This window comes from Achromobacter sp. ES-001 (assembly GCF_019448355.1).
Classification (GTDB): Bacteria; Pseudomonadota; Gammaproteobacteria; order Burkholderiales; family Burkholderiaceae_B; genus Achromobacter; species Achromobacter spanius_B.
Window position 1 is genome coordinate 2,968,785 of the sequence record NZ_CP079940.1, and the last position, 57,671, is coordinate 3,026,455.

Genomic DNA, 57,671 nt, shown 5'->3' on the forward strand with positions numbered 1-57,671 from the left:
CTGGCCGAGATCTACGCGCGCAACACGGCATTCCTGCGGGCGGCATTCCGCGAGGTGCTGAAAGAAGGGGCGAAAGAGCACGCAAAGGAAGGCGCAAAGGAAGGCGCCAACGAGGGCGCGAAGGAAGGCAACGGCAGCGCGCCCGAGCGTGCGCGGGCCTACTACCCGGCGATCCGTATCGTGGTGGAAACCTACGACCCCATCGACACTCGCTTGTCGTACGGCCACGTGGCCGAACCCGGCATCTACCAAACCACCATTACCCAGCCCGAACTGTTTCGCGACTACCTGATCGAGCAGGTCGGCCAGCTGCTGCAAAACCATCGCGTCGCGGTCGAAGTCGGCGAGTCCGATTCGCCCATCCCGCTGCATTTCGCCTTCCCGGAAGGCGCGTATGTCGAGGGCGAGCACCTTGAAGCCTTAAAGCGCCCGCTACGCGACCTGTTCGATGTGCCCGACCTGGCCGTTACCGACGACGCCATCGTCAACGGTTCCTGGCGCGGCAAGGACGGCGAGCCCAAGCCGCTTGCTCCGTTCACCGCCCAGCGCGTTGACTACTCTTTGCACCGTTTGCAGCACTACACGTCAACCGCGCCGGCGCATTTTCAGAACTTTGTGCTGTTCACCAATTACCAGTTCTACGTCGACGAATTCTGCGCGCGCGCCCGTGCGCTGATGGCCAGCGGCAACGAGGACTACGAGATGCTGGTAGAGCCCGGCAACCGTATTACCCGGCGCGGCGAAAACGGCCCGGGCGACGAAGGCCAGGGCGTGCGCCTGCCGCAAATGCCCGCCTATCACCTGGTGCGCGGCGACCATTCCGGCATCACGCTGGTCAATATCGGCGTGGGCCCGTCCAACGCCAAGACCATCACCGACCACATTGCCGTGCTGCGTCCGCACGCCTGGCTGATGCTGGGCCATTGCGCCGGCTTGCGGGATTCCCAGCGTTTGGGCGACTACGTGCTGGCGCACGGCTATGTCCGCGAAGACCATGTGCTGGATGCCGATCTGCCCACCTGGGTGCCAGTGCCCGCGCTGGCCGAAGTGCAGGTGGCGCTGGAACAGGCGGTGCAGGAAGTGGCGGGGCTGTCGGGCTGGGACTTGAAGCGCATCATGCGCACGGGCACCGTGGCCACCATCGACAATCGCAACTGGGAACTGCGCGACCACGTTGAACTGGTGGAACGTTTTGCGCAGTCGCGGGCGATTGCGCTGGACATGGAATCGGCCACCATTGCCGCCAACGGTTTCCGCTTCCGGGTGCCGTATGGCACGTTACTGTGCGTGTCAGACAAGCCCCTGCATGGCGAACTGAAACTGCCCGGAATGGCCAGCGTGTTCTATCGCCGGCAGGTCAACCAGCATCTTGAAATTGGCATCCGCGCCCTGGAGCGCCTGCGGGACATGCCGCCGGAACGCCTGCATTCCCGCAAGCTGCGCACCTTCATGGAAACGGCCTTCCAGTAGTCGCGATCCGTCCCCAAACGGCCGCCATTTTTCGAGGCGAGCCCGTTTGCGCTATTCTCGCGCGTTGCTCGGTAATCCCAGGCTTTCGCGAGATGTCCGCGCGGACGCCTTCAAGACGTGAAGGAATGCATTTTGGCTCCATCGGAACACGATGATCGCCGCTCTGGCGGCACGCGCGCGGCGAAGGCGAATCCGCCTTCGGAACTGCGGCGCACCTTGTCCGCGCGCCATCTGACAATGATTGCTGTGGGCGGGTCCATCGGCACCGGCCTGTTCGTGGCGTCCGGCGCCACCATTGCGCGCGCCGGCCCCGGCGGTGCGCTGCTGGGCTATGTGCTGATCGGCGTCATGGTCTATTTTCTGATGACCAGCCTGGGCGAACTGGCCGCCGCCATGCCCGTGTCGGGCTCGTTCTCCACCTATGGCGCGCGCTACGTCGAAGACGGTTTCGGCTTCGCGCTGGGCTGGAACTATTGGTACAACTGGGCAGTGACGGTGGCCGTGGACCTGGTGGCGGCGCAGTTGGTCATGGCCTACTGGTTTCCCGACGTGCCCGGCTTCTACTGGAGCGCCTTGTTTTTGGCCATCACCTTCGGCCTGAACGCGATGTCGGCGCGCGGTTTCGGCGAAGCGGAATTCTGGTTCGCGCTGATCAAGGTCGTGGCGGTGCTGGGTTTTGTCGCGATGGGCGTGATGATGCTGCTGGGCATCATCCGTGGCGGCGAAACGGGAGGGCTGGCGAATTGGACGGTGGGCGACGCGCCCTTCGCGGGCGGCTTTGCCGCACTGATCGGCGTGGCGATGGTGGTGGGGTTTTCGTTCCAGGGCACCGAATTGATCGGCATTGCCGCGGGCGAATCCAAGGACCCCGCGCGCAACCTGCCGCGCGCCGTGCGCCAGGTTTTCTGGCGCATCCTGCTGTTCTACGTCATGGCCATCCTGGTGATCGGCCTGCTGATCCCGTACACCGACCCGCACCTGCTGCGTAACGATGTCGAAGACATCAGCGTCAGTCCGTTCGCGCTGATCTTCGAACGCGCCGGCTTGCTGGGCGCGGCCTCCGTCATGAACGCCGTGGTGCTCACTTCGGTGCTGTCCGCGGGCAATTCGGGCATGTACGCCGCTACGCGCATGCTGTACAGCTTGGCCCGCGAAGGCAAGGCACCGCGCATTTTCGGTCGCATTTCGCGCAACGGCGTCCCGCTGTGGGCGCTGCTGGCGACCACCGTCGTGGCCGCCTTGTGCTTCTTCACGTTTATCTTCAGCCCGAACGCGGTCTACATCTGGCTGCTGAACACCTCGGGCATGACGGGTTTCATCGCCTGGCTGGGCATCGCCATCAGCCATTACCGATTCCGGCGCGGCTACGTCAAACAGGGTCACAGCCTGGCTGACCTGCCGTACGTGTCGCCATTCTTTCCCTTCGGTCCGATTTTTGCCTTTGTACTGTGCCTGATCATCACGCTGGGCCAGAACTACCAGGCGTTCCTGCAGGACCGTATTGACTGGGGCGGCGTGGTGGCCACGTATATCGGCATCCCGCTGTTCTTGTTGATCTGGCTGGGGTATCGCGTCACGCGCGGCTCGCGTTTCATCAGCTACCGCGACATGCGTTTCCCGGATGCGCGGGCGCGCAGCGAATATCTGGATTCCGCCTTGCGAGGTGAACCGGCGGCAGGCGAGGCGCGTTAGTCGCTCCTTGCCCCAGGACAATCGCCCTTAGATGATGTTCTTTTCAAGCAGGGGGCGGTTGTCCAGAACGCGCTGGAACGACAAGGCAGACAAGTCCAGGCTGCGGTAGGCGCCGTACCGTAGCAGCTCTGCGATGCCTCGTCCGGTAGCGGGCGCTTGCTGAAGCCCATGGCCGGAAAAGCCGTTGGCGAAATACAGGTTGGGGCAATCGGGATGGGCGCCGATGATGGCGTTGTGGTCGAACACGTTCATTTCGTAATAACCGGCCCAGGCGCTGCGCACGCGCACGGCCTCGAACGCGGGCACCCGGGCCGCAAGCGCCGGCCAGACGTGGTTGTCGAACGCATCGAGCTGGGCGTCAAGCGGCAAGTCGTCGGCGTCGTCCGCCGCGTCAGGCGAATAACCGCACAGAAATTTGTCGCCGTCCGGACGAAACCAGATGCCCGACGGGTCGATCAGCAAGGGGCAGTTCGGCAGCGCCTGCGGGCAGCTGAAGCTGAACACGGTACGCCGGCGGGCGCGCACGGGCAACGCTATGCCAGCCCATTGGGCCACGCGTGCCGCCCACGGGCCTGCCGCGTTGACGGCCACATCGCAGGGCAGCGCGGCGCCGTCGCTTGTCCAAACCCCGTTCACCCGTGCGCCGTCGCGCAGCAAGCCCACCGCTTGCGCGCGCCGGTACGTTGCGCCTTGCGCGATCGCCTTCTTGCGTAGCGCCTGCATCAACCCGTAGCCATCGAACCAGCCTTCGCCGGACAAGCCCAGCGCGCCCAGCGCCAAGTCGGCAGTATTGAGCCACGGGAATCGCGCTTGCAATTGAACCGGCTCGAGCAAGGCGACGTCGACGCCTTGCGAGCGCTGCGTGTCGTAGTTGCTACGCAGCGTGGCGCAGCCGGCGGCGCTGGCCAGGTACAGATAGCCGGGCTCGGTCAAGCCGATATCGGGCGCCGGATCGTCCACATACAAGGTAGCAGCCAGGTCGCGCAGGAACGCAATGCCCATTTGCGACATGCCGATATTGACGGGCGTCGAGAACTGCTGACGAATGGAACTGGCCGATAGCGCGGACGAAGCCTGGGCGTACGTCGGGTCACGTTCCAGCACCGTGACGTCAAAAGCGTCCGGAGTTTGGCTTAGAAAGTAGGCGATAGAGCTGCCAACGGCACCTCCGCCAATGATGACGACGCGTTGCAAGGCTTGTAGTCCCGTTTTGTATCCAGGGCCAGTTCGGCTTAGCGGCAGCTTGACGGCTTCTGTGCAGCGGCGCAAGCCCCTGCGCGTGTGGCGCCAAACCTGCCCACCGGTGGGAGCGGCGCTTACGGCGCCACGCGGCACTGCTCCAGCATCCAGGCGCCAAATTCGCGCACCAGCGGCGATTCGGCCTGGGTATGGGGATAGACGAAGTAGTAGGCGTCGGCGCTGCTGAGCGCTTGGGGAAACAGCTGGATGAGTTCGCCGGTGTCCAGTTCGCGTTCCACCAGAAAGCGCGGCAACAAGGCCGCGCCCAGGCTGGAGGCGGCCGCTTTCGCCAGCATGGAGGCCTGCTCGAACTGAGGGCCCTGCATGGCGCGCGCCGCGCTGGCGCCGTGTTGATCAAACCACGAGGCCCATTGTGCGGGGCGGGACGTCTGGTGCAGCAGCACGACGTTGGACAGGTCCGCGATGTGCCGGATACCGTGCAAGCGTTGATAGCGCGGGCTGCTGACGGCGATGACCTCTTCGTGCATCAGGTACTCGCACACGGCGCCGGCCCAGTAAGGCGCGCCGAAATGGATGGCCGCGTCAAACGGCTCTTGCGAGAACTCAAAGGGCAGGGTGCGCGACGTGAAGTTGATGGTGACTTCGGGCTTGCGGGCCATGAAATCCCCCAGGCGCGGAATCAGCCAGCGGGTGCCCAGCGTGGGCAGCACCGCCAGATTGAGCTGGTCGCGGCGCGTGCAGGCCATGGTGCGGCGGGTGGCTTCTGACAGCTGGTGCAACAGGATGCGCACCTCGGACGCGTAGGCGCGGCCGGCATCGCTTAAGACCACGCGCTGGCGCACGCGGTGGAACATCGTCACGCCCAGCTGGGTTTCAAGCTGGTGGATCTGGCGCGATACGGCGCTTTGGGTCAGGTGAAGTTCGTCCGCCGCGCGCGACACGCTGTTGCGCCGGGCGACTGCTTCGAAGGCCAGCAGGTTGGCGACGGGCGGCAGAAAGGTCTTGCGGAACATGGGGCTTCCTAATGGATACAGCCTTGGAATACAGCCTTGACGTAAACCCCCCATGACAACACGCCCTTGCGGCCGACCCTATAGGAAAAGTCTGGAATGCAAAGAGGCCGCTTGCGCGGCCCCCCGGATCGCATCAAACCGCCATGGCTTATTCGATGTTCTGCGCCTGTTCGCGCATCTGTTCGATCAGCAGTTTCAGGTCCATGGCGGCGCGGGTGACCTCCATGCTGCCTGCCTTGGAACCCAGCGTATTGGCTTCGCGGTTCATTTCCTGGAACAGAAAATCCAGGCGCTTGCCCGCGCTGCCGGCGTTTTTCTTACCCGATGCGGACTTGCCGCCGCCGTCGGTCAGCAGGTGACGCAATTCTTCCAGGTGCGAACGCAGCCGCGACAGTTCTTCCGCAACGTCGATACGCAAGGCAAACAGGTTGGCTTCTTGCGACAGGCGTTCGGACAGCTCTGTGCCCGAGATGTGCGTGAAGCCGCCAGGGAAGGCCGATTCCACGCTTTCGCGAAGCTTGGCGGCCAGCTTGTCGCGGTGGTCCGACAGCAGTTGCGGCAGATGCGACTGCACGATGTCGACCACGCGGGCGACGCCGTCTGCGCATTCGCGCATCATGCCCGCCAGGCGTTCGCCTTCGCGCGCGCGGCCCTCCTGCAATTGGGTCAGCGCTTGCTGCGCCGCTTGCAGGCAGGCCGCGCCCCACACCTGCGGGTCCAGCGCGTCGTTGCCGCGCTGGCCGGGCCAGTTGAACAATTCCACCAGCCGGGGGGGCGCGATGTCGGGAACAATGCGGCGGGCGGCCTGCAACTGCTCGGCCAGGCTTTCCAGCCACGTGGGGTCCAGCTTGGACAGGTCGGTGCTGGCGTTGCGCGTGAATGACACCCGGATCTCGACCTTGCCGCGCGCCAGGTTGGCGGTCAGCAGTTCGCGCAGCGGCGTTTCAACGTGCCGCAACTCGTCGGGCAAGCGGAAATACAAATCAAGGAAGCGGCTGTTGACGCTGCGCAGTTCAATGGCAAGCGTGCCTTGTTCTAGGTCTGCTCGGGCGTTGCCGAATGCGGTCATGCTGCGAATCATGGTCGTGTCCTGGTAAAGCTTGGGTAAGAGCCGGTTGCGCCGGGGCCCGCAGCGCCCCGGTAAAGGGGGGCGGGTCTGTGTTTTCAACCGGATATATCGCGGCAGGATACTCCAAGCGGGAATTTCCTGCGGCGCCTGCCCGTACAATGCCGCGAACCAATATCTAGACTGGAGTTTGCCTGTGACCACTACGCCCACCATCGCCCGTCCGTCCGGCCGCGCTGTAGACGAACTGCGGCCGTTCAGCCTGGAACGCGGCTTTACGCGCTATGCCGAAGGCTCGGTGCTGGTCAAGGCCGGCGACACCCACGTGCTGTGTACCGCCAGCGTGCTGGAAAAAGTACCGCCGTTCCTGAAGGGCAAGGGCGAAGGCTGGGTCACGGCGGAATACGGCATGCTGCCGCGCGCCACCCATACGCGTGGCGACCGCGAGGCGGCCCGTGGCAAGCAAAGTGGCCGCACACAGGAAATCCAGCGCCTGATCGGCCGCAGCCTGCGCGCCGTCTTCGACATGCGCGCACTGGGCGAACGCACGCTGCATTTGGACTGCGACGTGTTGCAAGCCGACGGCGGCACGCGCTGCGCCAGCATTACCGGCGCGTGGGTGGCGGCGGCCGATGCCGTCGCCTTGCTGATGAAGCGCGGCGACCTGGCCGTCAACCCGATCCGCGATGCGGTTGCCGCCGTGTCGGTGGGCTTGGTGCAAGGGCGTTCAGTACTGGACCTGGACTACCAGGAAGATTCCGCTTGCGATGCCGACGTCAACGTCATCATGACGGGCAGCGGGGCCTTTGTTGAAGTGCAGGGCACCGGCGAAGGCGCCACGTTCACCCGCGCGGAATTGGACACCATGCTGGTGCTGGCCGAAAACGGCATCGCGAGCCTGGTCCGCGCCCAGCGCGCGGCGTTGGTGTAAGCAGCAGTCGTAAAAAGGGATCCGGGCAACGTCTGCGCGGATCCCATAAGCAGGCGGGCATACCGGTACCGGTTCCCGCCCGTCTCAGCCGGGCAGCAACGCGCCAAGCTTGTCAATTTTCTCCAGGCCCCAGATCGACGCGATCAACGTGCGCAGTTCCGCTTCCGTTGCGGCGTCGGCGTAGCGGCCCAGGCTTAGCGTCTTGTCCTCGATTTCCGCGCGGCTCAAGGTATTGCCCGGGTCGCCCTTCGGCTCGTCAACGCGGCCTTGCAGCGTGCGGCCATCTTGCGTGGTGACGGTGACCTTGCCGATCCAGCGTTGCGGATAAGCGTTGTCCACTTCCTCGTCCAGCACCATCTCGACCTTGCCCCGGAATGCCGCCACGGCCGGGTCGTCCAGGCCGGCATCAAATTCAGCCAGCCCGGCGCGCCCCTGGCGAGCGATGAGGCCCAGCACCGTTCCCATCGAAAACTTGGACTGATGCACCGTCTGCGGGTTGACGACGGGCCCCAGCACGTCGATGGCGCCTTGATGCACGTGCGCCACCACGCGCGCCACGTCGGATTCTGCCAGCTTGTGTTCGCGCAGCACCTGTTGCAGCGCATCCGCTGCCGGATGCGTATGACGGCACGACGCATGGAACTTGAATGAGGTTTCGGCCAGCGCCCAGCGTTCGCCCAGGCGGTCGCACAGCTTGGACGGGTCCGCATCGGACGACATGCCCGCCGCCATCCCCTGCGGACCTTCCAGGATGTGGCGCGCGCCCGTGAAGCCCTCGCGCGCCAGATAGGCGGCGGTGATGCCGTCCGCCGCCGCCTTGGCGGTGTGCAGTTGCTTGGAGTCGGCGGCATCGCGCAAAAATTCCCACAGCCCGGCGGCCTGCGTGCCCGCCGAACCCAACGCATGCAGCATCTGTTCAGGCGTCAACTTCAGCAAGCGGCCGGTAGTGACGGCGGCGGCCAGGGTGCCGGCCGTGCCCGTCGTGTGGAAGATCTTGTAGTGCGAACGGCCTAAAAATTCCCCCACGCGAATGCCGACTTCGTAGCCGGCCACGGCGGCCACCAGCACGTCGCGCCCCGAACTACCCAGGGCCTGGGCCACGGCCAACGCCGGCGGAAACACCACGGCGGCAGGGTGGAACACCGAGCCATTGTGCACGTCGTCCTGCTCCACCACGTGGGCCGCGGCCGCGTTCACCATGGCGGCGAACAAGGGCGTGGTGCGGCGCCGCGTGATCAGCACTTCGCTGGGGCCGTCGGTCGGGCCCATGGTGGCGGCGTAGCGGTCGATGGCTTGCACCGCGCGCGCGGAGGCGCCGGCAAGTATCGACGCCAGGCAATCCAGCAGCAGGTCTTCGGCGCGGCGCAATACGGGCGCGGGGATGTCTTCGTAGCGCAGGTTGGCTGCAAAGGCGGCAAGCTCGGCGCTAAGGTGGGGCGTGTCGTTGGCGGCGGTCATGGTCCGGGGCAGTTGGTGGTGGCGTCGGGTCAGAACGAGCGGGGCAGACCCAGGATGTGTTCGGCGACGTAGGACAGGATCAGGTTCGTCGAAATGGGCGCCACCTGATACAGCCGCGTCTCGCGGAATTTGCGTTCCACGTCGTACTCGGTGGCAAAGCCGAAACCGCCGTGAAATTGCAAGCAGGCGTTGGCTGCTTCCCACGACGCGTCGGCGGCCAGCAGCTTGGCCATGTTGGCCTGCGCGCCGCAAGGCTGGTGCGCGTCGAACAGGCGGCAGGCTTCATAGCGCATCAGGCTGGCGGCTTCGACGTTGATGTGGGCGCGCGCGATGGGAAACTGCACGCCCTGGTTCTGCCCGATGGGGCGGCCGAACACCATGCGTTCCTTGGCGTAGGCGGTGACCTTGTCCACGAACCAATAGCCGTCGCCGATGCACTCGGCGGCGATCAGCGTGCGTTCGGCGTTCAGGCCGTCCAGGATGTACTTGAAGCCTTTGCCTTCTTCGCCGATCAGGTTTTCGACGGGAATTTCCAGGTTGTCGAAGAACAGTTCATTGGTCTCGTGATTGACCATGTTCGGAATCGGCCGGATCGTCATGCCGTGCTTGACGGCATGATGCAGGTCCACCAGAAAGATCGACATGCCTTCGGACTTTCGGGTCACCTGGTCCAGCGGCGTGGTGCGCGCCAGCAGGATCATCAGGTCGGAATGCTGCACGCGCGAGATCCAGACTTTCTGGCCGTTGATGACGTAGCGGTCGCCACGGCGCACGGCGGTGGTCTTGATCTTGGTGGTGTCGGTGCCGGTGGTGGGTTCGGTAACGCCCATCGATTGCAGGCGCAGCTCGCCGGCTGCGATGCGCGGCAGGTATTCGCGCTTTTGCGCTTCGGACCCGTGGCGCAGCAAGGTGCCCATGTTGTACATCTGGCCGTGGCAGGCGCCGGAGTTGCCGCCGCTGCGGTTGATTTCTTCCATGATGACCGACGCTTCGGTCAGCCCCAGGCCCGAACCGCCGTATTCCTGCGGGATCAGCGCGGCCAGCCAGCCGGCCTCGGTCAGTGCGCGGACAAAGTCTTCGGGGTAGCCGCGTTCTTCATCGATCTTGCGGAAATACTCTGACGGGAATTGCGCGCAAAGGTCGCGCACGGCTTCGCGGATGTCCTGATAGTCGTGTGAGGCGTGGGGCATAGGGCTGCTGTGATAGGCAAAGGGATGGTTCGGTTCAGCATCGAATGTGCCGCATGGGCGCGGTGCTGCCAATTCACAATTGCTTAATACGGGGTTCCTGTTCGCAAAAGCGCATTCATGACGGGCGTGCGTTCGCCCATCGGGCGGCGGCGCCGGCAGTTGTGTCAAGAAATTGCCAAACTGCGTGTCCATAATCCGAGGCACTGCGCCCCAGGGCGCCTGGTTATAGATGGATGGATATGCGTAAAAATCTCAGGGTCACCACGGCGGTATCGGCCATTCTGGCGTTATTCGTGCTGCTGTTTGCCATAGCGGCCGGCGCCGGCATCGCCGTCCTGCGCGAGAACCGGGCGGATATCGAAGCCTTGGGCCGGGGCAGCGTGGAACGCGCCAGCGACCTGGCCGAACTGACCAGCCGGCTGTTCCAGGCACGCGCGGCGTTGACCGACGCCAAGACCAGCATGGAAGGCGGGCTTGAAGACGCGCGCAACGCATCGCTGGCGCAGGCGGACGCGCTGCTCAAAGAGGCCGGCGCCAGCCTGGCGCGCCTGCGCGCCAACCCGGACACCAGCGCGGCAGGCGGGGCGCTGTTCGACCAGATGCTGGCCGCCCACGCCGCGTTCGCCGACCAGACCCTGGCGCCCATGCTCAGCGCCATCCAGGGCTGGAACGGGATCGAGGTCAACCGGTTGGTGGACAAGGTGTTGCCCGCCAGCGGCGCGGCCTATGTGAAGCAGGCCGACGGATACCAGCGCTATGCGCGCGAGCAGGGCCAGGCCGCCGTGGCCGATGCCAGCCGCACGCTGGAGCGGGTAAGCGCGGTGGCCGCCGCCGTATTGGCCGTGGTGTTGCTGCTGGCCGTGCTGATCCGCTTGGCGTTTCGGCGCGGCATCCTGCGCCCGCTGAACGAAGCCGGCGCGCATTTTGACCGCATCGCCGACGGCGACCTGACGGGCGCCATTGCCATGCGCGGCGACAACGAGATCGGCGTGCTGTATTCGGCGATGCGCCGCATGCAAACGGGGCTGTCGGCGGCGGTGGCCTCCGTGCGCCGGGGTGTCGAAGAGATCCATACCGGCTCGGGCGAGATCGCGGCGGGTGGGGCCGATATGTCGGACCGCACCGCGCGCCAGGCCGGCTCGTTGCAAGAGGCCGCCGCCAATATGACGCAGTTGGCGCACACCGTGCAGGTCACGGCAGGCAACGCCGACCTGGCCAGCCGGCAAGCGCAAAGCGCCACGCAGCTGGCCAAGCAGGGCGGCCGCGCGGTGGATGAAGTGGTGCAAAGCATGCAAGGCATTGCGGACAGCGCGCGCCGCATCGGCGAAATCGTGGGCGTGGTCGACAGCATTGCCTTTCAGACCAATATCCTGGCGTTGAACGCGGCGGTCGAGGCGGCACGCGCGGGCGAGCAGGGCAAAGGGTTCGCGGTCGTCGCGGGCGAAGTGCGGTCACTGGCGCAACGCAGCGCGCAGGCCGCCAAGGAAATCAAGGGCTTGATCGACGACTCGGCCCTGCGTGTCCAGGCCGGCGTGCGCCAGGTGAATCTGGCGGGCGACACCATGCGCGACATGGTGGTGTCGGTGGATCGCGTGACCCAGATCGTCGCCGAGATTTCCAGCGCGACGGCCGAGCAGGCCGCCGGGATCGCCTCGGTGAACGACGCGGTGGCGGACATTGAGCGGTCCACGCAAGAAAACGCCGCCATGGTCGAGCAAACGGCGGCTGCGGCAGCCGCCTTGGAAAGCCAGGCGCAAGGGCTGCGCCGCGCGGTGGCCGTGTTCCAGATCGAACAGGCGGTGCGCAATGCCACCGCCGTCGAGGCGTCCGTGGGCGAATTAATCGGACAGCTGGGACAGGATGCCGCCGCTGTAGCGCTCGATCACCAGCGACAGGTTCCCATGCTTGACCTTGTGCTTGACGTGCGCGGCAGCCGACGCGATGTCTTCCGGGCGGATGCGCTCGCATAGCGACGGCGTAACGGTCAACGCGCCCACGCCCAAGGTCACGAACGGGAAGAAGCGCGGCACGCCGTAGCGGTCTTCGGCCTCGATGCCGCCGTTATGGCGGCCTTGGTCGTCGTACAGCGCCGTGGCCTGTTCGTTGAATTCGGCGATGATGCGCTGGACGCGTTCAGCCCAATCGGCGCTGCGAAACAGCACCACGAAATCGTCGCCGCCCACGTGTCCGACAAAGTCTCGCAGCGGGTCGCAATGCTGCTTGATGACTTCGGCGGTCAGCATGATCATGTCGTCGCCGCGCCAGTAGCCGTAGACGTCGTTGAACGGCTTGAAGTTATTCAGGTCGCCATAGCAGACGGTGAAGTCGGCGGCGTCTTCCAGCAACGTGGCGATGTGGCGGCTGATGGGGATGTTGCCCGGCAGCGAGGTCAGCGGGTTTGCGTAGCGCGCAGCCTCGATTCGCATTTCGGTCACCGAACGCACCAGGGTCTCGCCGGTAGCCAGACCGTCGTAGCGGCCGTCGCGCGTAATGATCAGGCCGTCCATCAGGTAGCGCTGGTCTTCCGAGATCAACACATGGCTGAGCTGGTCGATGGACACGTTCAGGTCCACCAGTACCGGTTCGGCATTCATGAAGGTGGAGCAACGGTCGCGGCCGAACAGTTCGCGCGTGTAGCGCTGCGCATAATGTTCGGAAAAATCGCGGCGGTTGATGATGCCGACGGGGCGGTTTTCGGCGTCCACCACCGCCACGGCGTGCATGGTCTTGTGTTCGATGAACAGCCGGTGCACGTCATCGTTCGTGTGCTTGTCCAGCAGCGCGGCCGGCGCTTCCACGCGCAGGCTGGCCGCGGTGCCGCCCGCCGCGCGCTGCGACAGGGGCGCCGAGCTGCGCGCGCGCAACGAGTCGCGCAGCGGCGGCGTCAGTTCGGTCAGCAACGTTTCTTCCGGGCGGCCCAGGAACCAGCCCTGCGCATAGCGGATATCCAGCTCGCGCACCATGGCCAGGTCCTCGGCGGTTTCGATGCCCTCGGCGACGATCGCGGTGCCCAGGTGCTGCGCCACTTTCAGAATGGCGCGCACCATGCTTTGCTTGCGGTCGTCATGGCCGATGCCGTCAAAGAAGTAGCGGTCGATCTTGACCAGGTCCGGCTGCATTTCCGACCACAGCTGCAAATTGGAATTGCCCACGCCGTAGTCGTCCAGCGCGATGCGCATGCCGTGTTCGCGCAGGCAGGCAAACGCGCTGCCCAGTTCGCTCATGTGGTCTGACAGCGGGTCCTGTTCCGTGAGTTCGACGATGATGCTGGAGGCGGGCAGGGCGCAATCTTTCAGCAGCCGCTCCGGCATGTCGGCGCCCCACAGCGTCCAGAAGTGAATCAGCGCCGACCCCGACAGGTTCAGGAACAGCTTGCCGGGGGCGTCCTGAAAACCCTGGGCGCCCGCCCGAAAACTGGCCAGTTCCAGTTGCGGGTGCAGTCCGCGTCGGCGGGCTTCGGCAAACAAGGCATCGGGAAAGTGCAGGGCGGTGTCGGCAGGGCCGCGGATCAGGCTTTCATGCCCATAGATGCGGCTGTGGGACAGATCCACCACTGGTTGATAGCGTGGCCGCAGCAGGCGGTCACGCAAGATGCCGGCCAGGCCGACGGGTGCGGGCGCATCGCCCGGCATGGAGTGGGGCGTGCGGGCCGTGGCCTGCCGTGGCATAGCTTGTAGGGAAGTCATCGCCGGGGGCGTCAGATACGTTCAGTGACAAGATTCGTCATGTTGACAACAAAATATGTCTGCGTTGTTGCCGCTACCGGCGACGCGCCATATTCAGCCGCTGTTACATAGCTGTCAACCGAGATTTCCCCTTGCTTTGCTTGCCGATGCGGCGCCGTGGCGACAGCCGCCGCGTACCCTTTGCGCCCTATACAATTTGCGCTATGACTTCCCCCAAGATTCCCGAATCCCTGCGTCGTATCGTGCTGGCGTCCAACAACCCCGGCAAGCTGCGCGAATTTTCCGCCTTGTTTGCGCCGCTCGGCATCGAACTGGTGCCCCAAGGCGACCTGGGCGTGCCCGAAGCCGAAGAGCCCCACGTCACCTTTGTTGAAAACGCCTTGGCCAAAGCGCGGCACGCCAGCCGCCTGACCGGGCTGCCGGCGTTGGCCGACGACTCCGGCCTGTGCGTCGCCGCGCTGGATGCCGCGCCCGGCGTGTATTCGGCCCGCTACGCCAAGATGCATGGGGGCGAAAAATCAGACCAAGCGAACAATGCCCTGCTGGTACAGAACTTGGCCGGGGTTACCGACCGCCGCGCCTGGTATGTGGCCGTGCTGGCTTTGGTGCGTTCGGAAAACGACCCGTGCCCGATCATCGGAGAAGGGTTGTGGCATGGCGAAATCATCGACGTGCCGGAAGGGGTGAATGGCTTTGGCTACGACCCGCACTTCTATCTGCCCGATATGGCACTGACCGCGGCGTCGCTGGACCCCGAGGAAAAGAACCGCGTCAGCCACCGCGCCCGCGCGCTGCGCGAATTGTTGAGCAAGCTTAGCCACGCCTAGGCGCTTAAGCGAAACCGCATGTCCATCACTATTCCCATCCGCAACGACATGGGCGCGTCGCCGTCGCGCGTCCGTGTCCCCGCAGGCGCCACGCTGACCAGCCTGCCCCCGCTTTCCCTCTATGTGCACGTGCCCTGGTGCGTGCGCAAATGCCCGTATTGCGACTTCAATTCCCACGCCGCGCCCGGCGAAATCCCGGAACGCGCCTATCTGGACGCTCTGCGCAGCGACCTTGAACAGGCGTTGCCGTCCATCTGGGGCCGGCAGGTCGTGTCCGTTTTCATCGGAGGCGGCACGCCCAGCCTGCTGTCGTCGGCGGGATTGGACGAACTGCTGGCGATGTTGCGCGCCTGTCTGAACCTGTGGCCCGACGCCGAAATCACCATGGAAGCCAACCCCGGCACGGCCGAAGCCAGCCGGTTTCGCGACTATGCCGCCAGCGGCGTCACCCGTTTCTCGTTGGGCATCCAGAGCTTTGACGACGCGCAGCTAAAGAAGCTGGGCCGCATCCACGACGCCGCGCAGGCTCGGGCGGCGATCGACATGGCCCAGCGCGCGGTCTCGCGCGTGAACCTGGACATGATGTTTGCCTTGCCGGGCCAGACGCTGGACGCCTGTGTGGCAGACCTGCGCCATGCCATTTCCTTTGGCACGGAACATTTGTCGCTGTACCACCTGACGATGGAGCCGAACACCGTCTTCGCAAAATTTCCGCCCGCTGAATTGCCCGACGACGACACCAGCGCCGCCATGCAAGACGCCGTTGAAGCCGAATTGGCGGCGGCGGGGTTGGCGCGGTACGAAGTGTCGGCCTACGCACGGCCGGGCGCGCGGTGCCGCCACAACATGAACTACTGGGAATTTGGCGACTACCTGGGCATCGGCCCTGGCGCGCACGGCAAGCTGTCATTTCATGACCGTATCGTGCGCGAGGCGCGGTTGCGCAACCCAGATTCCTGGATGCAGGCGGCCATGGCGCGCGACGGCAGCCATCTGGCCGAGAGCCGCCAGGTCGGGCCGGACGAGCTGCCCTTTGAGTTCCTGCTTAATGCACTGCGCCTGAAAGAGGGCGTGCCCACCACAACGTTCAACGAACGCACCGGTTTGTCGCTTGCCGCCATCGCGCACCAATTGGAGGCAGCCTCGAAACGGGGCTTGCTGGACGCGGACCCGACGCGTTTGAAGGCTACGCCCTTGGGGTGGCGCTTCTTGAACGACCTGCAGGAAATGTTCCTGTAGTTGCTTTTGCACCAAAACGGGGCAATCATGCCCCACTCTTTGCACCATACCGGTGCTACATTTTTCCGTGACCGTGCAGCCTTCCCCTGGGAATCCCTGGGGTAAAACCTGGCACGCTTATTGCTTCCCTCTTTATGCCAGTCGAGCGGCAAAGCCCTCGACCCTTTTATCTAATGGAGATGACATGGCAAGCCCGAAAGACGTCCTGAAACAGATCGCCGATAACGAAGTCAAATTCGTGGATTTCCGCTTTACCGATACGGTTGGCCGTGAGCACCACGTGTCCGTGCCCACCAGCCAGATCGATGAAGACAAGCTGGAAAGCGGCCAGGCTTTCGACGGTTCGTCGATTCCGGGTTGGAAGGGTATCGAAGCTTCCGACATGCTGCTCATCCCCGATTGCGCCACCGGCAACCTGGACCCGTTCCGCGAAGAGCCGACCCTGATCCTGTCGTGCGACGTCGTCGAGCCGTCGGACCTGAAGGGCTATGACCGCGACCCGCGTTCGCTGGCCAAGCGCGCCGAAGCCTACCTGAAGTCCTCCGGCCTGGGCGACACCGCCTACTTTGGTCCGGAACCCGAATTCTTCGTGTTCGACGGCGTAACGTGGAACACCGACATGTCGGGCACGTTCGTCAAGATCAAGTCCGAAGAAGCCTCGTGGTCGACCGGCCTGGAATTCGAGGGCGGCAACACCGGCCATCGTCCCGCCGTCAAGGGTGGCTACTTCCCCGTTCCCCCGGTTGATTCGTTCCAGGACATGCGTTCGGAAATGTGCCTGCTGATGGAACAAATGGGCGTGCCGGTTGAAGTGCACCACCATGAAGTGGCCGGCGCCGGCCAGCTGGAAATCGGCACCAAGTTCAGCACGCTGGTTCAGCGCGCCGACTGGACCCAGATCGTCAAGTACGTGGTGCACAACGTTGCCCACGCTTACGGCAAGACCGCCACGTTCATGCCCAAGCCCATCGTTGGCGACAACGGTTCCGGCATGCACGTGCACCAATCCATCTGGAAGGATGGCCAGAACCTGTTCGCGGGCAATGGCTACGCCGGCCTGTCGGAATTCGCCCTGTACTACATCGGCGGCATCATCAAGCACGCCCGCGCCCTGAACGCCATCACCAACCCGGGCACGAACTCGTACAAGCGTCTGGTTCCGCACTATGAAGCCCCGGTCAAGCTGGCTTACTCGGCCCGCAACCGCTCGGCTTCGATCCGCATTCCGTACGTCGGCAACCCGAAGGGCCGCCGCGTCGAAGCGCGTTTCCCGGACCCCCTGGCCAACCCGTACCTGGCGTTCTCGGCGCTGATGATGGCCGGCCTGGACGGCGTGCAGAACAAGATCCACCCGGGCGATCCGGCCGACAAGAACCTGTACGACCTGCCGCCGGAAGAAGACGCAAAGATCCCGACCGTGTGCTCCTCGCTGGAACAAGCGCTGGAAGCCCTGGACGCCGATCGCGAATTCCTGACCCGCGGTGGCGTGTTCAGCAACGACATGCTCAACGCCTACATCGACCTGAAGATGGGCGATGTGAACCGTCTGCGCATGACCACGCACCCGGTCGAATTCGACATGTACTACAGCCTCTGATCGTTTAGAGGCTGTGGCGGGGGGGAGCGCGATGATGGCGGCAGAAACCAGGGCCCACACATCGCGCACCACCAGGTCGCGGCTCGACGGTTTGTCCGCCAGGCGTTACGCCTGGCGGGCAGGGCGCCGGGTTCCGGCGCCGCCGTCGCGGGCGCGTTCCGCTTTTCCCCTGTCATTCGGGTACGTTGAAAAATGAATGTAGAAGCTCTCGATCTGCTTGCCACGTCCGTTTTCCTGGTCAACGAGCGCGGTCACATTGAGTATGCCAACGCCGCCGCCGAAGATCTGTTCGGCCGCTCGCGCAAGCAACTCTGCGGGCACTCCGCCGCCACGCTGTTCGACACCCCAGAAAACATCCAGTCCTCCATCGACCGCGCCGCTGCCGGCAGGTACGCCGACGTCAGGCAATTGGCCTCGTTGCGCCGCGCCGCCGAATCTGTCGAAGTCGCCGTCACCACGGTGGGGCTGACCGGTCAACGCTGGCCGGTATTGATCGAGACGCGCGAGATAGAACAGCGCGTGCTGGCTGACCGCAACCATCGCCTGGTTGACGAGATCGAAGCGCATCGTGAACTGCTGCGCAACCTGGCGCATGAAGTGAAGAACCCCTTGGGCGGTTTGCGCGGCGCCGCGCAATTGCTCGAAGCCGAGCTGCCCAGTGCAGCGTTGGCCGAATACACCCAAGTCATTATTTCCGAAGCCGATCGCTTGCAGGCGCTGGTGGACCGCTTGAGCGGCCCGCAACGTGTGCCGCTGAACGCGCGGCCGGTGAACATCCACGAGATCTGCGAGCGCGTCTGCGCCCTGATCCAGGCTGAATTCCGCAACGACGTGACGATCCTGCGTGACTACGACGCGTCGGTGCCTGATTTGAAGGGCGATGCGGCCCGCTTGATGCAGGCGGTGCTGAACGTGGCCCGCAATGCCGCACAAGAGTTGGTCGCGCGCCCGCAGGGGCCGCAGACGGAGCCCGGCGTGGTAACGCTGCGCACCCGCGTGGCCCGCCAGGTCATGCTGGCCCATCGGCAACACCGGCTGGCGCTGGTGCTGTCCATTATCGATAACGGTCCCGGCGTGCCGGACCACATCCGCGACCGCATTTTCCACCCGCTGGTCACGGCCAGGGCCGGCGGTACCGGGCTGGGCTTGAGCCTTGCCCAGGACTTCGTGCAACAGCACGGCGGCATCATCGAATTTGAATCCCGACCCGGGCGTACCGAGTTTCGCCTGGTCCTACCGATGGAGCCCGCACACTGATGAAACCCGTATGGATCGTCGACGACGACCAGGCCATCCGCTGGGTCCTCGAAAAGGCCCTGGCCCGCGCTGGTGTCCCCACCCGTAGTTTTTCCCAATCGGCTGATGTGCTGGAAGCGCTGTCGCGCGAAACGCCCGTCGCCTTGGTCTCCGATATCCGCATGCCAGGCGGCAACGGCCTGGAGCTGTTGCGCCAACTGAAGGAACGCCACCCCGGCCTGCCGGTCATTGTGATGACCGCGTTTGCCGATCTGGACAGTACCGTGTCCGCCTTCCAGGGCGGCGCGTTCGACTACCTGGCCAAGCCGTTCGACGTGAACGAGGCGGTGGCGCTGATTCAACGCGCCATGCAGGAATCCGCGCAGCCCGAAACGCCCGAAGGGCAGGGCGAGTCCGCGCAGAACAACGAACGCTGGATGATGACGCAGTCGTCATCGACGGCGATGCAGGAAGTGTTCCGCGCCATTGGCCGGCTGGCCCAGTCCAAGGTCACGGTGTTGATCACCGGCGAATCGGGCACGGGCAAGGAACTGGTGGCCCGTGCGCTGCATGGCCACGGCGTGCGTGCCAGCGGCCCCTTCGTGGCGCTGAACGCGGCGGCCATTCCGCGAGATCTGCTGGAAGCCGAACTGTTCGGCCACGAGCGCGGCGCCTTTACCGGCGCCAACAACCTGCGTCGTGGCCGCTTCGAAGAAGCGCATGGCGGCACGCTGTTCCTGGATGAAATCGGCGATATGCCGATCGAATTGCAGACGCGATTGCTGCGTGTGCTGGCCGAAGGCAGCTTCTATCGCGTCGGCGGCGCGCAGCCGGTGCGCGTGGACGTGCGCATCGTGGCAGCGACCCACCAGCCGCTGGAGCAACGGGTTGAGCAGGGCTTGTTCCGCGAAGACTTATTCCACCGTCTGAACGTGATCCGCCTGCGTCTGCCGCCTTTGCGGGAGCGGGTCGAAGACATCCCTGCGCTGGCACAACATTTCCTGACTGCCAGCGCCCGTACGCTGGGCGTGCCGGTCAAGCGCTTGACCCCGGACGCCTTGGCCGTGCTGACCAAGTTCGACTTTCCCGGCAACGTGCGCCAGCTGGAAAACTTTTGCCATTGGCTGACGGTGATGGCGCCCGGGCAGACGGTGGATCGGCAAGATCTTCCGCCGGAAATCCGCGCACTGGAACATCAGCAGCAACAGCCCGCGATGGCGCCGCTGCGTCCGGCCGCGCCCATCTCGGGTATCGGTACCGTGGTGCAGGCCGGGCAGGGGCAGGGCGTGGACGACGGCGCGCCGCGCAACTGGCAGGACTCCTTGCTGCGCGATGCCCAGTATCGTTTGGAGCGCGGCGAGCCGGCGGTCATGGCAACGCTGACCCGCCAGTTTGAAAAAATCCTGCTGCAAAGCGCGCTGGACGCCAGCCGTGGCCGCCGCGTGGAAGCGGCGTCGCGCCTGGGAATTGGCCGTAACACCATCACGCGCAAACTGCGCGAACTGGGTATTGAGGACGAGTGATGTGACGGGGCATGATGTGGCGCGGACGCGAGCCCATCAACCCCGTCACCCCTCATCCCTTCACCGCTTCACCCGCTACCCCAGCCCCAGCAGGCTTTCGCACAATCGCGGCGACTTCAGCTTCTGCAACCACCACTTCAGCGCTTCACCCGGCGCTTCCGCGCGCCAGGCGTAGGCCACGTGCTCGGTCAGCGACATCCCCTCATCGGTTTCGCACACCACCAGCAAGCCTTGCGACAAGTACGGCGCCGCCATCGTCATCGGCAAGTAGCCGCAACCCAGCCCGCGCACCTGCGCGTCGATCTTGGCTTGCATCGACGGCATCACCAGCGTGGCTTGGTCGGCCAGAATGCCGCGCGATTGCGGCGGCAGGTTGCGTGACGTATCCGCGACCACCACGGCACAGTATTGCGTGATGTCGCCCCGGCTTAGGGGCTGCGGCAACGACGCCAAGGGGTGATGCGCGGCCACGCAGAACGCAAACTGCGTCGTGCCGATGGCTTGCGACCGATACGGCCCTGTGGGCTCGGCATTGGCGCCGGCGCCTATCACCAGGTCGGCGCGGCCCGACGTCAAGGCGTCCCAGTTTCCACTTAGCACTTCGCTGGAAAAACGCAGCGTCGTCGCGCTTTCCAGCGTCTGGAATTCCTCGATCAGGTCATACAACGGCCGCCAGGGCAGTACGGCGCTGACCGCAATCCGCAATTCCACTTCCCAGCCCGTGGCGATGCGTTTGACGCGGCACGCCAGGTCGTCCAGCGACTGCAACACGTGCCGGCCATCTTTCAGCAGCGTTTCGCCGGCCGGCGTCAGCAGCGCGCGGTGGCCCGAGCGGTCGAACAACAGCACATCCAGCCCGTCTTCCAGCTTGCGGATGGAATAAGTAACGGCCGAGGGCACTTTGCCCAACTCGCGCGCCGCCTTGGCAAAGCTGCCATGACGGGCAATGGCGTCCACCAGGATGAGCAATTCGGGGGTAATGGGCTGCATGAGGGGCATCGCCAGGGGCGTTCAAAAAAGTTGAATGATCTCGTCAAAATATAGCGCCAAACGGCGGTTCCAGCGCGCGCAGAATATCACTCATGCCAGGGATGCAGCACACAGGCAACACCAAGAAGCCAGGCCCGCACCCCTACAACCATTCATATTATTGAAACAGGAGTCCACAATGCTTACGATTCGCCGCGCTAACGAACGGGGTCATGCCAACCACGGATGGCTGGATTCTTTTCATACCTTTTCCTTCGCCAACTACTACGATCCCGCTCACATGGGCTTTGGCTCGCTGCGCGTGATCAACGATGACCGCATCGCCGCCGCTCGCGGTTTTGGCACCCACGGTCATCGCGACATGGAAATCATTACCTATGTGCTGGATGGCGCCATCGCCCACAAGGACAGCATGGGCAGCGGCTCGACCATCAAGCCGGGCAATGTGCAGCGCATGAGCGCCGGGCGTGGCGTGATGCACTCCGAGTTCAACCCGCTGTCGGATGCCGAAACGCACATGCTGCAGATCTGGATCGAGCCCAACGTCACCGGCATTGCCCCGGAATACGAAGAGCGCGACTTCAGCGATGCGCAAAAGCGTGGCCGCCTGCAAGCCCTGGTGTCGCCGGATGGTGATGACGGGTCGATGAAGATTCATCAAGACGCGCGCCTTTACGGCGGTCTGTTTGATGGCGACGAATCGGCCACGCTGACGTTGGCGGCCGGCCGGCGCGCCTGGGTGCACGTGGCGCGTGGCAGCGTGACGGTCAACGGCGTTGAGCTGTCCGGCGGCGACGCCGTGGCGATCACGGACGAAACCCGTGTCGAGCTGTCCGGCGGCAAGAACGCCGAAGTGCTGGTGTTTGACCTGGCGTAAGCCTTGAGCGCCGGGCGGAAATGGATTCCGCCCGGCGATTTGTTTTGACGAGGCCGCTGGGCCTTAACATGGCCCTTGGCCTATTCATGCGGAGTACTGCACCATGTCCACCTTGTCTGAAGCCGGCGAAAGCCAGATCGAAACCGTCGTTGTGCCGCGCACCACCGACCTGGGCGGTTTCTCCGTCCGCCGCGCCATCCCGTCGGCGCAGCGTCGCACGGTTGGTCCGTTTGTTTTTCTGGACCACATGGGTCCCGCCGATTTCGACGTGGGGTCTGGCATTGATGTGCGGCCGCATCCGCATATTGGCCTGTCTACCGTCACCTATCTGTACGAGGGCTCGATGGTGCACCGCGACGGCGCGGGCAATACCAAAACCATTCTTCCGGGCGAAGTGAACTGGATGACGGCGGGGCGCGGCATCGTGCACTCCGAGCGTTCGTCGCCCGAAGCGCGCCTGGCGCCGCAACGCCTCTGTGGCCTGCAAATCTGGGTTGGCCTGCCCACCAAGTACGAAGAGACGGACCCCGGCTTCACGCACTACGGCCTGGATGCCCAGCCGGTGATCGAAGGCGAGGGCGTGCGTGCGCAAGTGGTGGCGGGCTCGCTGTTTGGCAAGACGTCGTCGGTCAAGACCCTGTCGCCGCTGTTCTATGGCGACCTGCAGTTGCAGGCGGGCGCCACGACGGTGCTGCCGGCGGAATACGAAGAGCGTGCGGCGTATCTGGCGCAAGGCACGGTCGAAGTGGACGGGCAGGTGTTCGAAAGCGGGCGCCTGGTGGTCTTTGCGCCCGGCCGGCCGGTTCAGATCCGCGCCATCACGGCAGCCCGCTTCGCCGTCATTGGCGGCGAGCCGCTGGATGGTCCGCGCTATGTCTGGTGGAACTTCGTGTCCAGCAGCAAGGACCGGATCGAGCAAGCCAAGCAGGATTGGCAACGCACCCGTTTCGACCAGGTCGTGCCTGGCGACGAGACGGAATTCATCCCGCTGCCCGAACCGCGCGCGTGACCGCGTAGTCGTCGCGGAAAGTCATCGCGAATAGACGTCGCGAATAGACGTCGCAAATAGTCTCGACGCCCCTGCCGCGCAAGCCCTGCGCGGCAGTATGATGCGCCTCCAATCTTTGACAACAACAGGATGGAGACACATGCATCGCTATACGTTCAATCTGGTGCGCGGCGTGGCCGCGCTGGCGCTGGTGCACGGCGCATCCGTGGCGGTGGCCGCGGGCTACCCGGCCAAGCCCATCACCTTCATCGTGCCGTACACGGCCGGCGGCACTACCGATTTGGTGGCGCGCACGGCGGGCCAGAAGGTGGCCGAAAAACTGGGGCAACCCGTCATTGTTGAAAACCGCCCCGGCGCGGGCGGCAATATCGGCATGGACGCGGTGGCCAAGGCCGCGCCGGACGGCTACACGATCGGATTCGGCGCCATTTCGACCAACGCGTTGAACCCCTTCGTCTATCCGAAGATGCCGTTCGATCCCACCAAGGACTTCACGGGCGTCAGCATGTTGGGCGCGTCGTCCGTGGTGCTGGAAACGGGCCCGGCCTTGAAGGTCGACAGCGTGAAGGATCTGGTCGCCTACGCCAAGCAGCATCCGGGCACGTCGTTCGGCACGCCGGGCACGGGCACGTCCATGCATCTGGCCGGCGTGATGTTCGACCAGCTGACTGGCGCGGGCATGCAGCACATTCCGTACAAGGGCAGCGCGCAGGCGCTGAACGATTTGCTGGGCGGGCACTTGCCTGTGATGTTCGACAACCTGCCGGCGTCCCTGCCGCACATCAAGTCCGGCAAGGTGCACCCGCTGGCAGTCACGGGCAGCAAGCGCGCGCCCGCGTTGCCGGACGTGCCGACGCTGGCCGAACTGGGATACTCGGGTGCGGTGGTCGACCCCTGGTTTGCGGTGTACGGCCCGGCGAACATGTCGCCCGAAGCCACGCGCGCCTTAAGCGAAGCTTTCCAGTGGGCGTTGGCGTTGCCCGAAGTCAAGGACAAGCTCGAGCAAGCTGGCTTCATGCCCTATGGCTCGACGCCGGAAGAAGTGCAACGCCTGACCGCCAGCCAGTACGAGTCGTTCAAGGCGCTGTCGCAAAAGGTGAAGCTGTCGGCGGACTAAGCGCCGACGCGTGTCGCCACGACTGCCGCGCCGAATGCGGGATGGAAATGCAGAATGGAAATCAGCGCCCGCGGGCGAAAGCCTGCTCGCGCTGTTCTTCCAACGCTTCGCGGCGGATGAAGTCGCGCACGAAGTCGTTGCTGGGCTGATGGTGCAGGTTGTATGGGGTGTCCCATTGCGCGATGCTGCCCTGCGTCATGACGCCGATGCGGTCGGCAATAGCGAAGGCTTCGGCCTGGTTATGCGTGACAAGGATGGCCGTGTGGCCGGTCGTTTTCAGGATGTCACGCACTTCAAACGCCAGGCGTTCGCGCGTGTCCACATCCAGGTTTGAAAACGGTTCATCCAGCAACAACAGGTCGGGCGAGGGCGCCAGCGCGCGCGCCAGCGCTACCCGCTGCTGCTGCCCGCCCGAGATTTCGTGCGGATAGCTGGCGGCGGCGTGGGCCAGGCCCACCAGTTCCAGCATTTCTTCGACGCGCCGCGCACGCTCGGCACGCGGCAGCTTGCGCAGGCCAAAAGCCACATTCAGCGCCACCGTCAGATGCGGAAACAGAGCGTAATCCTGGAACATCATGCCCACGCGTCGGTGTTCGGGCGCGACCTGTTCTGTGGCCGACGAAATGACGGTGCCGTCCAGCAGGATGCGGCCCGCGCGTACCGGCTCGAAGCCGGCGATGGCACGCAGCACGGTCGTCTTGCCGCAGCCCGATTCACCCAGCAGGCAGCCGATATGCCCGACAGGCAGGCCCAGCGACAGGTCTTGCACCACGGGCTTCAGGCCCTTGGGCGTGTCGTAGGCCAGGGAAAGATGTTCGATTTCTAGCAGATCGGGCACGATGATCAATGTCCCATTTTCAGATTGGTGCGCGCCAGCAGGATGACGGGCAAAAGGCCGGCCAGCACGATTGCCAGCGCCGCGACGGCGCCTTCCTCGTACGTGCCGCGCGCGGCTTCGGCGTAGAGCCAGGTGGCCAGCGTGTCGAAATTCATGGGGCGCAGCAGCAGGGTGGCGGGCAGTTCTTTCATGGCGTCCACGAACACCAGCAGCGCGCTGGCCGCCAGGGCGGGGCGCAGCAGGGGCAAGTGCACGCGGCGCAGCGTGCCGCCGGATGTCTCGCCCAACAGGCGCGACGCCTGTTCCAGCGAAGGCGGAATGCGGGCGAGTCCGGCTTCCAGCGCGCCGGTCGAAATGGCCAGGAAGCGGATCACATATGCGCACACCAGAGCGGCCATGGAACCCATCAGGAACAGGCCCGTTCCGCCAAAGACCTTGGCCACCGCCGTGTCGATCCAAACGAACGGCGTCAGCAGGCCAATGGCCAGCACGGTGCCCGGCACGGCGTAGCCCAGGCTGGCAATGCGCGCGCAGGCGCGGCCGGGGTTGAAGCCGGCGCTTTCGCGCAGGGTGCGCCCCGCCCACGCCACGATCAGGCCGCATAGCAACGTGACGATGGTGGCGCTGAACGCCACGATCAGCGTGTTCGACAGGCCGTTAATGAGCTGGTCCGATACGCCACCGACCTGGTCCAGGCGCTTATAGGTTTCCACGACCAGATAAAGCGCGGGCGCCACAAAGCCCAGCACCACGGGTATCCACCCCAGCAGCGTAGCGATAGCGGCGGCCGGGCCACGCAGGCGGCGCGGCTGCATCGGGCGCATGCGCTGCGTGTTGGCATAACGCTGGCGTTTGCGGCCGTGCCGTTCCAGCAGGATCAGGCCGATCACGATGGCCAGCATGGTCAGCGCGATCTGCGCCGCGCCGGCCAAGTCGGAGCGCGTGACCCAGGTGGTATAGACCGAGACGGTCAAGGTCTGCACGCCCAGGAATTCCGAGGCGCCGATGTCGTTCAGCGTTTCCAGCAGCGCCAGGCTCACGCCGACCACGATGGCGGGCCGTGCCAGCGGCAAGGCCACGCGGCAGAACACGGCGATGCGGCCGGCGCCCAGCGTGCGCGCGGCTTCCAGCAGACTGGCCGCCTGCGTCATGAACATCACGCGGGTGCTGAGGTAGACGTAGGGGTACAGCACGAAGCCCAGCACGAAAATCGCGCCATAGATGGAACGCAGGTCGGGCAAGCGGAACTGGCGCGGGCTGTCATAGCCCAGCAGCGCGCGGATGGCGGTCTGGATGGGGCCGATGGGGTGCAGCAGATCCAGGTAAGCGAACGCGATGATGTAGGTGGGCACCGCCAGCGGCAGCAGCAGCGCCCAGGTCAGCACGCGACGCGTGGGGAAGTCGTAAGCGGTCACCAGCCAGGCGGCGCCCGTCCCCAATAGCGTAACGACCACGCCCACCCCGGCAAGCAGAATGGCCGTGTTCGCAAGCGCCTGCGGCAGCACGTAGCTGGCCAGATGCTGCCAGTGCGAAAGTTCCCCGCCCAGCGCCCACCAGCCCAGCGTCAGCACCGGGGCCAGGACGGCCAGGGCAATCAGGCCCGCGCCCGCCAGCCAGCCGGCGCCGCGTTCGGTCCAGCGCAGACGCATCGGCCGGGGCAAAGATTCAGTGTGCATGCTTCAACGTTGATGGCATCAATGGCAAGGCCTGTTCCCTTCAAAAAAGGGAACAGGCCCAATACTGTTCGATGGCCACTGGACGCTTGTGGCGTCAGGCAGCCATCCAGGGATCAGTTGTCGAAGCCGACCTTGTCGACCAATTCGCTGGCTTGTTTGCGATGCTTGGCGATTTCGGTCAGGGGCAGGGGATCCACTTTCAATTCACCAAAGCTGGCGATGACCGGGTCCAGCTTCACGCCCTTGCGCACGGGGTATTCGTAATTGGCCTGGGCGTACAGCGCCTGGGCCGGTTCGGATACCAGGAAGTCCAGCAGCTTGATGGCGTTGGCCTTGTTGGGCGCGTGCGCGGCCACGGCGGCGCCGCTGACGTTCACGTGCGTGCCACCGCTTTTTTCGCTGGCGAACGTGGGGCGGATGACCTTGATGGCGTCGCCCCATTTGCGGGCGTCGGTGCCGGGTTCGGCGTTCTTCATGTGGCCGACGTAGTAGGCGTTGGCCAGGCCGATATCGCAAATGCCGCCCAGGATGTCACGCGCCACGTCGCGGTCGCCACCGGCTGCCTTGCGGGCCAGATTGGCCTTGACGCCACGCAGCCATTTTTCAGTGGCCTCGGCGCCGTCATGCGCAATCATGGAGGCGACCATGGCGGTGTTGTAGGGATGCTGGCCCGAACGGATGCAGACCTTGCCCTTCCACTTCGGGTCGGCCAGGTCTTCGTAGCGGAAGGTTTCCAGCTTCAAATCCTTTTCCACGTACAGCACGCGGTCGCGCAGCGACAGGGCGTACCACTTGCCGTCGGCGCCGCGCAGGTTGGCGGGAATCACCGATTCCAGCGTCTGCGACTTGACGGCCTGCGTCACGCCGCCATCAACCAAGTCCAGAAGGTTACCGATGTCCACGGTCATCAGCACGTCGGCGGGCGACTTGGCGCCTTCAGCCTTGACGCGTTCCAGCAGGCCGTCCTTGACGAATACCGTGTTGACCTTGATGCCGCTTTCCTTGGTGAAGGCGTCCAGCAACGGTTGGATCAGCTTGGGTTCCCGGGTGGTATACAGGCTGACTTCTTCCGCGGCGTTGGCCGATATGGTGAAGGCGGCGGCGCCGGCCAGCGCCAGGGCGCGCAGCAGCGAATTCAATTGGGGACGCTTGGTCATGTCGGGAAACTCCGGCTAGGGCTGCAACGGAAAGGGCAGGGTCTTGCAAGCCTTTCCGCTGCTTAAAACAGTCTGCTAACGAAAATGATTATCAACTGAGAACGCGACAATAACAGGAAGCAAAGACGCGTTCAACTCTTCGTAAGCGGCACTGTTCCAGCCTTGATTCCTATCAATACGTCATAAGCGTATTACGGAATAATGAGACAAGTTCCCAACAAGACCTGTAGAATAGGGACAACCCTAATAAGCGAATTCCGACATGGCTGCTTTCAACACAGAGCGCGTACTAAGCGTGCACCACTGGAACGACACCCTGTTCTCCTTCACCACGACGCGTGACGCGGCCTTGCGGTTCCACAACGGCCACTTCGTCATGATCGGCCTGGAAGTTGAAGGCAAGCCGCTGCTGCGTGCCTACAGTATCGCCAGCGCCAACTACGAAGAAAACCTCGAATTTCTCAGCATCAAGGTGCAAAACGGCCCGCTGACGTCGCGGCTGCAGCATCTGAAAGAAGGCGACACCATCCTGGTCAGCCGCAAGCCGGTTGGCACGCTGGTCGTCGACGACCTCAAGCCCGGCAAGCATCTGTTCCTGTTCGGCACGGGCACCGGCCTGGCGCCATTCATGAGCATCATCAAAGACCCGGACATCTACGAACGCTTCGACAAGGTCATTCTGGTGCATGGCGTGCGTTGGGTCAGCGAACTGGCCTACGCCGACTTCATTGAGAAAGAACTGCCGAACAATGAATTCTTCGGCGATGTCGTGCGCGAAAAGCTGGTGTATTACCCCACCGTCACGCGCGAGCCGTTCCGCAACCAGGGCCGCATCACCGAACTGATGGAAAACGGCAAACTGTGCGATGACATCGGCATCCCCCAGATCAATCCCGAAACCGATCGCGCCATGATCTGCGGTAGCCCGCATATGCTGGCCGACATCAGCGCCATGCTGGACAAGCGCGGCTTCACCGTGTCGCCGGGCGTGGGCCAGCCGGGTGACTACGTAGTTGAACGCGCATTCGTGGACAAATAAGTCACCGTATTGCGGCAGTAAAAAGCCCCATCGCATGCGATGGGGCTTTTTTATGTTCGTCAGGCGGAGGCGGCGGGGATCATTCCGGTTGAATGCCGGCCTTTTTGATGATGTCGCCCCACTTCTTCGATTCCGCTTGCTGGAAGGCTGCCAGCTCGTCCGGCGTGGACGTGGCGGCGTCGGTCCCCGTCTGTGCGTAGAACTGCTGGGCCGGCTTGGTCTTGGTGGCCTTCACCAGCAATTCGTTCAGACGCTTGACGACATCGGGCGGCGTGCCGGCCGGCGCATAGGCCGCGAACCAGTAGCCCATTTCGTAACCCGGCACACCGGCTTCCGCAATCGTCGGCACGTCGGGCGCCAACGGCGAACGCGCGGTGCCCGTCACGCCCAGCGCGCGCAATTTGCCCGACTTGACCTGCGGCAGGCCGGTAGCGGTGTCGGTGATCATCATGTCGATCTGGCCGCCCAGCAGGTCGGTGACCGCCAGCGGGTTGCTCTTGTACGGCACATGCAGCAGCTGCACGCCCGCCATCTGCTGCAACAGTTCGCCTGCGATCCGGCTGCTGGAGCTGCCGCTGCCAAAACTCAGCTTGCCCGGTGACTTCTTGGCTTGCGCCAGGAAGTCGGCCACGGTCTTGGCCTGGGAATTCGGGTTCACCACCATGATCTGGCCGCCTTTGCCCAACAACGAGATCGGCGCAAAGTCCTTGACCGGCTGGTAGGTCAGCGATTTGTACAGATGTTCGTTGGCGGCGTGCGTGGTGTTGGTGGTGATAAGTACGGTGTAGCCGTCGGGCGCGGCGCGTGCGCCCGCCGCGGCGCCGATCATTGCGCTGGCACCCGGCTTGTTTTCAATGACGACCGCCTGACCGGTCTGCTCGGTGACACCCTGGCCAATCGCGCGGCCGATCTGGTCGGTGGCGCTGCCGGCCGCAAAGGGCACGATGAACGTGATCGGCTTGGTGGGGAACGACTGGGCCAGCGCGGTCAGGGGCAGGGCGGCGGCCAGCAACAAGGCCAGGCGGCCCTTCGATGAAATTCGCATGTTGTGTCTCCTGTGATGCTTTTTTTATAAGGGGTGGAAAAATCAGGCGGCCGCTGGGCGGTCACCGGGTACGTCTGGCAGCCGGCGTGCCAGTTCAGGGCTGACCTCCACCGTCAGGTCCAGCAATCGAAAAGACAGGCTCTTGCCGTGCGTGTCCAGGTTCAGGGCATCGTTTACACCGCCGTCCAGTACGCCTTCCAGCACGAAATTCATGGCGTGCAATGTCGGCAGCAGATAGCGCGTGACGCGCGCGGGGTGGCGATACGCAAACCACTCGGCCACGCGCGCTTCAGTCACTTGGGACACCAGCACGTCGTAGCACTCCGGGTCCCAGGCGATCAGGCTCAGGTTCGAGATGTCGCCCTTGTCGCCCGAACGGCTATGGGCCAGGCGGTACAGCGGCACGGCCTGCATGTGGGAAGAATTCATGGCGCGATGGCCTCCAGGAAAGTCCAGCCGCTGTGCACGGCATCGCGGGCGATGGTGCAGGACACCATGTTCAAACGCGGACGCAACGCGGTGCGCACGCCGCCGCCGCCAGCCGGGCCGCAGGTGTACAGCGCGGTCACTTCGCGCAGGATGCGTTCGGCTTGGGCGCGGTCGGCGTGTTCGCCGGCCAGGCGCAGGCGCACGTCGCGCGCGTGTGTGTCGGGCAGCGAGCGCCGCATTTCGCCCGCGTCATCGCCCAGGATGCTGATCGCGCCGATCAGGTCGGCGCGTAGCGTAAAGCCGGCCCCAAGCCGCTTTTGCACGATGTCCGCAGCCAGGCGCGCGCGGGCTTCCGCTTGCACTCCCGCGTAGGAAATCTCGGCTTCGGCCAACCAGCCGCCTCGGTAGCAGACGTTGACCTTGAGCTCGTCCGGGCGGGCGTGGCCCGTAATGCCGTGCACCGCGACGCGGTTGCCGCCCAGTTCCACAACGCGAGCCTGGCTCAGGTCCGCCACCACATCGGGTGTCAGGTAGCGCGCCGGGTCGTGGACTTCGTACAGCAGTTGTTCCTTCACCGTGCGCGCGTCCACCGCGCCGCCCGTGCCGTCCGCTTTGCCGATGACGAATTCGCCGTCGGCATCGATTTGCGCAATCGGAAAGCCCGCCGCGTGCACGTCGGGCACTTCTTTCAAACCGGGCACGCAGAAATAGCCGCCCGTCACTTGCAAGCCGCATTCCAGCATGTGGCCGGCCATGGTGGCGCGACCCAGGCGCGGCCAGTCCGCCGCGTCCCAGCCGAAGTGAGCCAGGGCGGGGCCCAGCGTCAACGAAGGGTCCGCCACACGGCCCGCCACGACGATCTGGGCGCCGGCCATCAGCGCTTGCGCGATCTCGGTGGCGCCCAGATAGGCGGTTGCGCTGACGACATCGTGTCCGGTCAGCGCGTCGCCCAGCCGTTCTTGTAGCAGCGCGCGTTGCTCCGGCGTGTTCAACGCATCGCCGTAGACGACGGCGATGCGCGGCGTGGGCAGACCCTGTTCGCGCGCAATGGCGGCAATGCGCCGGGCGGCGGCTTCCGGGTTGGCCGCGCCAAAGTTGCTGACAATGTTGATGCCATGGCGCAGGCAGTCGGCCAGCACGGGCGACACCAGGTCGTCCAGCAGCGGCTCGTAGCCGCGATTGGGGTCGTCGTTGCGTGCCAGTTGCGCCAGCGCCAGCGTGCGCTCGGCCAGTGTTTCGAAGATCAGAGTGCCGCCGCCCTGGGCGGCCAGCGTGCGCACCACGGCGGCGGCGCCGTCGCTGCGGTCGCCGGAAAAGCCAGAGGCGCAGCCGATAAGCAGGGGAGATTGAGGCATAGGGGGTCCAGTCGGGCCTTGCGATGTCAAGCCACTATAGGCATGCGCCCATCATCCGTAAAATAGAAAGATCGGATCAATTGATAGAGAAAAGCCATGAATCTATCCGCCCGGCAGTTACGCGCGTTTGTCGCCCTGGCCGACGAACGCCATTTCACGCGCGCAGCCCAGCGCTGCCACCTGACGCAGCCGGCGTTCAGCGCCCTGATCCGCCAGCTGGAAGACAGCGCCGGCCTGCGGCTGTTCGACCGCAATACCCGCCACGTTGAATTGACCGCCGAAGGGCGGGTGCTGGACGCCTCGGCCCGCCGACTGCTGGCGGACATGGACCTGGTCATGGAAGACATGCGCGACCATGCGGCGCGTCGACGCGGGCGGGTCGCCTTGGCCGCGCTGCCGTCGCTGGCGGCGGGCTGGTTGCCGGGCCTGCTGGCGCGCTTTGGACAAGCACACCCCGGTATCGTGGTGGATCTGCGCGATGCCTTGCTGGACCCGTGCCTGGACATGGTTCAAAGCGGGCAAGTGGATTTCGCCCTGGCATCGCGGCGCGCCGACATGACCGACCTGGACAGCGAATTTCTGCACGCCGACCGCTACTTTCTGGTGTGCCGGGCCGACCACCCGCTGGCGACCCAGCCCCGCGTCCGGCTGCGCGATATCGCAAAATATCCCGTCATCCAGCTTGCGCGCGGCAGCAGTGTGCGCAAACATCTGGACGAAGCGTTCGGTGCCGACGCGCCCTTGCCAGTATTTGAAGTCGAGCATCTGGCCACTGTGACCGGCCTGGTGCGTGCCGGCCTGGGCGTATGCGTTGTGCCGGCCATGACGCTTTTTCACTTTGCCAGCAATGACTTGCGCGTGGTGCCTCTGGCGGGTCGCGCATTGACCCGGCCGCTGTACCTGGTGCAGCGCCGTGGCCGCAGCCTGTCGGTTGCGGCGCAGGCGCTGGCCGACTTGCTGATCGCGCATCGCGGCGATATTGGCGGGGCCGGCCATCAGCCGTCTGCATGAAACCGGATTTCGTCCGTGCCTGCGTCATCCGGCCACTTTCGCAAATGTCTATTGCTGGATAAACTTCGATAGTTGTAGCTTTCTATCCGTCAACCGAAGGATTCCGCCCATGAGCAAGCAAATCATCCATACCGACGCAGCGCCCGCCGCCGTTGGCCCTTACTCGCAAGCGGTTGCCGTTACCGGCACCAAGACTGTCTACTTGTCGGGCCAGATCGGCCTGGAGCCGGGCACGGGCGATCTGGTCTCTGAAAACTTCGACGCGCAAGTGCGCCAAGCCTTCGCCAACATGCAGGCCGTGATCACCGAAGCCGGTGGCACGCTGGACAACGTCGTCAAGCTGACCTTGTTCCTGACCGACCTGGGCAAATTCACCGCCGCCAATTCCATCATGGCCGAGATCATTCCGCAGCCGTTCCCGGCCCGCTCGACCATTGGCGTGGCCAGCCTGCCCAAGGGCGCGCAGTTTGAAGTCGAAGCCATCATGGTTCTGTAAGGCGGCCCCGTACGCAGCATTCCGAGGTTCGTTTCTTGATGCCGGCCGCGGCCGTGGCTTCCAAGCGACCCGGCGCCGATAAGAACGGCGCCGGCAAACCGATGACGGATACCGAGCGCAAGCTTCGGAATCTGGGTCTGGTGCTGCCCGAGGACTTCGTGCTGCATCTGCCACTGCGCTACGAAGACGAAACCCGCGTTGTGCCCATCAGCGCCTTGCGGCCCGGTTATGCCGGGCAAGTCGAAGGCGAGATCACCAAGTCCGAGGTCCAGTACCGGCCTCGGCGCCAACTTACTGCGACGCTGGCGGACGAGACCGGCGAAATCCAATTGCGCTGGCTGAACTTCTACCCCAGCCAGCAAAAGCAGATCAGCGTGGGCAAACGCCTGCGCGCCCGGGGCGAAGTGCGCAGCAACCTGTTCGGGCGCCAGATGGTGCACCCGCGCATGACCAATGCCGACGCGCCTTTGCCCACGGCCCTGACGCCTGTGTATCCCACCACCGAAGGCCTGCCGCAACTGACGTTGCGCCGCGCCATCGCCCAGGCGCTGGACCGCGCCGACTTGTCCGACACCTTGCCGCCCGAAGCGCTTGAACGCTACGACCTGCCGCCGTTCGAGCCCGCCATTCGTGCGCTGCACACCCCCGCGCAAGGCGAATCGGAACAGGCGCTGCTGGACCGCGTGCATCCCGCATGGCGCCGCATCAAGTTTGATGAATTACTGGCCCAGCAGTTGTCGCTGGCCGCCGCGCGCGCCGCCCGTCGCATCAAGGAAGCGGAATCGCTGCCCGTGCGCAATGAGCCGGGTGGCCTCGTCGCCAAGCTGTACGCGAATTTGCCGTTCAAATTGACCGCCGCACAAGAACGCGTCGTGCAGGAAATCTCGGCCGACCTGGCCAAGCCCTATCCCATGCACCGTTTGCTGCAAGGCGATGTGGGCAGCGGCAAAACCGTGGTCGCCGCCATCGCTGCCGCGCAGGCCATCGCGGGCGGGGCGCAGGTTGCGCTGATGGCCCCCACAGAAATCCTGGCCGAGCAGCACTTTCACAAGCTGGTGTCGTGGTTGCAGCCGCTGGGCGTGAACGTCGCGTGGCTTAGTGGCAGCTTGACCGCCAAGGCGCGCCGCGAGGCCGCCGCTGCTGCGGCTGACGGCAGCGTGCAACTGGTCGTCGGCACCCAGGCCATTATTCAAGACCACGTTGAATTTCATCGACTGGGTCTATCTATAGTTGACGAGCAGCACCGCTTTGGCGTGGGGCAGCGCCTTGCGCTGACCAAGAAGGGCGAAACCGTGCGCGGCCGCATCGTGCCGCATCAGCTGAACATGAGCGCCACGCCCATTCCGCGCACGCTGGCCATGACGTTCTTTGCCGACCTTGACGTGTCCGTCATCGACGAACTTCCACCCGGCCGCACGCCTGTGTTGACCAAGCTGGTGTCGGACGCGCGGCGCGAAGAAGTCATCGCCCACGTCGCCCAGGCGGCTCGCGGCGGCCAACAAGTGTATTGGGTGTGTCCGCTGGTCGAAGAAAGCGAAGCGCTGGAATTGCAAACGGCGGTGGACACCTACGAAGGCATGCGGGTCGACCTTCCCGATTTGCGCATCGGCCTGGTTCACGGCCGCTTGCCGCAAGCGGAAAAGGCCGCCGTCATGCAGGCATTTCGCGAAGGCGAAGTGGACCTGCTTGTCGCTACCACCGTCATCGAAGTGGGTGTGGACGTGCCCAACGCTTCGCTGATGGTCATTGAACACGCCGAACGATTCGGGCTGGCGCAGTTGCACCAGCTGCGCGGGCGGGTAGGGCGCGGTACCGCTGAATCGGTTTGTGTGCTGCTGTACCAGACCCCGTTGTCCCAGGTTGCGCGCGAACGTCTGCGTGCCATGTTTGAAACGTCGGACGGCTTCGAGATTGCCCGACGCGACCTGGAACAGCGCGGCCCCGGCGAGTTCCTGGGTACGCGCCAATCGGGCATGGCGCTGCTGCGCTTTGCCGACCTGGAAACCGATGCCTCTATCGCGGAAGACGCGCGCGATGCCGCGGTGTGGTTGCGCGCCGAACATCCCGCCGCCGTCCAGGCGCACCTGGCCCGCTGGATGCGCGGCCGCGAAGACTTCCTGCGGACCTGATGCGATGCGGCCCGTCCTACACCTGACTCATTCAAGCGCCGGCCCCAAGGCCCGCGCGTAACTTCCGGGGGCGCAGTCCACCATGACTCTCACCGAACTCAAGTACATCGTCGCCGTCGCGCGTGAACGCCATTTCGGGCGGGCGGCCGAAGCCTGTTTCGTCAGCCAGCCCACGCTGTCGGTCGCGATACGCAAGCTGGAAGACGAGCTGGGCGTGACGCTGTTCGAACGCGGCGGCGCCGAGGTCGGTGTTACCCCCATCGGTCAACGCATCGTCGCGCAAGCCCAGAAGGTGCTGGAAGAAAGCGCCAGCATCAAAGAGATCGCGCGGCAAGGCCACGACCCGCTGGCCGGGCCGCTACGTGTCGGCGTCATCCATACCATTGGCCCTTACTTGCTGCCCAAGCTCGTCCCCGTGCAAATCGGCCGCACGCCGCAGATGCCATTGCTGCTGCAAGAGAACTTCACCGTGCGTCTGGTGGAACTGCTGCGGCAGGGCGAAATCGACTGCGCCATCATGGCGCTGCCGCTGCCCGAGGCGGGCTTGGTGATGCAGCCGTTGTACGACGAACCCTTCATCGTCGCGGTACCCAATGACCACGAACTGGCGCAAAGAAAATCCATCGATGCGCAGGACCTGAAGCAGCAGACGATGTTGCTGCTGGGCAGCGGTCACTGCTTTCGCGACCAGGTGCTGGAGGTCTGTCCCGAACTGTCGCGGTTCTCGGCGGCCAGCGACGGCATCCAGCGCACCTTCGAGGGCTCATCGCTGGAGACGATCCGCCACATGGTGGCCGCAGGCATCGGCGTGACCGTGTTGCCGATCACCGCCGTCCCCGAGCATCCGCCCAGCAACAGCCTGCTGCGCTATCTTCCGTTCGACGGCCACGTGCCCGAGCGCCGCGTCGTCCTGGCATGGCGCCGCAGCTTCCCACGCCTGGCCGCCATCGAAGCCTTGGCGCAAGCGGTGTACGAGTGCGAGTTGCCGGGCGTGAAGATGCTGTCTGACGAGGCGGCGGCGGTGCAGGACTGATCTTTTGTCTGGCGCCGTGCCCGCGTCGCCGCGTTACCGCCGTAGCGCCGTAGCGCCGTAGCGCCGTCCGCGGCCCCTTGCGGCACATTTGCGCAGGGTCAAAGCGGCGGCTTGGAAGCCCTTGTTTTATGCGGATTCCCCGCCATTTCATCATCTTTGCAGTGGTATCCTTCTTTCGTACTTTTCCTAATAGGAGCTAGCAATGGCCAAGTCCCCCAAGAAGACCCCGAGCGTTCCGCGCATCAACATCGGCATTTCGGACAAGGACCGCGCGGCCGTCGCCGGCGAATTGTCCAAGCTGCTGGCCGACTCGTACACGCTGTACCTGATGACGCACAACTTCCACTGGAACGTCACGGGGCCCATGTTCAACACGCTGCACCAGATGTTCATGACGCAGTACACGGAAGAGTGGACCGCGCTGGATAGCATCGCTGAACGCATTCGCGCCCTGGGCCACTACGCGCCGGGCACGTACCGCGAATATTCGAAGCTGTCGTCGATTGCCGAACCGGAAACCGTGCCGGAAGCCCTGGAAATGGTGCGCCTTTTGGTTAGCGGCAACGAGTCGGTTGCCAAGACGGCACGTTCGGCGTTCGAGAAGGCGGATGCGGCTAACGACCAGCCCACGGCTGATCTGCTGACGCAGCGCTTGGATGTGCATGAAAAGAATGCATGGATGCTGCGGAGCTTGCTGCAGTAACTTGTGTAGGGATTATCGGCGTGGTCGTACGTTAGGCGATTTTTGCTTGCAGCGGCGCAGAATGCCATAAAGTAAATGTGATATGGCCGTCCTTTTGGGGCGGCCATTTTTTTACGACTTACCTATAGATAGCGCGCATGCGAAAACCCGATAAAGTATTGCATTAGTAATAAAACGTGTAATCAAATTACTGGGTGTGTGGTCGGTGGTGGATCCTGATTGGGCCGAATTTGAGCATATCTCCTCTCAAGTATGCGCAAACTTCGCGCAGTTACTGTAACTCTTGCGCCGCGCACCCCAGAAATATTGCCAATTCTCTCCATTCGCTAAAAAACGCTCGCCGGCTCGATTACAATGCCGGCACTTTGTTGGTTCTGTACATGGAAGTAACCGCATTTTTGCGGATGCTGGCTCGGCTACCGTGCGATAAGCCCGGCGTCCGGTCCCGGATAATCCAAGCAGATTCGAGCGGATCGGCGGAATGAATAATACAAACGGCAGGCAATCAGGCATTCCTGATTGTGTGCTAATTACCGGTGCCACCGGCGGCATAGGGAAGGCTTTGGCGCGTGAATATGCGCAGGCGGGCTCGCGCACGCTGATTCTGCAAGGACGCGATTCGCGCCGATTGCAAGAAGTCGAGTCGATCTGTACAGGCCTGGGCGCGCGCGTCGTGACTCAACTGTTGGATGTGCGAGATCTCAACGCGCTGACAGCGTGGTTGGAAGACATCAGCCACCGCGAACATCCCGACCTCGTCATCGCCAACGCCGGCGTAAATATCAACACGGGTGCCGAACAACAGGGCGAGTCATGGGATGACGTGCTGCGCCTGCTTGACGTCAATGTGCGCGCCGTCTTCGCGACCGTGCACGGCGTGCTGCCCGCAATGCGGGCGCGTGGCCATGGCCAGATCGCCCTGGTCAGTTCACTTGCCGCGTGGCGCGGCCTTCCCGAAACCCCGAGCTATAGCGCCAGCAAGGCCGCCGTCAAGGTTTACGGTGAGGCCATGCGTGACGGTCTTGCTCGCGAAGGCGTGCGGGTCAACGTCATCATGCCCGGCTATGTAGAGTCTCAGATGTGCTTCGATATGCCCGGGCCCAAGCCGTTCCTGTGGTCTGCGGCCAAGGCGTCGCGCGTCATCCGGCAAGGGCTCCGCTCGAACAAGGCCCGCATCAGCTTTCCGTTTCCATTGAACCTGGGCACGTTCTTGCTTGCCGTCATTCATCCTGCGGTGTCGGGCTGGTTTTTGCGCCGGATGGGTTACGGTGCTTGAGCAGGTTGGGGGCTTTCTGTTGCCTGCTTTGTTGCTTGGCCTCGTCGCAAGCTGGATGTTGGAAGGCCTGCTGCAGCCGCGTCCCGTTGCCGTCTGGCGCCGTCCGCTCGCCGCTAATCTGACGCATGTTGCGGTCTGGCTGTTGGTGTTCGCCGTCGAACTCGTGCTGTTCCGACGGCCATTCTTCGCCATGGCTAATGTCCTGGCCATCGAACTCGTGCTGGTGCTCGTCAGCCGGGCGAAATACCACTCGCTGCAAGAACCCTTCGTCTATCCCGATTTTGAGTATTTCACCGACGCCCTCAAACACCCGCGTCTGTATCTGCCGTTTTTCGGCTGGATCAATGCGATCGCTGCGATAGGGGGCTACGGCGTTGCCCTTTGGCTGGGCCTGGCCTACGAGAACGCGATTGTGCTGCAAGACCATCCGTCATTCTTGCCGACCGTGGGATTACTGGGCTCGGCTTGTCTGGCATTGGCGATAGGGTCGGGGCGACGCCTGACGGTGAGTTTCGATGCCGAAGCCGACCTGCGTCGGCTGGGATTCGCCGCTGCGCTGTGGGCTTACGGTCGCGCGGAGCGGCAGTGCGCGCAGGGAATGCGTGCTCGCGCACCGTTCCTGGGGGCTAGGCCGGACCGTTTGCCTGATGTGCTACCTGATCTGGTCAGCATTCAGAGCGAGTCCTTTTTTGATGTGCGTCGGCCTTATCCCATCGTTAAGCAGGACGTGCTGGCGGGCTTTGATCGACTGCGCGCCGAGTCATTGGTGCAAGGCGAGCTAAAAGTTGCCGCACGCGGCGCGAACACGGTCCGCACCGAGTTTTCATTCCTGTCGGGGATGAGTGCTGGCGAACTGGGCGTACATCGCTACAACCCCTATCGCCGCCTGGCCGGGCAGGGCTTGCCGACGCTGGCCTCCTATCTGAAAACCCTGGGCTATCGAACGATTTGCGTGCATCCGTTTCACGGCAGCTTCTACCGCCGTGACAAAGTCCTGCCCGCGCTTGGCTTTGAAGAATTTATTGACCTCAAGGCGTTTGAAGACGCGGAAAAGGTTGGCGCGTATGTCGGCGATCAGGCGTTGGGCCACTACGTGTCGGCCTTGCTGTCGCGTGACGATCCCCGCCCGCTGTTCATCCACGTCATCACCATGGAAAACCACGGCCCACTTCATTGGGAAGCCGTCACCGAAGACGACGCACGCGACGTGCTGAACGGGCCGATGCCGCCAGGATGTGAAGACCTGGTGGCCTATGCCCGCCATCTGCGTAACGCCGATGCGATGTTTTCAAATCTGCGTCAGACCCTGCTGAGCAACGGCCGCCCAGCCGGTTTGTGCGTCTTTGGCGATCACATTCCCATCATGCCGAAGGTGTATCGCGCGTTGGGAGCGGTGAGCGGATTGACGGAAGGGATGATTTGGGCGGCGGGAGGGAAAGCGGGCGAGGGCAAACGCCTGGATATCTCGAACCTCGCGTCAGATTTTTTGTTTAGATTCGCCCTTGTGAAGGGTACCGATTAAAAGCATGTCGCCACATTTGCAGTCCAGAAGCTGTCGACACACAGCTTGTGCAGTGAGTTTAAAAACCATATGAAAGCAAAGAACAAATCTTCCAAGGTCGGCTTGCTGATCACAGGCGCAGTCCTCGTGTCGTTGCTGTCCGGCTGCGGAACGATGCCTGGCTGGATAGCATCCAGCGGTGCGAGCCGCCAACAGGTGGTCGAGAACCAAGAGTCTGGGCGCATTGAAGGTATCGAGCTAATCGACGTCAATGACACGCTCGCTAGAAAACTCGCCGAGAGCAAAAAGCTTGGGCAGTTTTCGGACGTATTCCACAGCACGGCGTCCAACAATTATCTGATTGGCCCGGGCGACATCATCGAGGTCTCCATCTGGGAGTCTCCGCCGGCCATGTTGTTTGGCACAAGCGGCCTTGATATCAAGACCGGACCAACGACTTCCAATTCCGTCACCTTCCCGGAACAAATGGTTTCGCCTGGGGGCACAATCACTGTGCCTTTTGCCGGCCACGTGTCCGTGCAGCGGCGCAGCACGCAGGAAATTGAAGCCGACATCGCAAGACGCTTGCAGGGCAAAGCCAACATGCCCCAAGTGTTGGTTCGAGTGATCAAGAACAATACGTCCAATGTGACGGTGGTCGGAGAAGTGACGACCAGCACATTGATGCCCTTGACGCCCAAGGGTGAGCGACTGTTAGACGCATTAGCCGCCGGCGGGGGCGTTAAGCAAGCGGTCAATCGCATGGCGGTCCAGCTGTCTCGCGAAAATCAAACGTCGACCATGGCGTTGGATTCGATCATCCGTGACCCTCGGCAGAACATTCTGCTCAAGCCGGGTGACGTGATCACGGCCCTGTTTCAGCCGCAAAGCTTTTCGGTACTGGGCGCAACAGGGAAGAACGAAGAAATTGCCTTTGAGGCGCAGGGCATCTCGCTGGCTCAGGCCTTGGCGCGCTCGGGCGGCTTGAACGATAGCCGGGCGGATGCACGCGGGGTCTTCATCTTCCGCTTTGAAGATCCGAAGCTGGTTGACGCGCAAGGCGGCGCTGAACAACAAACCGCTCAACGCACCTCAGGCGCAGCGGTTCCCGTGGTCTACCAAGTTGATCTTCGGGATCCCGCTTCGTTCTTTGTCACGCAGAATTTCCCGATTCAAAATCGGGACGTGATCTACGTGTCGAACGCGCCTGCTGCTGAATTTGAGAAGTTCCTACGGTTGGTGGTATCCGTGGCTGTACCCAGTGTGACGCTGAATAATGCGTGGCGGTGAGTGAGTTCATGATCCGTCCTTTGATCTTGCATCGGGTTTGCCATGTCTGAGCCGCGTAGCTCGCTTTCGATCACTTTCTCCGTCTGGCGGGCAGTGTTCCTGCGGGAGTCACTCGACCGTCTGTTTGACATGCGCGCCGCATGGTTCTGGCTGCTGATGGAGCCGGTGATGCACATAGCGTTCATCACCTTCGTCTTTACCGCGATCCGTCTGCACACCATCGGAGGGATCGATACGGCCGTTTGGATCATGGTGGGAATGCTGGCGTTTTTCCTGTTCCGCCGAACCGCTCTGCAGGTGATGTACGCAGTCGAATCCAATCAACCCCTGTTCGCCTATCGACAAGTCAAACCCTTCGATGTGGCTATCGTTCGCGCTGGGCTCGAAGCCTTTCTGATGGTGATTGTGTCAACCGTCATTCTGGCTGGCGCCGCGTTCCTCGGGCATGTGACATTTCCCCGAGATCCTTTGCAGGTCGCCATCGCGCTATTCGGACTGTGGCTCTATGGGCTGGGCTTCGGGCTGGTGGCGTCGGTGCTGATGGAGCTGGTTCCCGAGACGGAACACGTCCTCAAGCTAGTGATGCTGCCTCTGTACTTGGTGTCTGGGGTGATCATGCCCATCATGTCCGTCCCGCAGCCTTACCGGGATCTGCTCATGATCAACCCGATCGCCCACGGGCTGGAGCTCGTGCGCTCCGGTTTCGTTCCTTACTATCACATGGTGCCCGAAACCAGCGCCAGCTATCTCTACACTTGGGCGGGCGCCAGCGTTCTACTCGGCATGGCGCTGTATCGGCGTTATGAGCTGCGGTTGGTGATGCAATGATCATCGTCAACGACGTTCATAAACGCTACAAGACCGAGCACGGTCTGGGCAAGTGGGTGCTGCAGGGCGTGACCCTGACGATCCCTCGCAACCACAACGTGGGTCTGATCGGCCCGAACGGCGCCGGGAAGTCGACCTTGCTTCGTTTGATCGGAGGCGTGGACCACCCCACCAAAGGTGACGTACAGCGCCACTGCCGCGTGTCCTGGCCTATGGGGCAAGGCGGCCTAGAAGGAACGCTGACGGGCAGACAGAACGCAAAGTTCGTCTGCCGCGTCCATGGGCACCAGGCGGATCTGGCCGACCGGCTTGCGTTCATCCAGGACTTCTCGGAGTTACGCGCCGCGTTCGACGAACCCGTCAGTACCTATTCTTCCGGCATGCGCTCTCGGCTGCAGTTCGCCTTGTCACTGGCCTTCGAGTTCGATGTTTACATCTCGGACGAAGTTACGGCCGCGGGCGATGCCGGCTTCCGCAAAAAAGCTGCCGCCGCGTTTCAGTCCATGACGACCCGCGCGGGCTTAATCATGGTGGCGCACGACGAAGGGACGCTCAAACAGTTTTGCCAATCAGGTATTTGGATTCATGAGGGCAAGGCGTACTGGTTCGATCAAATCGACGACGCTCTCAACGCTTATAACGATTCACTCGATAAATGACGGAACAACACATCACGAAAGATGAGGGGCGACTCTCTAAGGTGACATCGTATCTGGGCAAGACCCGAAACGATTGGCTCTCTATACGGCTGTTCAAACGGTTGATCCGGCTCACGCTGATCGTGGCGTTGCTGACGATCGTCTATTGGTTGTTCTTTGCGTCTGACCGGTATGTCTCGGAAGCCAACGTCATCATCCGTAAAACGGACTCTGTCAGCGCGCCTGCGTTTGACCTGACGATGCTGGCCTCGGGCGGCGGCACCGTCAATCGTACCGACCAATTGCTGCTGCGTGACTACCTGCTTTCCGTCGATATGCTGAAGAAGCTTGACGCAAAGCTCAACCTGCGCGCGCATTACAGCGACTCGAGCAGGGACATCCTGTCGCGGCTCTGGTTCGAGGACGCGTCAACCGAGTGGTTCTATCGCTATTTCCAGACACGCGTAAATGTCGATTACGACGATTATGCCGGCGTGCTTCGCATCAAGGTCCAGGCCTATGACGCGAAGACCTCACACGCCATCGCGGACATGCTGGTCAAGGAAGGCGAGCAGTACATGAACCAGTTGGGCCATGAGATGGCGGAGGCGCAGGTGGGCTTTCTGACGACTCAGGTCACTCAGGCTCAGCATCGTTTCCAAGAGGCCAGCCAGGCCTTGCTGAATTTCCAGAACCAGCAAGGTTTGCTCTCGCCGCAGGCCACCGCTGAGAGCATCAACGCGATCGTCGCCGAGCTTGAGGGCCAGCGGGCGCAATTGCAGACGCAGTTGGCTTCTCTACCGAAGTCGTTGGACCGAGATCATCCGAACATCTTAAGAATCAAACAGGCGCTTACCGCAGTTGATCGTCAGATCGAACAAGAAAAAGCAAAGCTTGCAACGCCTTCGGGCAAGACCCTCAACGCGACGGTAGAGGAATTTCAGCGCCTGCAAATGCAGATGAATTTTGCGCAGGATCTCTATAAGTCGGCGCTGATTGCGCTTGAGAAAGGGCGTAATGACGCGGTGCGGTTGCTGGAGAAGGTTTCAATCCTGCAAACGCCCACGATGCCGGAATATCCGCTTGAGCCGCGCCGCCTGTACAACGCGCTTGCGACGCTGCTGTTGGCGTTGATGATCGCCGGCATTTTGAAGCTGCTCGAGAGCATTGTGCTGGACCACGTTGATTAATAGCCTTGAGGAAAATGATGAGCACAAAAGCGACCCTTCAAGGTAAGACCGGCCAAACCGAATCGGAAGCTCTTTCGTTAATAAAGCAGGAAAATGATTGGCTCTTTTCGCAATTGCACATCGTGCAGGAGGCATTGGAGCGGCTGCACCGTGGGGAAGGTTTTTCCCTCTCGGGGGCGAGTGTAAAGCCAACGGCAGACGATGCCGAGTTGCAATACCTCGCGGCTGATCATATTCGGTGCATCCAGTTGCTTAAAAGCCAGAAAGACATCTATAGCCAAGTTTCGCAGCATACCTTGGCCAGCAGGTTGGGCAATATTTTGCTCCATGGCCTGAGCAGGTGGAGTTCATTCCTGTCCTTGCCCCGAAAATTGTGGGAGCTTTGGCAGGAAACGAGAGGGCAAACGCAGATAAAGAAATTGGGTGGCAAGAATTTCGAGGCGGTGATCTTGGCATTCAAGCAGGGGGGGCTGGAGGCTGTTGAAAGTCTATTGGCTTCAGTGTCGTCTGGGCCAGCCACACGGGCCAATGCACTGACAGTGCTCGCTCGCAGCTTCCTTGGCCAAGACCCATCTATGGTTGCAGAACTTGCTCGTCAAGCCTACGAGGTAGATCCACGATATTTCAGGTTGAAGTGGTTGGCATTTCGCTTACACGAAGCGGGTGAGCTCATTGAGGCTGAAGCCATATTGGATATCGCCGTCGAAGAGATTCAATTTAGTGAATCTGAGTCCAGGCAGGCGGAGCGGCTTCGCAGCGAAGCGAAGCGAGTGCGGGTGCGTCAGGCGTTGCAGATGCATAGCTTCTTTGAGCGTCAAAAAGAGATTATTGGCCAGGTGAGAAGTTTGTCAAAGTCGCATGGTGAGCAGGTTGCGCTGCTTAAGCAACAACGACTTGATATCGATGATTTGCGGACTTTGGTGGCAGAGAGGGAGCGGGAAGTTGAGCGCCTAAAAAAACATGCTGAGGATTCGACGACTGAAGGGGCACAACGTAACTCATCCTTAGTTGAGCGGGGCTCTGAGCATGCGAACTCGGGCAGCGACACCGCGCATTTGGAATTTTCTCATGTCCAAATCAAACGAGATCACATAGGGGCGGTCTGATTCCGATCTGTCCGCCTAGTTGAAAGGAAAAAAATGAAAGTTCTTACCGTCTTCGGTACGCGCCCGGAAGCCATTAAAATGGCCCCGGTGGTAAAGGCGTTGGCAGCAGATTCGACCTTTGATGCAAGAGTGTGCGTGACGGCACAGCATCGTCAGATGTTGGACCAAGTGCTACACCTTTTTGGCATTAAGCCTGATTTCGATTTAAATCTGATGGCGCCGCATCAGGACCTATCTGATATTACGAGCAGAGTGCTGCTTGGAATGCGTACGGTCTATCAGCGATGGACTCCCGATATTATCTTGGTGCATGGCGACACCACGACCACGATGGCCGCGAGTTTGTCTGCCTATTACGCTAAGGTGAAGGTCGGCCATGTAGAAGCAGGATTGCGTACAAACGACAAGTATTCCCCGTGGCCAGAGGAAATGAATCGGAGATTGGCAGGGGCAATGGCTGACATTCATTTCGCTCCAACCGAGCAGGCGCGTTCCAATCTTTCTGCCGAAGGCGTTGCCGCAGGAAGCATCCATGTGACCGGGAATACGGTGATTGATGCCTTGCTAAATGTGGCGAAGCGTGTTCGGGATGATGACGAATTGCGCGCCCGATTAGATGCTGATTTTGGCTTCTTGGATGCCCGCAAGAGGATGATTTTAGTTACCGGTCACCGCCGCGAGAATTTCGGAGTTGGGTTTGAGAACATATGCCTAGGCCTTCGAAAGCTCGCCGAACGTGGGGACGTGCAGGTGGTTTATCCAGTTCATCTAAATCCTAACGTGCAGGAGCCTGTGCGGCGTATCCTTGGGGGGCTAGCCGATGTCCACCTGATTGAACCCCAGGACTATCTTCCCTTTATTTATTTGATGAATCGAAGCACGCTTTTGATAACCGATTCCGGCGGGGTCCAAGAAGAAGCTCCTTCGTTGGGAAAGCCGGTTCTTGTGATGCGAGACACGACAGAACGCCCTGAAGCGGTGGCTGCCGGTACGGTCGCTCTTGTGGGTACCGAAAGCGAAAATATCTTGGGCGAGGCGAATCGTCTGCTGGATAACGTCGCCTCATATGAAGAAATGGCGCGCGCGCATAACCCATACGGGGATGGCCGGGCGGCCGCGCGAATAGCCGAAATTCTGAAATCCATTTAAATATAATTTGATATGTTCAACATCATCTCCATGATCGGCTTGGGTTACATCGGCCTCCCCACGGCTACTCTATTTGCTTCGCGCCGCAAGAAAGTTATTGGCGTTGATGTCAGCAAGCGTGCCGTTGATACGATAAATCAGGGCAAAATTCATATCATAGAGCCCGAGCTAGATATTCTGGTGCATGCTGCGGTGACTGAGGGATACCTAAGGGCGACGACGACGCCTGAACCAGCGGATGCATTTCTGATCGCGGTCCCTACTCCATTTACTGATCAGCATAAACCTGACCTTAATTATATTGGTGCTGCTGCCAAATCGATTGCGCCAGTCTTGGAAAAAGGTAATCTTGTTGTACTTGAAAGTACCTCACCGGTAGGTGCTACGGAACAGTTGGCCGAGTGGTTAGCTCAAGCTCGTCCGGACCTGTCCTTCCCCCAGCAGGCCGGAGATGCTGCAGATATCCAAATTGCATATTGTCCGGAACGAGTGTTGCCCGGGAGAGTTGTGCATGAACTGGTTTCGAATGATCGAGTCATTGGTGGCATGACAAAGACTGCCGCCAACATGGCTATGGAGCTGTACAAAACGTTCGTGGAAGGTGCCCTCGTCCTGACAAATGCCAGAACGGCCGAAATGTGCAAGCTCACGGAAAACAGCTTCCGCGATGTAAATATCGCATTTGCAAATGAGCTCTCATTGATTTGCGACAAGCTTGGCATCAATGTTTGGGAGCTGATTCAGCTGGCGAATAGACATCCTCGCGTCAACATACTGCAGCCTGGAGCGGGTGTGGGCGGCCATTGCATTGCTGTCGATCCGTGGTTTATTGTCGATTCTACTCCCGACCAGGCTCGAATTATCCGAACGGCCCGTGAGGTTAACGACCACAAACCCGAGTGGGTTGTCGAAAAAATAAAAATTGCTTTGGCCGACGCACTTGCGGAACGGCCCGAAGCAAGATTTTCTGACATCACACTTGCATGTCTTGGGTTGGCGTTTAAACCTGATATAGATGATTTGCGGGAGAGCCCGGCGTTAGCGATAACGAAACAAATCATGGGCATCGGTTGTAAGGTCCTCGCGGTGGAACCCAATGTGCAGTGCCTGCCAGAACATATGACAAATGACAGCTTGTCACTCTCATCCCTGGATGCTGCGCTTGCGAGCGCGGATGTGGTGTGTGTACTCGTCAAACACAAACCCTTCATCGAATCCTTGCAGAGCATCAAGTCACATGGCCGAGTGATCGATGTTGTGGGTTTGTTGGCAGACTGAGAAGAGGGGAGGGTGCGGGCGATGCAGCAATCCATAGTACGTCAAGCCGAAAAGGAGTTTCTTCAAGGGAACTTCCATTCTGCAATAGCGCTGTACAAAAAAATTGCAAACGAGATTGGCGAGCAGTACTTCAAAGCGAATGTTCTGCTTTGCGAGCGGCGTCTGTCGCAGATCCGGACGATGTCGGAGAAATCAGCTATTCCGCTAAGTTGTTTGAAAGTCGCAGCGGTGATGGACGACTTCAGTCACCATGCTTTCTCTCCCGAATGCCAACTGCTATCGCTTTCCGCCGACGGGTGGAAAGCGCAAGTCGAAGAGTTCGAGCCCGACCTTGTATTTATTGAATCGGCTTGGAGAGGGGTGGACGAATCTTGGCAGAGGAAAGTTAGCGATTATTCGTCAGAACTTCGAGGGCTTATTGACTGGGCAAAGCGCAAGGGTATAGCTACTGCCTTCTGGAGCAAGGAAGACCCCGTACATTATTCTCGTTTTCTGCCGGTTGCGCGGTTGGCTAGCCACGTATTTACTACAGATATTGATTGCATAGCTAAGTACAAGCGCGTACTTGGTCATGATCGGGTTTATCTGCTCCCATTTGCTGCTCAGCCGGCCTTACACAATCCTATCGAAACGGTAGAGCGTAGAGATGGTTTTTCCTTCGCGGGGTCCTGGTATTCTCGGTATGCAGAAAGGCAAACTAATTTCCGCACGCTCGTGGGCGTGGCACGGAAGCTCAAGTGGATTGAAATCTATGATCGCAATGGGGACCGGCCTTTGCCACATGATTTTGCTTTCCCTGAAGAATTCCATGGAGAAATAAAAGGGGCACTACCTTACACGGAAATGGACAAGGCCTATAGGGGGTGCCGCTATGGCATTACTGTTAACACAGTCAAACAGTCCCAAACCATGTTTGCCCGGCGTGCATTGGAGTTGATGGCATGTAATACGATTGTCGTCAGCAATTATTCCAAAGGTTTAAGGCAGTTTTTTGGCGACTTGGTTATCGCTTCGGATTCGTACGCAGAACTCGAGCATAGGCTAGCTGATATCGTGAGCGATGAGGTTTCTTATCGGAAGCTGAGATTGCAAGCTTTGCGTAAGGTCCTAGCCGAGCACACCTATCAGCACCGTCTGGCATACGTTGCAGAAAAGGTTTTAGAACGTCCGACGGCGATGAAGCCATCACGGGTCGCCATAATTGCGGAAATGTCGTCTGCGAAAGAAGGTGCCCAGTTGCTCGCAACGTTCGAGCGTCAGCTTGCAAAGGGGGTAGTTCTCCTATTGGTAGGGCCATCAGGTGTCGTCGACCATCCAAAAATTGAAGTGTTTGATAGCCGGTCGGACGCATCTGCTCGCGCTAATGATTTTGATTTTGTCGCACCCATTTCCGCCGTTGACTACTATGGAAGTCACTATTTGAGTGACCTTATTCTGGCGACAACCTTCTCCGGTGGCGATGGAATAACGAAGCGTACTTATTACGAAACCAACACCGATGGTTCTTTGGAATTGCGCAATCCAGGGTGTCAATACATACCCGTAAATACGGCGGCATGTCGCCGCAGTTTGTTGCGTCCTCAGTTACTGAGAGTTTGGGTTGAAGATCCCGCTCTGGCATTGCAAGATGCGGTTGTGGACTCGAATACCTTGGTCGCCGTCGATGAATTCAGTTACTGCGCCAATGGAGCTTCCCATCCAGATCAGCTTCTTGTCGACGCTCAGAGCGTTCTGAGGGTTGGTATGTCTCTCGTCGACGAGATACTGCCTTGGGCGGAAGCTATTCAGCCTCCGGAAAACGTCGATGGGCTGAGCCTTGAAGTTAAGAAGTGGTTTCCTTTACTTCCGAAGGGCATCGATGGGCATATTGATGTTCAGCTCGCGGAGCCTACCCAGGTGATCATCAAGAGTTCGCTTCCCGCAGATACTCATAAGTACCTTTACCTTAACAGGCTATTTCGTAGGTCCGAGCTGGGAGTCGGCCAGTATTTGACTTTCGTCGGGGATGGCGATGCGCAGATGGGCTTGAGCGTAGTCCTCGTCTTTCAGAATGAACGCAAGGAAAAGATATCTCATGTAATGGTGCCTCTTGCAGGTCGTGATGGGATCGCTCTACCGGCAGATGCAGTATTTGTGCGGATAGCCTTGCGCATCCAAGGTGCTGGATCAGCAAACGTCGGAAGGTTGTTTCTAAATACTGCAGCCAGTGATTCGCGAACACTATTGCCCTCCGCTCGTAATCTGGTTGTAGTTAGACATTATCCCAGCTATGACGACATCTATCGTTATGGTTTCGTCCATGCAAGGGTGCGTGCTTACCAAAAATCGGGCGTCGCAACAGACGTCGTGCGAATTGCCAGCGGCAAGTCTGTCTTCTTTCGTGAATTCGAGAATATTGATGTCGTTGAGAGCGAGATCAAGAATCTGGACGCCTGCCTAGCGGGGGGACGATACAACAGTGTCTCTCTGCATATCGTCGATCGTATGATGTGGGACGTAGTCCAAAAATATTTGGGCGTTGTACGAGTAGTGATTTGGGCTCACGGATCGGAGATACAGCCGTGGTGGCGTCGAGAGATGAATCATCCCGCAGATCAGATAGATGTTGCTCGCCGCGACGCGGATTCTCGCATGGATATGTGGCGCGAAATTCTTAGTTTGAGCCATCCAAATTTGCACGTCATCTTTATTTCCGAAAAGCAGGCATCCGAGGGGCTTAGTGACCTGCGCCTTTCGGCGGCAGCTACTCCAAATCTGTCGGTGGTCCATAACTTCATCGATGGCGATCTTTTTAAATATAGAGAAAAGCGCCCGGAGCAACGATTTCATTTACTCTCTGTTCGACCTTTCGCATCGTCTGTTTATGCAAACGATCTTACCGTCCGAGCAATTCAGTTATTGGCCAAAGAGCCATTCTTTGAATTACTCCGTATTCGAATTGTCGGTGACGGGCCATTGTTCGAACAAACCGTTGCGCCATTGCGTTCTTTCAAAAATGTGGAATTACATCAAGGGTTCCTAACTCAGCGAGAAATCGCACGACTGCATCAGGAAAGTGGCGTGTTTATAGTCCCCTCGAGAATGGACTCTCAAGGCGTTTCTAGAGATGAAGCGATGGCATCCGGTTTGGTGCCAATCACGACGAAAATCGCAGCGATTCCTGAATTTGTGGACGAGAGTTGCGCGTTTTTGGCGGGACCCGAGGATGCTGAGGGTTTAGCCGCTGCTGTTTGCCGATTGGTTAATGACCCGGACCTTTTCACGAAAATGTCGCGTGCAGCAGCACTTCGGGTTCGTTCCCAGTCGAATTATGCCTGCACGATTTCTCGGGAACTGGCGCTCTTGACGGGAACTAACATTCCTGGAGAGGCGGATTCTCTTCAAAGGATTGTTGCAAGAGAAGAGCGTTCCAAGCGAATAGCCTTGTATGGAGACGTTAATCTAAACGTTATGGACGGATCCGCCATTTGGGCCGCATCCTTTGCCGAAGTACTCGGGCTAATTGACGGCATTCGAGTTTCGCTAGTACTGAAATCGAGGATTCAACGCACGCAGATTATTTCACGACTACTGGATCTCACTCCGTCCATTCAATTAATTGAACCGCAATTACCGGTACAGAAGGGACTGACGCCAAACGAGGCGCTCGATTGGATAATTCAGTTGGATGGCGAGCAGCCGTTTTCTGCGGTTGTATTGCGCGGGCTGGAGGTGTGCCACAGGGCGGCACAGTCTTCTCGGTTTGTAGGCCGAATCTGGGCGTATTTAACAGACATTCCGCAGCAAGCGAATCAAATGAATGCTGAGGTACGGTCGAAGATCGACACTATTATTGCCGCGAGTGAGTTTATTCTCTGCCAGACGCCTCAGATGCGAGATTATTTCGTTGGCCAATTCCCGCAGGTGAAGGGGCGCGCAAAGCTGGTGCCACCAATGATTCCATCTATACCAAAATCAAACTCCGCAACCATTTCCAATACGCTATTCCGATACTGCTATGCAGGCAAATTTGCTCCGCGTTGGGGTATCCGCGAAATGTTCCATGCGCACAGTGTCTTGCTTGCCAGCCAGCACGAGGCAGAACTACATATATTCGGCGACAAGATTCACAACCCGCCGGACGATCCGAAATTTTATCCGAGCATTAGGGCGAATTTAACGTCTTCTGCCGGAGTTTTTTGGCACGGGGCGGTCGATCGCAATGAACTCCTGCGTCGGTTGCCCACTATGCATGCGTGCTGGGCATTTCGTGATCCGCACTTTGAGCGGGAAACGTTAGAGCTTTCAACCAAGGTGCTCGAGTATGCGCTTCTAGGGGTACCAATGATTTTGGCCAGAAGCCCGGTGCTGGAGGGGGTTCTTGGGACTGACTACCCATTGTTTGCCGAATCGGCAGAAGAGGCGAACTCTTTGCTTAAGCAGGTGTCGTTAGATTTGGCGCTACGCAAGTCGGCAGCGCAGAGATTAAGTCAGGTGGCCAGCCAATACACGTTCGAAGCGGTTCGTCAGCGATTGATTGCTGAAGGACTTTTCGATCTATGACTTTTCCGTATAACACATTTTCGACGTATGCCAGGGGCTAAGCGTTCTGAATCGATTAAGTTTCCAGATAATTAAAGGGGATCGACAAGCCAAATGACTCCAAATTGCGCGGATATATTTCTAGGGGGCGCCGTGGAGGCTTTTGCTTGTCAAGTGGTCATTATATGAAGGAATATTTCAAATGCTCAACGAACGTGATGAATTAATTGATCTGCTACCGGATGACTCTTCTCAAGCGACCGACCTCAGCTATGTGAAGGAGCTCTTGGCAGAGGCGGGCGCCCTTACTGTTATGGACCTAGGCTGCGGTGCTGGAAGAACATATGAGCTATTCAAGGAGATCAATGCCAAAATCGATTGGGTCGGAGTGGATATTGGCGATTCAGTAGAGTCCAGGCAGCGAGCGGTAGATGTTCCATTCAAAGAGTGGGATGGCTCAAGTATTCCCTTTGATGATGCATCCTTCGACTTGGTCTATTCCCACCAAATGCTGGAATATGTTCGTTCTCCAGCAAAAGTTATTAGCGAGATTGAGCGCGTTTTGAAGCCAGGCGGATTTTTGGTAGGGTCAACCTCCCAGTTTGAACCTTGTGTTACGGGCAGTCTATGGAATTTCAAACCTCTTGGCTTCAAAATTCTTGCGACAGATGCCGGCTTGCAAGTAGTGCAACTGCGTCCGGGAATCGATGGAGTGACGCTGATTGCTCGGGCGTTTTTAGGCAAGCCAAAGTATATGTCGAAGTACTTTGGTGCGGAATCGATTCTGAATAGTTTTATCGAGACACGTTACGCTCTCGATAATCTGAGCGCTAGATCGTTGACTTTTGAAAAAATGAAGTACTGCGGACAGTTTTCCTTCAAAGTGCGCAAACCCGATATCAAGCCTGCAAGTCTTCCAGTCATCACGTACCACCACCATCTTCCCAAAGAGATCAAGGAAAGAAGCGCTTTCAAAGATGGGACGGTCACAAATACCGTTGAGAGCTTTGAAGAGCAGATGGCGTGGCTGCATAAAAATGGCTACTCGTCGGTCCGGCTTGCGGACTTTGAGAAGTACGTAAATGGGGATTTTGTAGCGCTTCCCGAGAAAAGCGTTCTTATTACTTTTGATGACGCGCATTTGAGTGTCTCAAAATATTGTTATTCAATTTTGAAACGCTATAGGTTTACTGCGGTTGTTTTCGTAATTACAGGAAAACAACCCGATCACCCCGAAGAGAATCTGGACCCGAATCGGCTGCAATACGTCTCGAAGGAAGAGCTAACTTCGTTAAGCGATACGTTTGAGTGGGCGGCGCATACCCATCGGCTTCATTTTCGTGATGCCGAATTGACTTCTTATTTGGTATCCAAAGACGAGGACGAAGTTATTGCTGATGCGACGCTTTGCCGCGATCTATTGCAAGGAACTGAACATTTTTGTTTTCCCTATGGACAGTATAATCAAAACGTCGTAGATGCCCTCATTAAGGTCGGTTTCAAATATTTCTATACGACTGATAAGGGTAGAGCCTTCCCCAATTCGGGAAATGACGTTCACTTAATTCGTCGGTTGAATGTTTCTCCTCGAATGGACGTAGAGCAGTTTTCTAAGTTGATGAATACTGATCACATAATAGTCGGTGCGAGGAAGCTCTGACAAGCACGTGGTAAAGTGCTTTCTCGGATTGTGTGCGTTGTATTGCATTCACTTTCCGTAATTTTGGTGCGATGTCGGGTAAAAATAATTGATTGGCCGCGCAATTTCTGGCAGCGATGTTGTCCGTGGGACGGGCTTTGTAGAATTGACTCACAGGATAAGTTGGAATGGGACTTGCGAACCGATATGCGTTGTTGACGGTTGATACGGAGGCACTGCCCAAACGTGCCGAGGTGGATCATGTTGACAGATTAATCTGGGGCGTACACGCGCACGGCTCGGCCGGTATTCGGGAAATGTGCTCAATTGGAAAGGACTTCGACGCTAAGCATATTTTCTTTGTGGATATGTGTGGTTCTTATCTATACCCAAAAAAGATGACTGAAGTTGTTAAGTGGCTCGATGATGAGGATCAAGATGTGCAACTGCATCTGCATCCAGAGATACTACCTAAGAAATTTTGGATAGATAGCGGGCTGGATGCGGTTCCGAGATACATGAATGAATATATTTCGGAAGACCAGGCGACTAAAGTTGTTCGCCATTTTTCGGAACTACTTAGTGGTATCACGAGGAAAAATGTTCTTGCTTGTCGAGCAGGTTCGTTTAGATGGAATGCCCACTTTATCCGCGCTTTGGAAGTGGCGGGTATCTCGATGTCGTTCAATAATTCAATGCGCGCGCATATGGCAGGCCGTTCCCCGTTTGGGAGACCGACTAATCTTCCGTATCTTTGGTCTAATGGCGTTTTAGAAGTTCCAGTCACAGAAAGGAGAGTGCCGGCCAAGGGACGTCGGCCGGAGCGTTGGGTGAGCCTGACATATCCGGAATCTAGCTATTTCCCGTTTCGAACGCGGCTTTTCCCAGGTGCTCCACGCTTCCTACGAAGTGGACCTTCTCTCGCTGTCCTGCTTACGCACTCGTGGTCGTTTCTATATTGGAACGACCGAAGACAAGCTGTATATAGAGACGATCAGCGTTTGGACGAGTATCGAAACTTGCTTGCCCGCGTGTCCAGAGATTACGACATCGTCACTACAGCAGAGTTTTTAGACCTGCATGCTCGTGGCAAGATTTCTTTATCACCCTCAGTGGACGTTTCTCGGGCGGAATGAAGCGGGCCAGTTTGGTTCGAACGCCGAACATATTTCGGGGACGGATAGTGGTTTATGAAAAAAATGGAGTGGTAAGGGATGGCCGATCGTTACGCACTAATCACCGTTGATACGGAAGCACTTCCCAAGCGCGCTTCCGAGGACCATGTTAGCCGCCTGATGTGGGGTAAGCATGAAAAAGGTACAGCTGGTGTGCGCGAGATGTGCTCGATTGGCGATGAGTTTGGAGCTAAGCACGTATTTTTTGTCGACCTATGTGGTTGCTATAGTTATTTAAGCGAAGCGAGTGAGGTAGTGCGTTGGCTGGACGCGGAAGGGCAGGATGTCCAACTGCACACGCATCCGGAATATTTGCCGAAGAGTTTCTGGGCCGACTGTGGCCTGAGCGCCCGACCAGAATACATGAATCAGTATACGGACGACTCCCGAGCAGAGTTTGTGCTCAAGCACTTTGGTGGGCTGATTTCCGGGATTACAGGCAAGGAGCTGCGCGCATTTCGTGCTGGATCATTTCGTTGGAATGCTTGCACCATTCGTGCCTTGAATGCGGCAGCGATTCCCCTATCGTTCAATAACTCGATGTGCGCGGTTCATGCGAAACAGAGCCCCTACGGAGAGCCGACAAACTTACCATATCGTTGGTCGAACGGCGTTATTGAGGTGCCCACAACTGAAAAGAGAATTCTGCCAAAACTTGGGAAAGATGAGTGGTGGGCGCGCTTGACGTATCCCGAGTCGAGCTATTTTCGATTTCGCCCGTGGTGGGGAAAGTTATTGCTTGATGCCTTTAGCGGTGGCCCGGATTTCTCTGTCTTTTTGCTACATTCTTGGTCTTTGCTGTATTGGGATGAGAATGGCTATGCATCCTATAAGGATGACCGGCGGATTGATGGCTATCGCAAGTTTATGTCGCGACTTACCAAGGACTATGACGTCATTACAACGGCCGACTTCCTAGACCTATATTCACGAGGCAAGATCTCTACGACTCACACCGTTGATGTCGCTAGGGCGGAACTCAAACCGTCAATTGATAAGGTTTGTTGATGATGGCTCTGGTCGCCTCGTTTAGTCAACCCTGGCTTAAGCTAAACCGCCTTTTGACGTTTCAGCTTCTCGCTCGGAAAGTGCATTATCGTGCCCCCTCCATGCGTTATGAAGCGGATCCTGGGAGCCTATTGTATGTAGCCGCAAGCTCTTTGCCGTATCACTCGAGTGGGTATACGACTCGCACTCATGAGCTTGTGTGCGCTTTGCAGAAGGCGAGGCGCAATGTGCACGTGGTTACTCGACCGGGATACCCCTGGGACCGCAGGGATCGTCTGGTGGAAGCGGAGTCTGAAGAGACGGCGGTGGGCTATACGCATTATTATCATATTCGCCACCCCTGTAACTTGCGTCCGGTGCTGCAGTACTCCATACAGGGTGCAAGGTCGATAGCGCAGGTGGCTATTCGTAAACGGGTATCGGTGATTCATGCCGCATCGAACCATGTCAACGCGTTGCCGTCACTCTTAGCTGCACGACATTTAGGAATACCATTTCAGTATGAAATGCGTGGACTATGGGAACTTACGCGGGTCGCGCGGATGCCGAAGTACGAGGGGTCGCAGGGATACCGGCAGGGGTTACAGCTGGAAGGGCTTGTCGCACGAAGCGCTGACCGTCTGTTCGTCATTTCTGACCAGTTGGGCTATTTCGCCCAAGAGAAGTGGGGAATCCCGGCAGAGCGTATCGCATTGCTCCCCAATTGCGTAGACCCGGAGCGGATATATTCAGCTGATTCGGCTGATTTTGAACCCGACACCATAGGGTATGCAGGGTCGCTTATCTCGTATGAAGGCCTGGATACCTTGATTGACGCTGTGGCGCAATTAATTAAGCTAGGGAGACGAGTGGGCGTGAATATTATCGGCCACGGCGAAGCCGAACAAGAATTGCGTGAGCAAACGACGCGGCTAGGTTTGGATCAGCATATTCGTTTTTTTGGAAAGATGTCACCGATTGCCGCCCGAGAGAAGTTGAGTCGATGTGCCTTGGTTTGTATCCCTCGGAAGCCGCATAGTGTCTGCGAGATTGTGCCACCCATCAAGCTTGTAGAGGCGCTTGCTTTGGGGAAGCCTGTAGTTGTCGCAGATCTTCCCGTTTTACGCGATGAATTGGGGGCAACCCCTGCCGGTTGGTTCTTCAAGCCGGGTGACTTCGAGGATCTGGCAGAGGTAATTGATCGTGCGCTTCGAAGTCAATCCACATTTCCGGAGCTTGGCGCACGGGCGAGAGAACATGCGATTGCGCATCGTCGCTGGGAAGATTTTGTCAATGATGTACTGCCGATGGCGCAGAACGGGGAATTGAATGGTCGGCGGGTTGGTTAGAAAGTTGGGAGCGTTGTTCTATGACTACCCCAAGGTCGACGAGGACGCCTGTCGGGATGGCGCATTTGGCCGCCTGAAGGTCGCGTTGGTCACGGACTACTTTACGGCGGATTGCCTGTCGGCGGAGTGCCGGGTGCGCAATATCACCCCCAACAATTACACGGAAGTCATCGACACTTGGAAACCTGACCTGCTCTTTGTGGAGTCCGCCTTTCATGGCGTCGATGGTAGTTGGCGCTATGAGCTTGCCAAGCAATCCAAGTTGATGCGGTTCAGTCCTCCTAAGGCTATCTTCGACGTCGTTGAGGCGGCAAAGGCGAGGGGCATCCCGACCATATTTTGGAATAAGGACGACGGCGCATTCTTCGACGCATTCATTGATGTGGCGAAGGTATTTGATTTTGTTTTCACGACTGACAAGGACTGCATTGACGGCTACCGTCGCTACGTGCCTGGGCATGTGCCGGTCAACACGCTTGTCATGCCGTATCAGCCCGCGTACCACCAATTCACGGGCTTTGATTTTCAGCGCAATGAAGCCTGTTTCACCGGTAGCTACTACCGTCGAATCCTGAATGAGCGCAGGCGTTTTCTGGACATGGTGTTTGACGCTTGCGAGGCCGCGGCGCTGCCGTTGAACGTCTTCGACCGTAACCATGATCGGATGTCCCGCCATTTTGAGTTTCGCTTCCCGCGCAACGCCCAGTTGCGC

45 protein-coding genes and 1 pseudogene (2 of these 46 cut by a window edge) are annotated in these 57,671 nt (G+C 60.4%); 33 read left to right on the forward strand and 13 right to left on the reverse strand.

From position 1 onward, the window contains the following. Together KYT87_RS13495 and KYT87_RS13500 are read left to right on the forward strand one after the other, a co-directional pair. Positions 1-1,470, forward strand: the 3' portion of a protein-coding gene (locus KYT87_RS13495; RefSeq protein WP_370512749.1) for an AMP nucleosidase. The gene continues 93 nt to the left of window position 1, outside the view; the window shows 1,470 of its 1,563 coding nt (coding positions 94-1,563); its start codon lies off the left edge, out of view; it ends in the stop codon at positions 1,468-1,470. Positions 1,471-1,674: 204 nt separating this feature from the next. Next, positions 1,675-3,162, forward strand: a complete 1,488-nt coding sequence (locus KYT87_RS13500; protein WP_104143982.1) for an amino acid permease — start codon at positions 1,675-1,677, stop codon at positions 3,160-3,162. Between the two features lie 27 nt (positions 3,163-3,189). Here the strand turns inward: KYT87_RS13500 and KYT87_RS13505 are convergent, their stop codons facing one another. The 3 genes from KYT87_RS13505 to KYT87_RS13515 form a co-directional block, all read right to left on the reverse strand. Then, positions 3,190-4,356, reverse strand: a complete 1,167-nt coding sequence (locus KYT87_RS13505; RefSeq protein ID WP_219992447.1) for an FAD-binding oxidoreductase — start codon at positions 4,354-4,356, stop codon at positions 3,190-3,192. A 122-nt stretch (positions 4,357-4,478) separates the two neighbouring features. Beyond that, positions 4,479-5,375, reverse strand: coding sequence for a LysR family transcriptional regulator (locus KYT87_RS13510; protein ID WP_219992448.1), 897 nt, complete (start codon positions 5,373-5,375; stop codon positions 4,479-4,481). A 148-nt stretch (positions 5,376-5,523) separates the two neighbouring features. Beyond that, positions 5,524-6,456 (reverse strand): YicC/YloC family endoribonuclease, encoded by a 933-nt coding sequence (locus KYT87_RS13515; protein ID WP_219992449.1) that lies wholly within the window; start codon positions 6,454-6,456, stop codon positions 5,524-5,526. Positions 6,457-6,637: 181 nt separating this feature from the next. On the opposite strand from KYT87_RS13515, the gene rph reads away from it, so the two are divergent. Then, a complete protein-coding gene (gene rph / locus KYT87_RS13520) occupies positions 6,638-7,372 on the forward strand; it encodes a ribonuclease PH (RefSeq protein WP_046804942.1) in 735 nt (244 codons plus the stop codon). Positions 7,373-7,456: 84 nt separating this feature from the next. On the opposite strand, the gene KYT87_RS13525 is transcribed toward rph, so the two are convergent. Next, positions 7,457-8,830: an MmgE/PrpD family protein gene (locus tag KYT87_RS13525; RefSeq protein ID WP_219992450.1), complete on the reverse strand. Its 1,374-nt coding sequence runs from the start codon at positions 8,828-8,830 to the stop codon at positions 7,457-7,459. A gap of 29 nt (positions 8,831-8,859) precedes the next feature. Next, the gene (locus KYT87_RS13530) at positions 8,860-10,020 is read right to left on the reverse strand and encodes an acyl-CoA dehydrogenase family protein (protein ID WP_104143913.1); all 1,161 of its coding nucleotides are present in this window, start codon (positions 10,018-10,020) and stop codon (positions 8,860-8,862) included. 239 nt (positions 10,021-10,259) lie between these two features. Here KYT87_RS13530 and KYT87_RS13535 point away from each other — a divergent pair. Further along, a pseudogene (locus tag KYT87_RS13535) lies at positions 10,260-11,645 on the forward strand (methyl-accepting chemotaxis protein); the annotation flags it as partial. Positions 11,646-11,858: 213 nt separating this feature from the next. Here KYT87_RS13535 and KYT87_RS13540 read toward each other — a convergent pair. Further along, positions 11,859-13,706, reverse strand: a complete 1,848-nt coding sequence (locus KYT87_RS13540) for an EAL domain-containing protein (protein WP_370638764.1) — start codon at positions 13,704-13,706, stop codon at positions 11,859-11,861. 203 nt (positions 13,707-13,909) lie between these two features. On the opposite strand from KYT87_RS13540, the gene rdgB reads away from it, so the two are divergent. From rdgB to ntrC, 5 genes are all read left to right on the forward strand, one after another. Beyond that, positions 13,910-14,533, forward strand: coding sequence for an RdgB/HAM1 family non-canonical purine NTP pyrophosphatase (rdgB, locus tag KYT87_RS13545; protein WP_046804938.1), 624 nt, complete (start codon positions 13,910-13,912; stop codon positions 14,531-14,533). Between the two features lie 18 nt (positions 14,534-14,551). Then, complete coding sequence (hemW, locus tag KYT87_RS13550; protein WP_219992451.1) at positions 14,552-15,772, forward strand: radical SAM family heme chaperone HemW; 1,221 nt, start codon at positions 14,552-14,554, stop codon at positions 15,770-15,772. Between the two features lie 184 nt (positions 15,773-15,956). Then, entirely contained in the window at positions 15,957-17,369 is a 1,413-nt protein-coding gene (gene glnA / locus KYT87_RS13555) for a type I glutamate--ammonia ligase (RefSeq protein ID WP_006219661.1), read from the forward strand. Positions 17,370-17,561: 192 nt separating this feature from the next. Further along, positions 17,562-18,626 carry a nitrogen regulation protein NR(II) gene (gene glnL / locus KYT87_RS13560; protein ID WP_046804936.1) on the forward strand — a complete coding sequence of 355 codons (1,065 nt, stop codon included), beginning with the start codon at positions 17,562-17,564 and terminating at the stop codon, positions 18,624-18,626. Further along, a complete protein-coding gene (gene ntrC, locus KYT87_RS13565) occupies positions 18,626-20,128 on the forward strand; it encodes a nitrogen regulation protein NR(I) (RefSeq protein WP_046804935.1) in 1,503 nt (500 codons plus the stop codon). Before glnL ends, ntrC begins: the two co-directional genes overlap by 1 nt. 75 nt (positions 20,129-20,203) lie before the next feature. Here ntrC and KYT87_RS13570 read toward each other — a convergent pair whose 3' ends face one another. After that, a complete protein-coding gene (locus tag KYT87_RS13570) occupies positions 20,204-21,118 on the reverse strand; it encodes a LysR family transcriptional regulator (RefSeq protein WP_046804934.1) in 915 nt (304 codons plus the stop codon). Between the two features lie 178 nt (positions 21,119-21,296). Here KYT87_RS13570 and KYT87_RS13575 point away from each other — a divergent pair, with 178 nt between their 5' ends. From KYT87_RS13575 to KYT87_RS13585, 3 genes are all read left to right on the forward strand, one after another. Further along, on the forward strand, positions 21,297-21,995 hold the full coding sequence (locus tag KYT87_RS13575) for a pirin family protein (protein ID WP_219992452.1): 699 nt from the start codon (positions 21,297-21,299) through the stop codon (positions 21,993-21,995). 103 nt (positions 21,996-22,098) lie between these two features. After that, a complete protein-coding gene (locus KYT87_RS13580; RefSeq protein WP_046804932.1) occupies positions 22,099-23,004 on the forward strand; it encodes a pirin family protein in 906 nt (301 codons plus the stop codon). Between the two features lie 139 nt (positions 23,005-23,143). Further along, on the forward strand, positions 23,144-24,121 hold the full coding sequence (locus KYT87_RS13585; protein ID WP_120155449.1) for a tripartite tricarboxylate transporter substrate binding protein: 978 nt from the start codon (positions 23,144-23,146) through the stop codon (positions 24,119-24,121). A 61-nt stretch (positions 24,122-24,182) separates the two neighbouring features. Here the strand turns inward: KYT87_RS13585 and KYT87_RS13590 are convergent, their stop codons facing one another. The 3 genes from KYT87_RS13590 to KYT87_RS13600 form a co-directional block, all read right to left on the reverse strand. Then, positions 24,183-24,959 carry an ABC transporter ATP-binding protein gene (locus KYT87_RS13590; RefSeq protein ID WP_219992453.1) on the reverse strand — a complete coding sequence of 259 codons (777 nt, stop codon included), beginning with the start codon at positions 24,957-24,959 and terminating at the stop codon, positions 24,183-24,185. Positions 24,960-24,964: 5 nt separating this feature from the next. Then, complete coding sequence (locus KYT87_RS13595) at positions 24,965-26,635, reverse strand: iron ABC transporter permease (RefSeq protein ID WP_219992454.1); 1,671 nt, start codon at positions 26,633-26,635, stop codon at positions 24,965-24,967. 113 nt (positions 26,636-26,748) lie between these two features. Then, complete coding sequence (locus KYT87_RS13600; RefSeq protein ID WP_219992455.1) at positions 26,749-27,792, reverse strand: Fe(3+) ABC transporter substrate-binding protein; 1,044 nt, start codon at positions 27,790-27,792, stop codon at positions 26,749-26,751. A gap of 262 nt (positions 27,793-28,054) precedes the next feature. Here KYT87_RS13600 and KYT87_RS13605 point away from each other — a divergent pair, with 262 nt between their 5' ends. Continuing rightward, the gene (locus KYT87_RS13605; RefSeq protein WP_006219651.1) at positions 28,055-28,831 is read left to right on the forward strand and encodes a ferredoxin--NADP reductase; all 777 of its coding nucleotides are present in this window, start codon (positions 28,055-28,057) and stop codon (positions 28,829-28,831) included. A 79-nt stretch (positions 28,832-28,910) separates the two neighbouring features. On the opposite strand, the gene KYT87_RS13610 is transcribed toward KYT87_RS13605, so the two are convergent. The 3 genes from KYT87_RS13610 to KYT87_RS13620 are packed head-to-tail and all read right to left on the reverse strand — an operon-like array spanning position 28,911 to position 31,660. Beyond that, positions 28,911-29,876, reverse strand: a complete 966-nt coding sequence (locus tag KYT87_RS13610; RefSeq protein ID WP_046804927.1) for a tripartite tricarboxylate transporter substrate binding protein — start codon at positions 29,874-29,876, stop codon at positions 28,911-28,913. A 42-nt stretch (positions 29,877-29,918) separates the two neighbouring features. After that, on the reverse strand, positions 29,919-30,305 hold the full coding sequence (locus KYT87_RS13615; protein WP_104143921.1) for a hypothetical protein: 387 nt from the start codon (positions 30,303-30,305) through the stop codon (positions 29,919-29,921). Further along, positions 30,302-31,660 carry an acyclic terpene utilization AtuA family protein gene (locus KYT87_RS13620; protein ID WP_219992456.1) on the reverse strand — a complete coding sequence of 453 codons (1,359 nt, stop codon included), beginning with the start codon at positions 31,658-31,660 and terminating at the stop codon, positions 30,302-30,304. Before KYT87_RS13620 ends, KYT87_RS13615 begins: the two co-directional genes overlap by 4 nt. Before the next feature lie 96 nt (positions 31,661-31,756). Between KYT87_RS13620 and KYT87_RS13625 the strand changes: the two genes are divergently transcribed. The 20 genes from KYT87_RS13625 to KYT87_RS13720 form a co-directional block, all read left to right on the forward strand. After that, entirely contained in the window at positions 31,757-32,671 is a 915-nt protein-coding gene (locus tag KYT87_RS13625) for a LysR family transcriptional regulator (RefSeq protein ID WP_046804924.1), read from the forward strand. A gap of 109 nt (positions 32,672-32,780) precedes the next feature. Continuing rightward, positions 32,781-33,167 carry a Rid family detoxifying hydrolase gene (locus tag KYT87_RS13630; RefSeq protein ID WP_046804923.1) on the forward strand — a complete coding sequence of 129 codons (387 nt, stop codon included), beginning with the start codon at positions 32,781-32,783 and terminating at the stop codon, positions 33,165-33,167. Between the two features lie 38 nt (positions 33,168-33,205). After that, on the forward strand, positions 33,206-35,296 hold the full coding sequence (gene recG / locus KYT87_RS13635; protein WP_046804922.1) for an ATP-dependent DNA helicase RecG: 2,091 nt from the start codon (positions 33,206-33,208) through the stop codon (positions 35,294-35,296). Positions 35,297-35,378: 82 nt separating this feature from the next. Then, complete coding sequence (locus tag KYT87_RS13640) at positions 35,379-36,329, forward strand: LysR substrate-binding domain-containing protein (protein WP_046804921.1); 951 nt, start codon at positions 35,379-35,381, stop codon at positions 36,327-36,329. A 202-nt stretch (positions 36,330-36,531) separates the two neighbouring features. Next, complete coding sequence (locus tag KYT87_RS13645; protein ID WP_046804920.1) at positions 36,532-37,032, forward strand: Dps family protein; 501 nt, start codon at positions 36,532-36,534, stop codon at positions 37,030-37,032. Between the two features lie 481 nt (positions 37,033-37,513). Beyond that, positions 37,514-38,308, forward strand: coding sequence for an SDR family oxidoreductase (locus tag KYT87_RS13650; protein ID WP_219992457.1), 795 nt, complete (start codon positions 37,514-37,516; stop codon positions 38,306-38,308). Further along, positions 38,301-39,830: an LTA synthase family protein gene (locus KYT87_RS13655; protein WP_255594110.1), complete on the forward strand. Its 1,530-nt coding sequence runs from the start codon at positions 38,301-38,303 to the stop codon at positions 39,828-39,830. The genes KYT87_RS13650 and KYT87_RS13655 overlap by 8 nt, the downstream gene beginning before the upstream one ends. 69 nt (positions 39,831-39,899) lie before the next feature. Beyond that, positions 39,900-41,099 (forward strand): polysaccharide biosynthesis/export family protein, encoded by a 1,200-nt coding sequence (locus tag KYT87_RS13660; protein ID WP_219992458.1) that lies wholly within the window; start codon positions 39,900-39,902, stop codon positions 41,097-41,099. 42 nt (positions 41,100-41,141) lie between these two features. Then, a complete protein-coding gene (locus KYT87_RS13665; protein ID WP_219992459.1) occupies positions 41,142-41,927 on the forward strand; it encodes an ABC transporter permease in 786 nt (261 codons plus the stop codon). Next, positions 41,924-42,586: an ABC transporter ATP-binding protein gene (locus tag KYT87_RS13670; RefSeq protein ID WP_219992460.1), complete on the forward strand. Its 663-nt coding sequence runs from the start codon at positions 41,924-41,926 to the stop codon at positions 42,584-42,586. Before KYT87_RS13665 ends, KYT87_RS13670 begins: the two co-directional genes overlap by 4 nt. Then, positions 42,583-43,755: a chain-length determining protein gene (locus KYT87_RS13675; protein ID WP_255594111.1), complete on the forward strand. Its 1,173-nt coding sequence runs from the start codon at positions 42,583-42,585 to the stop codon at positions 43,753-43,755. The genes KYT87_RS13670 and KYT87_RS13675 overlap by 4 nt, the downstream gene beginning before the upstream one ends. A 17-nt stretch (positions 43,756-43,772) precedes the next feature. Next, complete coding sequence (locus KYT87_RS13680) at positions 43,773-44,861, forward strand: hypothetical protein (RefSeq protein WP_219992461.1); 1,089 nt, start codon at positions 43,773-43,775, stop codon at positions 44,859-44,861. Between the two features lie 33 nt (positions 44,862-44,894). Continuing rightward, positions 44,895-46,010 carry a non-hydrolyzing UDP-N-acetylglucosamine 2-epimerase gene (gene wecB, locus KYT87_RS13685; RefSeq protein WP_219992462.1) on the forward strand — a complete coding sequence of 372 codons (1,116 nt, stop codon included), beginning with the start codon at positions 44,895-44,897 and terminating at the stop codon, positions 46,008-46,010. Positions 46,011-46,022: 12 nt separating this feature from the next. Beyond that, the gene (gene wecC, locus KYT87_RS13690) at positions 46,023-47,288 is read left to right on the forward strand and encodes a UDP-N-acetyl-D-mannosamine dehydrogenase (protein WP_219992463.1); all 1,266 of its coding nucleotides are present in this window, start codon (positions 46,023-46,025) and stop codon (positions 47,286-47,288) included. A gap of 21 nt (positions 47,289-47,309) precedes the next feature. Further along, on the forward strand, positions 47,310-51,830 hold the full coding sequence (locus KYT87_RS13695; protein WP_219992464.1) for a glycosyltransferase: 4,521 nt from the start codon (positions 47,310-47,312) through the stop codon (positions 51,828-51,830). 181 nt (positions 51,831-52,011) lie between these two features. After that, complete coding sequence (locus KYT87_RS13700) at positions 52,012-53,469, forward strand: methyltransferase domain-containing protein (protein WP_219992465.1); 1,458 nt, start codon at positions 52,012-52,014, stop codon at positions 53,467-53,469. 167 nt (positions 53,470-53,636) lie between these two features. After that, on the forward strand, positions 53,637-54,584 hold the full coding sequence (locus KYT87_RS13705) for a polysaccharide deacetylase (protein WP_219992466.1): 948 nt from the start codon (positions 53,637-53,639) through the stop codon (positions 54,582-54,584). A 78-nt stretch (positions 54,585-54,662) separates the two neighbouring features. Continuing rightward, positions 54,663-55,631, forward strand: coding sequence for a polysaccharide deacetylase (locus KYT87_RS13710; protein WP_219992467.1), 969 nt, complete (start codon positions 54,663-54,665; stop codon positions 55,629-55,631). A gap of 2 nt (positions 55,632-55,633) precedes the next feature. After that, positions 55,634-56,959 carry a glycosyltransferase gene (locus tag KYT87_RS13715; RefSeq protein ID WP_370638772.1) on the forward strand — a complete coding sequence of 442 codons (1,326 nt, stop codon included), beginning with the start codon at positions 55,634-55,636 and terminating at the stop codon, positions 56,957-56,959. Beyond that, a protein-coding gene (locus tag KYT87_RS13720) for a glycosyltransferase (RefSeq protein WP_219992469.1) crosses the window boundary here: on the forward strand, positions 56,940-57,671 show its 5' portion. 354 nt of this gene lie beyond the right edge of the window; only the first 732 of its 1,086 coding nucleotides appear in the window; its start codon is at positions 56,940-56,942; its stop codon lies off the right edge, out of view. Before KYT87_RS13715 ends, KYT87_RS13720 begins: the two co-directional genes overlap by 20 nt.

What these genes read in the sequence shown, in the direction of transcription:
- KYT87_RS13510 (WP_219992448.1), bottom strand. Translation starts at nt 5,375, where the DNA reads ATGTTCCGCAAGACCTTTCTGCCGCCCGTCGCCAACCTGCTGGCCTTC.
- KYT87_RS13515 (WP_219992449.1), bottom strand. Translation starts at nt 6,456, where the DNA reads ATGATTCGCAGCATGACCGCATTCGGCAACGCCCGAGCAGACCTAGAA.
- KYT87_RS13525 (WP_219992450.1), bottom strand. Translation starts at nt 8,830, where the DNA reads ATGACCGCCGCCAACGACACGCCCCACCTTAGCGCCGAGCTTGCCGCC.
- KYT87_RS13530 (WP_104143913.1), bottom strand. Translation starts at nt 10,020, where the DNA reads ATGCCCCACGCCTCACACGACTATCAGGACATCCGCGAAGCCGTGCGC.
- KYT87_RS13540 (WP_370638764.1), bottom strand. Translation starts at nt 13,706, where the DNA reads ATGACTTCCCTACAAGCTATGCCACGGCAGGCCACGGCCCGCACGCCC.
- rdgB (WP_046804938.1), top strand. Translation starts at nt 13,910, where the DNA reads ATGACTTCCCCCAAGATTCCCGAATCCCTGCGTCGTATCGTGCTGGCG.
- hemW (WP_219992451.1), top strand. Translation starts at nt 14,552, where the DNA reads ATGTCCATCACTATTCCCATCCGCAACGACATGGGCGCGTCGCCGTCG.
- glnA (WP_006219661.1), top strand. Translation starts at nt 15,957, where the DNA reads ATGGCAAGCCCGAAAGACGTCCTGAAACAGATCGCCGATAACGAAGTC.
- glnL (WP_046804936.1), top strand. Translation starts at nt 17,562, where the DNA reads ATGAATGTAGAAGCTCTCGATCTGCTTGCCACGTCCGTTTTCCTGGTC.
- ntrC (WP_046804935.1), top strand. Translation starts at nt 18,626, where the DNA reads ATGAAACCCGTATGGATCGTCGACGACGACCAGGCCATCCGCTGGGTC.
- KYT87_RS13570 (WP_046804934.1), bottom strand. Translation starts at nt 21,118, where the DNA reads ATGCAGCCCATTACCCCCGAATTGCTCATCCTGGTGGACGCCATTGCC.
- KYT87_RS13575 (WP_219992452.1), top strand. Translation starts at nt 21,297, where the DNA reads ATGCTTACGATTCGCCGCGCTAACGAACGGGGTCATGCCAACCACGGA.
- KYT87_RS13580 (WP_046804932.1), top strand. Translation starts at nt 22,099, where the DNA reads ATGTCCACCTTGTCTGAAGCCGGCGAAAGCCAGATCGAAACCGTCGTT.
- KYT87_RS13585 (WP_120155449.1), top strand. Translation starts at nt 23,144, where the DNA reads ATGCATCGCTATACGTTCAATCTGGTGCGCGGCGTGGCCGCGCTGGCG.
- KYT87_RS13595 (WP_219992454.1), bottom strand. Translation starts at nt 26,635, where the DNA reads ATGCACACTGAATCTTTGCCCCGGCCGATGCGTCTGCGCTGGACCGAA.
- KYT87_RS13600 (WP_219992455.1), bottom strand. Translation starts at nt 27,792, where the DNA reads ATGACCAAGCGTCCCCAATTGAATTCGCTGCTGCGCGCCCTGGCGCTG.
- KYT87_RS13605 (WP_006219651.1), top strand. Translation starts at nt 28,055, where the DNA reads ATGGCTGCTTTCAACACAGAGCGCGTACTAAGCGTGCACCACTGGAAC.
- KYT87_RS13610 (WP_046804927.1), bottom strand. Translation starts at nt 29,876, where the DNA reads ATGCGAATTTCATCGAAGGGCCGCCTGGCCTTGTTGCTGGCCGCCGCC.
- KYT87_RS13615 (WP_104143921.1), bottom strand. Translation starts at nt 30,305, where the DNA reads ATGAATTCTTCCCACATGCAGGCCGTGCCGCTGTACCGCCTGGCCCAT.
- KYT87_RS13620 (WP_219992456.1), bottom strand. Translation starts at nt 31,660, where the DNA reads ATGCCTCAATCTCCCCTGCTTATCGGCTGCGCCTCTGGCTTTTCCGGC.
- KYT87_RS13625 (WP_046804924.1), top strand. Translation starts at nt 31,757, where the DNA reads ATGAATCTATCCGCCCGGCAGTTACGCGCGTTTGTCGCCCTGGCCGAC.
- KYT87_RS13630 (WP_046804923.1), top strand. Translation starts at nt 32,781, where the DNA reads ATGAGCAAGCAAATCATCCATACCGACGCAGCGCCCGCCGCCGTTGGC.
- recG (WP_046804922.1), top strand. Translation starts at nt 33,206, where the DNA reads ATGCCGGCCGCGGCCGTGGCTTCCAAGCGACCCGGCGCCGATAAGAAC.
- KYT87_RS13640 (WP_046804921.1), top strand. Translation starts at nt 35,379, where the DNA reads ATGACTCTCACCGAACTCAAGTACATCGTCGCCGTCGCGCGTGAACGC.
- KYT87_RS13645 (WP_046804920.1), top strand. Translation starts at nt 36,532, where the DNA reads ATGGCCAAGTCCCCCAAGAAGACCCCGAGCGTTCCGCGCATCAACATC.
- KYT87_RS13650 (WP_219992457.1), top strand. Translation starts at nt 37,514, where the DNA reads ATGAATAATACAAACGGCAGGCAATCAGGCATTCCTGATTGTGTGCTA.
- KYT87_RS13660 (WP_219992458.1), top strand. Translation starts at nt 39,900, where the DNA reads ATGAAAGCAAAGAACAAATCTTCCAAGGTCGGCTTGCTGATCACAGGC.
- KYT87_RS13665 (WP_219992459.1), top strand. Translation starts at nt 41,142, where the DNA reads ATGTCTGAGCCGCGTAGCTCGCTTTCGATCACTTTCTCCGTCTGGCGG.
- KYT87_RS13670 (WP_219992460.1), top strand. Translation starts at nt 41,924, where the DNA reads ATGATCATCGTCAACGACGTTCATAAACGCTACAAGACCGAGCACGGT.
- KYT87_RS13675 (WP_255594111.1), top strand. Translation starts at nt 42,583, where the DNA reads ATGACGGAACAACACATCACGAAAGATGAGGGGCGACTCTCTAAGGTG.
- KYT87_RS13680 (WP_219992461.1), top strand. Translation starts at nt 43,773, where the DNA reads ATGAGCACAAAAGCGACCCTTCAAGGTAAGACCGGCCAAACCGAATCG.
- wecB (WP_219992462.1), top strand. Translation starts at nt 44,895, where the DNA reads ATGAAAGTTCTTACCGTCTTCGGTACGCGCCCGGAAGCCATTAAAATG.
- wecC (WP_219992463.1), top strand. Translation starts at nt 46,023, where the DNA reads ATGTTCAACATCATCTCCATGATCGGCTTGGGTTACATCGGCCTCCCC.
- KYT87_RS13695 (WP_219992464.1), top strand. Translation starts at nt 47,310, where the DNA reads ATGCAGCAATCCATAGTACGTCAAGCCGAAAAGGAGTTTCTTCAAGGG.
- KYT87_RS13700 (WP_219992465.1), top strand. Translation starts at nt 52,012, where the DNA reads ATGCTCAACGAACGTGATGAATTAATTGATCTGCTACCGGATGACTCT.
- KYT87_RS13705 (WP_219992466.1), top strand. Translation starts at nt 53,637, where the DNA reads ATGGGACTTGCGAACCGATATGCGTTGTTGACGGTTGATACGGAGGCA.
- KYT87_RS13710 (WP_219992467.1), top strand. Translation starts at nt 54,663, where the DNA reads ATGGCCGATCGTTACGCACTAATCACCGTTGATACGGAAGCACTTCCC.
- KYT87_RS13715 (WP_370638772.1), top strand. Translation starts at nt 55,634, where the DNA reads ATGGCTCTGGTCGCCTCGTTTAGTCAACCCTGGCTTAAGCTAAACCGC.